The organism is Kocuria massiliensis, from assembly GCF_900169715.1.
Lineage (GTDB): Bacteria > Actinomycetota > Actinomycetes > Actinomycetales > Micrococcaceae > Rothia > Rothia massiliensis.
In genome coordinates this window covers 115,159-172,829 of record NZ_LT835160.1, presented here as the reverse complement: position 1 = coordinate 172,829, position 57,671 = coordinate 115,159, and the positions used below count along the sequence as shown (strand labels likewise).

The following is a 57,671-nucleotide window of genomic DNA, read 5'->3' as shown; positions in this document are numbered from 1 at the left end:
CGCGAGATGGGCCGGCGGGGCGTGCCGCTGCTGGTTTCGACCGGAATGTCTCGGGAAGACGAAATCTTGGGTTCCGTGGAACTCTTGCGGCAGACCGGAGCGAGCTTTGCTCTCCTGCAGTGCCAATCCACCTATCCGGCGCCGTACAAGGACGTCAACCTCGCATACATGGACCGACTGGCAGAACTTGGCCAGTGCCTGGTTGGTTATTCAGGGCATGAGCGTGGCTACCATGTGGCCGTTGCCGCAGTCGCTCGCGGGGCCAAAATTATCGAAAAGCACTTCACGGTGGACAAATCCTTGGAAGGTAACGACCACCAAGTATCGCTCCTGCCCGAAGAATTCGCGGCCATGGTCCGAAACATTCGCGACGTCGAAGCCTCCATCGGCTCGGCGGGGCCCCGGGCAGTGTCCACGGGCGAGCACATGAATCGCGTGAACTTGGCGAAATCTCTGGTGGCCACGAGAGATTTGTCGGTGGGCGACGTCGTCACCGCCGAGGATGTCACGGTGAAGTCCCCGGGGCGAGGATTGCAACCGAATGCTCTGAACGCCCTGATCGGCCGCACGCTTCATCGCTCGGTCGCGCAAGGGGACTTCTTCTACGAAGGCGACCTCAAAGACGCCGCAATTCGACGCGGTGGTTTCAGCTTTGACCGGCCGTGGGGCCTGCCGGTTCGGTATCACGACTTCCGCGGGCTGATCGAGCACTCGACCCCGGACTTTTTGGAATTCCATTTTTCCTATAAGGATCTGGAGATCAACGTTGAGGACGTCTTCGACCACAAGCTCGATGTGTCTTTTACGACGCATTTGCCCGACCTATTCTCGGGGGACTTCCTCGTTGATCTCGCCTCTCCTGAGGCCGAGCATTGGGAACGCTCGATCGCCGAGGTTCAGCGCACCATCGACATCACCAGGAGCTTGACCCAGTACTTTACCGTGGACGACGACCCGATCATGGTCGTCACGATGGGTGGCTTCACTAAGGACGGCCATATTTCCGCGAGTGAGCGGGCGGTCAAGTATGAGCGCATCGCGGAAGCCTTGAAACGGCTGGATACTTCGGGAGTGCGCCTTGCCGCGCAGACCTTGCCGCCGTTCCCGTGGCTCATGGGAGGCCAACAGTTCCACAATCTCTTCTTGGATCCCCAGGACACGGCCGAATTCGCACGCGCGACCGGGACAGCCCTGTGCCTGGATATCAGCCACACCGTCTTGGCCGCGAACTTCCTGGGTCTGCCTCTCTCCGAAGCCGTGGAATTGCTCGCTCCGGAATCCATTCACTTGCACCTCGTGGACGGCACTGGAGTCGATGGTGAAGGCGTGCAGGTAGGCGAGGGCGACGTCGACTGGGCGGCACTCGGAGCACAACTCCGGCGTCTGGCACCGAAGGCCTCATTCATCCCCGAAATCTGGCAGGGACACGTCAATAACGGGGAGGGTTTCTTCACCGCATTGGAGCGTTTGGAGAAGTGGATCTGATGAGCCGTTCCCGTGCACTCTGGTTGGTGCCCGTACCGGAAATTGGAGGGGTTGCCCGGCACGTCTTGGACGTAACCGAACGAGGAATCCCGGGATGGGAAGTCGTGGTCCTGTGCCCGGCGGGAACGCTCGCGGACCGGCTACGGGAACGCGGCGTTCGTGTGCTCACAGGGCCTTTCGGAACGGGGCACGGTTACGTGAGATCGGTGAGGACGCTCCGCTCGACGATCGCGGAATTGTCCCCGGATCTCGTGCATTCCCACTTGGCTTTCGCCGACGTGGTTGCGGCGTCGGTGGTGGGTTACCTCAAGGTTCGAGCTTTTCTCGCCGGTGGATACCCCACACCGCTGCTGGCGACCACGGAACACGGCATTGCGCCGGAGGACTCGACCTATCAATCTCGGCGTTGGAGGGGCTTGATGATGCGCTTGCTTCACGGCGCCCGTTTGCGCGTGACAGACCGAAAGATCGCGGTATGCGAGTCGACTCGTCGTGTGATGATCTCCAAGTGGCGAGCAACGAGGGTCCGAGTCATTCGGAACGGAGTAGACGCCGGCCGGATTCGCCAGCAAGTGGAGGAACGCCGGACGAGCAAGCTCCCTGACCCGAGGCCTACTTTCCTCACTTTATCGAGACTTGCCGAGGAAAAGCGCCTTGACGACGTCATCCGCGCCTTTGCACTGGTTCAAAAGCAGCGACGCGACGCACGCCTAGTCATCGCCGGAGACGGGCCGCTCCGGGATTCCCTTCGCGGCCTCGTACGGGGGCTACGGTTGGAAGACTCCGTGGAATTCGCCGGGTTCATGGATCCCGTGGAAGCGATGGCGGAGGCTGATGTTTTGGTGCAAATCTCGGCCTGGGAGAACTACTCCTATACGTTGCTTGACGCCGTCGCGGCACGGGTTTCGGTGGTGGCGAATGATGTCGGAGGAAATGCCGAAATTCTGCCGCGCGAAAGGTTACTGCACGGTAAGATGAGTCTTCACGGATTGGCACGTGATATGGAGGCGGCGTTATCTGCTGGCGCCGTTGAATCGGGGGATCTCACGACCATCGATGAAATGACGGCCGCCATAGCCGACGCCTATTCGAGCGATCAGCATCGTGAACGCTGTGGGGGAAGTGGAGTATGACCGTTCGCAAGGAACTCGATCCGACGTCACGGAGCCTGTTGACGCGGGCCCGTGAGACGGTCGTGTCCGAAGCCGGATCGTTGCGCTTGCTCGAGTTCATGATCGGGTGCATGGCTGCCTTCGTGGGCACCTCGGCTCCTGGCCTGCCGGGTCAGCTCCCCATCACGTATGTAGCCGTCCTCCTTGGGGTGGGCGTGGCCTTCTTGCGCCGCCCCCGATACACGTTCTCCTCCGATGTCCGTTGGTGGCTCGTGGTGTTGTCCCTCGGACTCGGGTTCGCCGTGGTGGTTTCGATGGTGGCGGGGTACGCCACCACAGGAGAATGGACTCGACGAATATTCCGAGTGGGTAGCGTCGTGATCTTCGCGCTGGTCCTCGCCTCGGGCCGGCTCCACTTCCGGTCCGTGATTCGCGGGTTCATCGCGATGTTGGTGATCAACGTTCTGTTGTTTTATCTGGGATTGACGTCGAACACGTACGGCGGATACCTCACGGGAATTTTCGGAGACAAGAACCAGGCCGGTCTCAACTACGCGGTGGGAGCCGTGCTGGCGTTGATTGCATACGAGCATCGGCGCGTCGGGGTCGCCATTTTCGTGGGGCTGGGGGTACCCCTGTGGCTGACGGGATCTAGAACCTCGCTAGCCGCCTACGCCGTCGCGGTCTTGTGGATGCTCTTCTCTCGCAGGGTGTCGTTACCGTTTAAGGTCATTGGTGCCCTCGTGATCATGTGGCTCGTGGATAACGTCGAAAAGAACTTCGCCCGTATCGGCGTCTTTTCGGACCGGACCGGTACCGATGCTCTTCGCGACCGCATTGATGCCGCTTCCTTCGCCAAGCTTCAGGATTCGCCGTGGTACGGCCGAGGTTTGAGCCAAGCCACCGTTGTCATGGAGGAACACACCTGGTATTTCCATAACGGATATTGGCAACTCCAGATCGAGGGAGGTTTCGTCCTCCTGATCGCTGTTGTGGGATTCACGGTGTTCGTGGGAGGGCGCCTTCTACGCTCAGGAGCCACCACCACGGAACGTGTGATCGTCCAAGCGGGAGCCCTTGCCGTCCTCATCTGTGCGTGGAAGCTCGGCGACGTCTTTTTGACCACGTCCTGGGCCTTCGTGATGGCCGCCGGAATTCGTGCTGCACGCCATGAAGACGAAGCAGCGGGTACTCAAGCTCCGGGACTGTTGAACATACGCACATCGTCCGGAACAGCGACGGGCCTGGGGCGAAAGTGAAGACTTCAAGAGCATCCGCGAAAGGAACACGACGCATCTACATCGCCACCAATAACGGCGATATCTCTGGCGGCGAGAACATGATGTTCTCGATCGCGCACGCTCTGCGTGATTCGGGTCGGGAAGCGACGATCGTTGGCCCGAGCTCTCCAGGAGACACTGTGGCCCGTGCGCGGGCCGAAGGGTTCGACGTCGTCGAGCTGGCTGCGTCTAGCCGCCGGGACTACCTGCTCAAGTTGACGCTCTTTGGCCTTCGCCACCGCCGTGACTGGGTCTGGTGCAACGGGCTCGTTCCATCCTTTGCCATGAGTTTGCACCCGCGACGCATCGTCCACCTGCATCAAATCCCCGTGGGTTTCCACCGCCTGCTGGCACGAGTGGCCTCCTTCGGTGCTCGAGCGCGACTGGTTCCTTCACACTTTGCGGCGCAAGAAGTCACCGGGTTCCAGGCCTTTCCGAACTGGGTCCCACGCGTCGAGGCGACGCCGCGATCCGCGGGTCCCACGAACAATCCCACCCTCAGAATTGGGTTTATGGGCCGGATCTCGACGTTGAAAGGCGTGGTCACACTGGCCGCCGCGGTTCGACGAGTGCAAGAGAACGGGTTGGCCGTCGAGCTGCATCTCAGCGGCGGTTCGGCACACGTGAGCGACGAGGAATCACGCCGAGTGGAGCAAGCCCTGGACGACTTACCGGAGGGCACCGTGGTACGCCACGGATTCATTGCCCCGCGGGATTTCTATCCGACGATCGATGTCTTGTGCGTTCCGTCGGAGTGGGGAGAGGTCTTCGGCTTGGTGGCGGCCGAAGCCATGAGCGCTCGCATGCCCTTGGTGGTCAGCGATGACGGCGGATTACCTGACGTCGTCGGGACTCACCATGAGTGGGTCTATCCCGCCGGAGATAGTGAAGCCCTGGCGCACACCCTGGAAAATCTCCATCACGTCATGACGGAAGACCCGCTCCGCCTCTCCCATGCGACTCGCATGTCCTACGAGCGTTGGGCGGAGCGCTTATCGCCCGGGGCCGGTGCGGTCCGCACTCGAGAACTGGCGGATCGTCTGCACCTTCCCTTCACTTCTCGTGCCGAAAGGAATCGTCCGTGACCGCAGAACCAGCCGCATCCGTCGTCATCCCGACCCGCGGTGGACGCGCGCGCCTGCACTTTCCCCTCGATGCCCTGCGGAATCAAACGCGGTCGGACTTCGAAGTCATCGTGGTGATCGACGGAGACATTGACGACACCCTGACGCTGGTCCAGCAATACCAGGCGGATGGATTCGAGACGCTTCGAGTGCACCGCTTCGAGGAGAACCAGGGGCGATCTCGAGCACTCAACCAAGGAATCGAGATGGCTCGCGGTCGCGTCATCATCCGTTGCGACGACGACCTCGAACCGCGCCCCGACTTTGTGGACCGCCACATTCACGCTCATCGAGGACGAGACTTATCCGCTGTGGTGGGGCTGACCACCAATGTATTTCCGGATGGGGCCTACGCCCAGGCATACGGCCGCCCGGCCAATGATGCGTTCATCGCCGAGGCCCGTCGGAGTTCCCCCGATACGCACTGGAAATTTTGGGCGGCCAACTGTTCGGCCACTCGCGCGGCCTATCAACGTGTCGGCGGCTACGACGAGGCCTATCGTCGTTACGGCTGGGAAGACGTCGACATGGGCTACCGGTTAGCGGCCTCCGGAATGTCGGTTCGCATCGACCCGTCGCTGACGGCAAAACACCACGGACCCGCCCTCACCGCTGAGGGGCGCACTCTGCGATCCCTTCACTCCGGTGCCGCACGCGAAATCTTCGTGCTCACCCACGGCGGCGAAGCCCTCGGCCCGCCCCATAAGCCCGGAGGGCCCTGGGGCTGGGCGGTCCGTTCGCTGGCCACCGTCATGACCGAACCCGTTGCCCGAGCCGTATCTTGCGCCGTCGATCGGTTACTTCCGGTGCTTCCCGCAACGATGGGCCGCAAGCTCGTAGCGCTGTGCGTCGAAGCCGCAGGACTCTCCGGAATCCGCCACCCGGCCCGAGCCCGCACGACCTTCTGAGGAGCCAGCCATGTACGTGACCCTGACCAGGCTCGGACGGGCGTTGCGACGTCATTCGTCGCCCCGGCCGCATGTGCCGATCGCGATTGCCCACGACTACCTGACGCAGCGCGGCGGTGCCGAACGAGTCGTGCTCGCTTTGCACCGTGCCTTCCCCGAAGCCCCCATTTATACGACCTTGTATGACCCAGAGACGACGTTCCCGGAATTCCGTGACGCTCACATCATCACGTCTCCTCTCAATAAGGTTGCCTTCTTGCGACGCCGGCATCGCTTGGCCCTGCCGCTGCTGCCCTTGGCCGCCGGACTCCTTCGGGTCCCGGCACCATTGACCATCGTTTCCAGCACGGGGTGGGCCCACGGATTTCAGGCCACGGGCCGCAGCGTGGTCTACTGCCACAGCCCGGCACGGTGGCTGTACCTCAGCGACCAGTACCTTGGCGACAAGGCCGAAGGCGGGCTGACGGCGAAGGTACTCGCGGCGCTGCGGCCCAGCCTCACGCGTTGGGACCGCTGGTCCGCGCGTCAACGCCATCAGCCGTACATTGCCAATTCGACGGTCGTTCAGCGCCGCATCGCCTCCGTGTATGGATTCGAGGCTCCCACGATCTTCCCGCCACACAGCGTGGACCGCGACGCCGACCAAGAGCGAATTCCAGGGGTTGAGTGGGAGAACGGAGACTTCTTTCTCATCGTCTCTCGGTTGCTTCCCTATAAGAACATTCAGCACGCCATCGACGCCGTGAGTGGGACGTCTCACCGTCTCCTCGTGATCGGGGCGGGGCCGATGGAAAAGGAGCTGAGGCAGAACCTTCCCGACAACGTGCGGCTAGTCGGCGGGTTGGCTGAATCCCAGATGCGATGGGCCTACGCACATTGTGCGGCCGTTCTCGCGGTTTCCTACGAAGATTTCGGCATTACCCCGTTGGAGGGCGCGGCCTTTGGCAAGCCGACCATCGCGCTGCATGCCGGAGGATTCTTGGACACCATTCGCCCGGGGGAAACCGGGGTGTACATCGAGAAGCCCTGGCCCGCGGACATCCGGGAAGCCCTAGAGTCCTTTGACGGGGGCCAGTTTGATCCCCAGGCGATCCGTGACCACGCGGAAACTTTTGGCTACGCCCGTTTTGAACGCGAGATCAAGGCCTACCTCGACGAGCATGTGAGCTAGTCCGCTGCGCAATCTCCAGCGGGGTCCTCGACGAGCAGACCGTGGTCCAGCAAGTGCTGATACGTCTGGCTCGCCTGGGCGCGCACCGTCTGGGGATCTTCCGAGAACATCTCGGCAAGAACCGTCACGGACTCCTCGAAGTCCATTCCTGCGGCCCAGCACTCCCACAGGTAGATGGCCGAGCCCTTGAGCTCTAAGGGCATCTGGGAGGGGACCTTCGCGACGAGGCAATAGTCCCTGGCCTCGGAGCTGGAGCGGACCCAAGCGACGTCGTCGGCAATTCGCATGAACTTTTATCCCCTTCGAGACGTCGGCATGATGCGCTGTAGGGCGCCCCGGGTGACATCGCGGGTCCCCAGACCGAGCCGGACAAACCATTGTTTGGTGATTTCTCCACGAGTGGGAGCGTGCCCCAACTTCATGGCCAGATGATCCGTGTTGACCAGGAAAGCGCGGCCGAGAGTGGTTGCTTTGCCTCGGAGAGTTCTTTCGGCGGCCAGGCGAGCTCGCCATTCGGTGAGGCGCGATCCGCCGTCCATCATGTACTTCCACAGGAGGTAGTCGGGGTGGCCACGGTATTCATCAAGTGTGCCGCGCCAGGCGGCGAATCCGACCTCGGCGCGAAGCTCCTTGGCTCGTTGGGAGAGCCGTTCGAAGTCTTTTTCGGAGAGGATCTTGTGGAGATGCGCCGAATCGTGGTTTCCGCGGGAGCCATCGCGGACCGTGTGCAATAGGACGAAAAGTACCTGATCGAGGTGGCTCAAGACGGTACACGGGAAATGGGCGATCTGAGCCGTTTGGCGATCTTCCCAGAGCCGTTCAAAGGCGGTATCTGGGTCCTCTTGCAATCCCGGGAAGAGACGATGCACGTCTACCGGACCCCACCAGTCGTGTCGGTACGTGGCGGCATGATGAAATGCGGACCCAGATTCGAAGCTGGCCACTTCTTCCCAGCCTCTGTTTCTGATGGCCTCGACGAAACGTGCCACGTGTCTGGGGCGAACTAGGACGTCGGCGTCGCTGCTGGTGCGCAGCGGCGGGTACAAACCATCTTCGGTGGCATACCCCTTGATGTGGATCAGGTCCACTTCGGCCTGATCGGCGAGAGATTGCAGGGCGGCATGGCCCAGCTTGATCCGATCGCCCACCTCGTATGCGTCCACGGAATCCTCCTCACCGATGCCCAGGTGGCCTTGCGGAGAAGGATTGCCGCCCCCGATGTTCGGTGGCGGCAATCCTTAGATGACTATTTTTTGGTACCCGCCGACTCGGAGCCCTGGCCCGAGCGGCCGTAGTACGACTTGTACTCCGAACGGTAGCCGCCGTAGCCGAAGCCGTAATACTGCGAGCCGATGCCCTTGGCCGGGGCCATGTTCATGACGGCGCCCAAGACGTTGCCCTGGACCTTGTCGATCATGGCCTTCGCGCCTTCTGCCTGGTCCCTCCGGGTGGACCCCACCTTGGTAACCAAGATGGCACCGTCAACACTCGTGGAGAGCAAAGACCCATCGGTCACGGGCAACAACGGCGGGGCGTCGATGAGCACCAGGTACTCCCGAGCGAGTTCTTCGATGAGCTTGCGCATCTTGGCAGAGCCGAGCAACTCGGAGGGATTCGGTGGGATGCGTCCGGCGGGCACGACGTAAAGCTCGCTCTCGTGGAACCGCTGGATGGCCTCCTCGATGCCGACCTGGCCTGAGAGAACCTGCGAGAGACCGACGCCGCTATCGATACCGAAAATCTTGGCGATCGTCGGGCGGCGCAGATCGGCATCGATCAGGACCGTGGGCTGGCCGGCCTTGGCAAAGGCGTGCGCCAAGGATGACGTGACCGTTGACTTGCCTTCACCAGGGTTGGGGCTAGTCACGATGATCGAACGCGGCGGCTGGTCGACACTAACGAAGCGCAGATTCGTGCGCAGCTGACGGAGAGATTCCGCGGATTGATGGTCAGCGGCGTCTTCCAAGAAGCTGTTCTGATCGAGGGCATTGGTCTTGGGCAAAACTCCAAGGACTCCAAGGCCGGTGGATTCTTCCATGTCCTTCGTGGTGCGGACTCGCACATCCATGAAACGACGGATGAAGACGACCAAATAGACAATGATCAGGCCGGCCGCGGCGCCAAATAAGACGTATTTCTTGACGTTCGGACCCACGGGGGAACCGGGCTTTTGGGCATCATCCAGCGGGATCACTCGAACAGACCGTGAACCATCGATCTCGTTGACGGTGTCGGCGGTTGCCTTGAGTGAGGCATTCGCCAATGCCACGGCGTCCTCAGGGGAACTGGCGGTCGCTCGAACTCGGATCAGCGTCGAACCGTCCTCCACGGAAGGCTCGAGGTGAGAGGGGATCGCGGCAGCATCGAGGCTCGTTTTCGACGAGGAAGCGATTTTTTGTGCCACGGGAGCGCTGGTGATCAGCGGAAGATAAGCCTTGGCCTTGGACTGGGCGGCGGCGTCGCCAGAAAGAATTTCCCCGGCACTGCCGGTGGTGGGATCTTCGGACTTGCCCAGGGTGACATACCCCGAGGAGGTCGCGGCGTAGGTCTTGGGCTGGATCAGGGTTGTCCCGTACCCGACCAGCGCGCCAACTAAGATTCCAACCACGAGCAAAATTATGTTTGCCCTAGTAAGCCTAATAAAATCCAGTAATGTCATTGAGTTCCTCGAGGGTAGCCCCATCTGCCCTGTCAGGGATTATTGTGCGGCGGTTCTGCTACAAACGTGATGAGGCCGTCGAGAAAGACGATCTCAGCTCGTTCACGGACAAAGTTCAATCTAACATCATCGAAGGAATTCCCGTGCCCTCAAACTTGTTCTTCGGGGAAGCTCCGAGGGATCTTCGCCACACCCGTCGGCTCGCTAGGTTGCGGCGAGTCGTCGGTGGGGTGCTGGCCGTCCTGCTCGCGATTGCCGCCGCGTGCTTCCTTTGGCCTAACGGCGGGCAAATCCGCAACATCTTGATTCAGATCTGGCTCATGGCGACGCCCACGCCGTGGCTTCGAAGTCATATTTCTCCCGAAGATGTGGAGCAGACCATGAATGCCTTGGTCTTCGTTCCCTTGGCAGCATGCTTCGTACTCGTCGCCCCGAGGCTCCGGATTTGGGTGTGGTGGGTACTCTCGGCGCTGGGAGCCATGTCCATCGAGCTCACTCAGTTGCTTTTCTTGAGCGCACGAAAATTCGATATAACCGACGCCGTCTTTAACACCATCGGAGGAATTGTAGGATCGCTATTGGGCGCCGCAATTCTCCGTTTTTTGTGCCGTAGATGGTCGAAAAATAGTTAGTTATCTAATAGATCCAAGAGATACTTTCCGTATCCGCTCTTGAGAAGTGTTTGTGCACTCTTGCGCAATCCGTCGTCATCGAGGAATCCCATTCTCCAGGCAATTTCTTCGGGGCAGCCGATGGAAAGTCCCTGGCGGGCCTGGACGGTGCGGACATATGCCGCGGCGTCGGCCAGGGAGTCGAAGGTTCCGGTGTCCAGCCAGGCGGTTCCCCGGGGCAGGATTTCGACCTGAAGCTCCCCGGACTCGAGATACCGATTATTGAGGTCGGTAATCTCGAGTTCTCCACGAGCCGATGGAGTCAATTCCCGTGACATCTGGACGACACGATTGTCGTAGAAGTACAACCCGGGAATCGCATAGTTACTCCTGGGTAGTTTGGGCTTCTCTTCAATGGATACAGCGCGGCACTGTTCATCGAATTCGACGACCCCGTAGGCCGTAGGGTCCGCGACCCTGTAGCCAAAGACCGTCGCACCCTTAACATCTGAGTATTTACGCAATTGAGTTCCAAGCCCCGGGCCGTAGAAGATGTTGTCTCCGAGAATGAGGGCTACGGAATCATCACCGATATGTTCCTCGCCGATGATGAATGCTTGGGCCAGCCCATCGGGAGAGTCCTGCACTGCGTAACTGAGGTGGATGCCGAATCGGCTGCCGTCTCCCAAGAGGCGACGGAACTGCGCGGCGTCGTCGGGGGTGGTGATGATCAGGATGTCGTCGAGGCCCGCGAGAAGGAGCGTTGACAGCGGGTAGTAGATCATCGGCTTGTCGTATACCGGTGTGAGTTGTTTGCTGATGCCCAGCGTGATCGGGTGCAGTCGGCTTCCCGTGCCCCCAGCCAGAATGATGCCCTTCAACGGCGTCCTTTCGTCGCGAACTGCAGAATGGGTCTCGTCCCCCAAGAGACCCCATTGATCGTCCACAATATAACCCGTTCGGCAGAACAGCGGGGGAGAGCTGACCTAGAATCGTCTGCATGGGAACAATTCTGGTTACTGGGGGAGCCGGGTTTATCGGCTCGAATTTCGTCCATCATCTGGTCGAACATTCGGATCATCGGGTCGTGGTTCTGGACAAGATGACGTACGCAGCGAGCGCCTCGTCGTTGGACGTGTTGCCGGGGGAGCGAGTCGAGCTGGTCCAGGGGGACATCGCGGATGCGAGCTTGGTGGATGATCTTGTGCAGTCCTCCGACGCCGTCGTGCATTTTGCCGCGGAAACTCATAACGACAATTCGTTGGCCGACCCATCGCCGTTTGTGCGAACTAATCTCGTCGGCACCTACACTTTGCTCGAAGCGGTGCGGCGGCATTCGGTCCGGTTTCACCACATCTCGACGGACGAGGTTTTTGGTGACCTCGAGTATGACGACCCCGCGAAATTCACGGAATCCACGCCGTACAACCCTTCGTCACCCTATTCGTCCACGAAGGCCGGATCCGACTTGTTGGTGCGAGCCTGGGTGCGCTCCTTCGGGATCGACGCGACCCTGAGCAACTGCTCCAATAATTATGGTCCGTACCAGCACATCGAAAAGTTCATTCCTCGTCAGATCACCAACGTCCTCACGGGGCGTCGCCCCAAGCTCTACGGAGAGGGACGCAACGTGAGGGATTGGATTCACGTCGCGGACCATTCCGCCGCCGTCGAGCTGATTCTCGATCGTGGGGCGCGCGGGCAAACCTACCTCATTGGCGCGGACGGCGAGCGGGACAACATCACGGTATTGCGAAGCATTCTGCGTTTAATGGGACGGCCGGACGACGAATTCGACCATGTGCGGGACCGGCCCGGACACGACCTGCGATACGCGATCGACTCGAGTCGACTCCGCGAAGAGCTCGGATGGGAACCTCAACATCAGGACTTCGAGTCTGGCCTCACGGCCACCATCGAGTGGTATCAAGAAAACCGGCACTGGTGGGAAGCGCAGAAAGCTGCCGTCGAGACGCGTTACGCGGAGGCCGGCCAATGAGCTCGAAAGAATTGACCATCACGACGACGTCAATTCCCGGCCTCGTGGTGGTGGACCTTCCGGTGCATGGGGACAACCGCGGTTGGTTCAAGGAAAACTGGCAACGCGAGAAGATGCTGGCCGCCGGACTTCCAGATTTTGGGCCGGTCCAGAACAACATTTCGTTCAACGGCCGACGCGGCACAACTCGCGGAATCCACGCCGAACCGTGGGACAAGTTCGTCTCGGTGGCAACCGGATCGATCTTTGGGGCGTGGGTGGACCTGCGCCAAGGAGAAAGTTTCGGCGCCTCGGTGACGATCGAATTATCCCCGTCCCGTGCGGTATTTGTTCCGCGGGGGGTAGGGAACGCTTTCCAAACCCTGGAAGAGAACACCGCCTATACGTACCTGGTCAACGACCATTGGTCACCGGAGGTGCAGTCGGAATATTCTTTCCTCAATCTTGCCGACGAGGCCGTGGACATCAACTGGCCCATCCCCCTGGACGAGTGCGAGCTGTCGGATAAAGACCGCCACCATCCTCGTCTCGCCGACGTCGCTCCGATCGCTCCGGCACCATATTTGGTGGTGGGCTCGGGTGGGCAATTGGGTCGGGCGCTGACTCACCTCTTGAAGGAACGAGGAATTCCTTTCCATGCGCCGGATCGGCGGGAGCTGGATCTCAGCGATCCTGAATCGTGGAAAGAGTCTTACCGGTGGCGGGGGTACCGAGGGATTATCAATGCCTCGGCAATGACGGCCGTGGATGCCGCAGAAACTCCCGACGGGCGCGCCCAAGCATGGAAGGTCAATGCGTCTGGGGTTTCGGCGCTCGCCGACGTCGCCCGCGAGGCTGGGATACCGCTGGTGCATGTCTCTACCGATTACGTCTTTGACGGGCAAAAACCTCAGGATCAGATGTACACGCCCGAGGACTCCGTTGCGCCACTGTCCGTGTACGGCCAGTCCAAGGCCGCCGGCGAAATGGCGGTGCGCGCGATACCGCGGCACTACCTCGTCCGAACCAGCTGGGTGATCGGGGAAGGGAAGAACTTCGTCGGAATCATGCGTCAACTTGCCGAGCGCGGCGTCGCCCCCAAGGTGGTTGCGGATCAACAGGGGCGGCCGACGTTCGCGGCTGAGCTGGCAGAAGGGATCCTTCACCTTCTTGCCAGCGGGGCCGAATATGGCGTCTACCACCTGTCTAACTCGGGTCCCGTGATCACCTGGCACGAGTTAGCCAGGGAGGTTTTTCGGCTGACGGGACATGACCCCGAGTCGGTGTCGCCCACCAGCACGGCGGAATACTTCGCGACGACCTCGGTGTGGGCACCGCGGCCGAGTAACTCCGCGTTAGACCTCACCGCGATCGAGAAGGCGGGATTCACGCCGAAGGATCATCGCGAAGCACTCCGGGAATATCTGGACGGGCTGGAGGTTGTCAGCGGTCCCGTCGATGCCGCATAATGGTGCGGTATGCCAAGGCGAGGGAGGGATTCCCCTCCGTGATCGACGATGGCTGGTCAGCGAGAACACCGCGGGTCTCACCCGTACGGAACCGCGCCAGTTAGCTTTCAACTTGGCGCACAAACAGTTCGTTCCGACAAGAAAGGTGGTTCAGCATGGCTGACCGCACCAAGCTCTCCGCAGAAGAGCGCCACGAATTCGGCAAGGGCGCTGCTCGCCGTATCCGTCGCGACTCCAAGATTCCCGCCGTCATTTACGGCCACGGGGCAGAGCCGATCCACATCGTTCTTCCCGGCCACGAGACCATGCTGGCCGCCCGTAACCCCAACGCCGTTCTGTCCTTGGACATCGACGGCAAGAATCACCTGGCGATGATCAAGGACATCCAGCGTCACGCGATTCGTCCGGAGATTTACCACCTCGACCTTCTGACCGTTCGCCGCGGCGAGCGTGTTGAGGTCGAAATCCCCGTCACCGTCGAGGGTGAGGTTGCCCCCGGTAACCTGTGGACCCAGCCGGAGCAGGTCGTCCTCGTGGACGTCGACGCGCTGGATGTTCCCGAGGAAATCCTGGTGGACATCGAAGGCCGTAACGATGGTGAGCACGTCCTCGCCTCCGACCTTGAGCTGCCCGAGGGCGTCAAGTTGGCATCCGACCCCGAGCTTCTGATCGTGAACGTCTCCGAAGAGGTCGAGCAGGATCTCGGCGACGAGGAAGAGGCCACCGAAGAAGGCGAAGAGGGCGAGGAGTCCTCCGAGGAAAGCAGCGAGGATTCTTCCGAAGAAAAGTCCTCCGACGACGAGTAATTCGTCGACATTTCAGGAAGGCCCGTCGGTTTCGATCGACGGGCCTTTCCCGTGTCTGGGTAGGGGATCCAGCCCGAACACGAGAGAATAAAGAGCCGGCTCAAGGCCGGCGCACCGGATACGAGGAGCATGACCGTGAGCGAAACGTGGCTCGTGATCGGGCTGGGAAATCCCGGCCCGCAGTACGCTGACACCCGACACAACGTCGGGCAGATGGTGGTGGACACGATCGCCCGCAGCATGGGCGCATCCTTCAAACGTCACAAAGCAGGAGCCGTGGTGGTTGAGGGGCGTTTAGGCATCGGTGGTCCGCGGGTGGTTCTCGCGAAATCGACCGGCTACATGAATACCTCCGGCGGCCCGACCTCTGCGCTCGCGCAGTTCTACGGCGTCGACCCCGAGCACGTGATCGCGGTGCATGACGAAATCGATATTCCTTTCGACACCATCAAGCTCAAACGGGGTGGCGGTGAAGGTGGACACAACGGGCTTCGCGACATCTCCAAGGCCTTGTCCACCAAGGATTACGTCCGGGTGCGCGTAGGAGTCGGCCGCCCACCGGGCCGAATGGACACCGCGGATTATGTGCTGAAGGGCTTCTCCAGCGCGGAATCCAAGGAACTGCCGATGTTGCTGGTCGACGCCGCCGACGCCGTCGAGATGGTGATGACGGCGGGGCTCACGGAGACGCAACAGAAATTTCACGCCCGTTAAGCCGTAAGTCCGTGGGGTCGGCTCGCCAGAACGAGGCACTTAGGATGGTGCGTATGAGTGATGCGACCACACCGGGCGTTCCACCGGTACCAGAGCCCCTCGACGACGCCGCCGTCGAACGGATCCGACAGGATTTTCCGATTCTCGACCGCCAGGTCGATGGCCACCGGCTGGTCTACCTCGATACCGGGGCGACCAGCCAGAACCCGGTTCAGGTGCTCGACGCCGAGCGTGCCTACTACGAGCGCAATAATTCTGCCGTCCATCGTGGCGCCCACAGCCTGGCCGTGGAAGCCACGGACGCCTTCGAAGATGCCCGCCAAATCCTGGCGGATTTCGTCGGCGCTCAGACCGATGAGGTGGTGTGGACATCCAATGCCACCGAAGCTCTCAACCTGCTCTCGTACTCGCTCTCGAACGCCTCTGCGGGTCTCGGCGGTGAATCCGCTCGACGCTTTGCGCTGGGTCCCGGCGACGAGATTGTGACCACCGAAATCGAGCATCACGCCAACCTGATTCCGTGGCAGCAGCTCGCGGCCCGAACTGGCGCTACACTCCGGTACATTCCTCTGGGGAGCGACGGTCTCTTAGACTACGACGCCGCCGACACCGTGATTGGTGCGCGTACTCGACTGGTGGCTTTCACCCACGTGTCGAATGTGCTCGGTTCCATCACCGACGTCGCGCGCCTCGTCGGCCTCGCCCGACGGCACGGGGCCCTGACCGTTCTGGACGCTTGCCAGTCCGTCCCGCACCTGCCGGTGAATTTCCACGAGCTCGACGTGGACTTCGCGGCCTTCTCCGGCCACAAGATGCTGGGTCCTACGGGCATCGGTGCCTTATATGGCCGGCGTGAACTCTTGAAGGATCTGCCACCGTTCCTGACCGGTGGTTCCATGATCACCCGAGTGACAATGCACGATGCCGAATTCATGGAACCGCCCATGAAATTTGAGGCCGGAACGCAAAGGGTTTCTCAGGCCGTCGCCTGGGCCGCGGCGGTCAGGTATCTGAACAACGTTGGTATGAACCGCATCGGCCAGTGGGAGGCCACACTCGGTCAGCGGCTCGCCGAAGGCATTACACGCATCGAAGGGGTGCGCCTGCTGGGGCCGGCTGCCGGTACGGAACGGGCTGGCCTGGTCTCTTTCGACGTCGACGGCGTCCACCCTCACGACGTCGGACAGATTCTGGATTCGCGGGGGATTGCGGTTCGAGTCGGCCACCACTGCGCGCAGCCGCTCCACCGGGCCCTGGGGATCACCGCGTCCACCCGAGCCAGCGCATATTTGTACAACACGACCGACGACGTAGACCGTTTCCTTGAAGAACTCGCCGGCGTCCGCGGCTTCTTCGGACTCTAACGGCGACAGACAGAATTCGTCCCATGAGCGATCTTGGACAGCTGTATCAGCAAATCATCCTGGACCATTCCCGCAAGCGTTCCGGGGAAGGGCTCACGAGTAAGCCAGCGCAGCACGTCGCAGAGAACCACCAATACAACCCCACGTGCGGCGACGACATCATCGTGCGTGTGCATCTCGATGACGGCGGCGAGCGCATCGACTCCCTGACGTGGGAAGGCGACGGGTGCTCCATTTCGATGGCAGCCGCTTCGGTTCTCGCAGAGATGTCGCCCGGCATGACCCTCGAAGAATTTCACGCCATGGTCGATCATTTCCGACAGATGCTGCGCTCACGGGGTACGGAAGAGCCCGACGAGGAGGTTCTCGGCGATGCCGCGGCCTTTGCGGGGGTCTCCAAATACGTTGCTCGCGTCAAATGTGCCATGCTCGCGTGGGTCGCGGCGGAGGAAGCTTCCCGAGAGGCCACAACGGCCATTCGTTAGCGCCCGGTTCGCTCTGACGTGGGCTACTTCGTGGATTTTCGCTCTCGCCACGCGTGCACGAGCGGACGCAACCGCTTCTTGACGGCACCGATCGAACGGATTTTGGTGTCGCGGATTGAATATTGGGTCGGCCCCAGGGGGTCGCGCACGGCCACGGAATATTTGTCCAAGAGATGCTTGGGCACGAGTTCTTGGCCGATCTGATCCGGAAATCGACGCGCAAATCGGGCCGCGCCCCAGGCCTTGTCGGGGTAGCCACAAAAATGCATCACAAATGCGTCGTCCAGCGAATTCTCGTAATAATGGCCCCGGGAATTGAGACGTCGGTGACCGACGATTTTTGTCCGCTCCAGGAGACCCGTGGTGCACAAATACCACCACATTTGGTCTTGGTCGCCGTTGGTGAAAAGCCCGTATGCTTCGTCATCCCACCAGTCTCGGATGGTTTCGAGGGGTTCGCCCGACATGCTTTCGAGCATCGTGACGCTCTCCGGGCAGTTCTTGATCAAGAAGACACCGGTATTAATTTTCGACCAAAACCCATTGGGTTCTAGGGGGCCCTCCGCGATCACGAGAAACTGGTCATCGCGTTCTGCCTCTTCCACCAGCTCATGAAGGGTGTCGGACTCGAAATCGGTGAAGTACGCGTCGTCGTCAATCCACACCAGCCAGTCGTACTGATGGATCAGGCGGCGGACGATGGACATCTTGTAGTCGTACTTGGTAACGATCTGCGGATCAATGCCGCATTCCAAGCGGTAATCCAGGCCGTGTTCGCGCGCGTAGATCGCGTGATTGATATACGAGCGTTGCCGGATTTCGTCGCCGCCGCTGACGAGGCAGATGCGTGTCATGGTGATCTCCTGACGGTTAGACGGACAGGTCAACCCTCATCGACCAACCCCCGGGACACCTGGCTCTCGGGGGTTCTGCGGAAGACCGTGTAACGAACCAGGCCGTCCAGGAGACCGAGAGCAGTACTCGCCCTAGAAGCCACGGATGCGAGGTCTTTCTGCTTTTTTCCGAGGAGCATTTTACCGAATGAACCAGCGCACCGAGCGAGTGTCACGAGCGGATGGCGCTCGTACGGGCGCGCCGATGACCACGCATCGTGACGCGCGCAGACCAACGCCAGCGACCGGGCGTGCTGAAAACTCTTGAGAAGCCTGGACGAAAGGTTTGCAGGGTCTCGATAGAGAATTCCCATGCCTTCGGTCTCGCGTAATTTCAGGCCGGTTGCCGCAATGCGATAGGACAAATCATTGTCTTCGCCGCCGCGCCACATGCTGGCGTCAAACCCTCCGAGATCGACGAGATACGTCCTCTGAGCGGCAAAGTTGCCTCCCATCAGCGCGGGGGCAACATCTCCCATTCCTGCCAACGGAAGGTGCCCGGGGACGTCGTGCCTCAACCGTGCCTCACGGACCTCGGCGAGTCTATTCGTGCTCCTGAAGACGTCCGCCGGAACGGAGAGAGCAGAACCGTTAACGACCGGTTCGGCGTCCAGCGCGTCGATCGCTGAGCGCATCCAGACCGGGCCCACGGCGTCGTCTGCGTCGCAAAAAGCTAGCTTGTCCGCTCGGGCCTCCGAGATCCCTCGGTTTCGAGCAAAGGCCGCTCCTCGGTGCGCGCTCGCCTCCACGTACCTCAGGTCGAAAACAGAACTAGACCAGCGCCGGACGAAGCCCCGAAGGTCGTCGGTGGAGCCGTTGTCGCACAGGAGAACTTCGGCGTTCACCGAAAGGTGTTGATCTTCGAGGGACTCTAGGAGCATGGGCAAGGTTGAAACGCCGTTATGACACGGAACGATGACGGAAAGCTGCGGGTGGTTCTGCATGGGTTCCCCAGGGTCTACTGGTCGGTGGTTTCAAAATGCAGGAAACGTGTGTCGGCGTCAGCCGTGGGGGCGATCCCAAGCACGTGGCTCGGTATCGGCCGCTTCCGCCTCGTGGGCCTCGGAGGCGTCCGGCGGGGCGCCGTCGTAGGTATCGACAGGGTGGCCGGCGGCTCGTAGGCGTTTGTAATGCGCATTGCGGAAGCTCAGCAGAATGCCGCCGAGGACCGCCGCGAGCAAGGACCCGCTGAGCACCCCGACCTTGGCGTGGTCGTCATGGATGGTTCCCAGACCAAAGCTCAATTCGGCGACCAATAGCGCTACCGTGAACCCGATGCCGCCCATCATGGCCAGCCCGAACACGTCCGTCCAGGTCATGTCCTCATCGATTTCTGCGGAGCTGACGTGTGTCAAGACCCAGGTCGACCCGAAGATGCCGATCGTCTTCCCTACAACCAGCCCCACGACGACGCCGATCGCGACCGGGTCCGTGAACGCGTCAATGACTCCGCTCCATCCGCCAACGGCCACGCCCGAGGCAAAGAAAGCGAAGACGGGAATTGCGATGCCGTTCGACAACGGTGAAAAACGGTGAGACAGGCGAGGCGCCAGTCCGATGGGAGCCTCTCCGGCGCGGGGCTTAGAACGATGCAAAACAGGAACCATGAAGCCCAAGAGCACACCGGCGATGGTCGCATGGATCCCCGCCGAGTAGATCAAGACCCAGGTCACGATGCCGATCGGCAACAAGATGACCCATGCGGCCCACCGGCTATACGCGAAGAAGCGCGGCCATCGGTGAGTCAAGACCCAAAACGCGGCGGCCGGGAGAATCGCCAGCGCCAGGTAAAGAACGTTGAAACCTTCGGAATACACCACCGCGATGATGACGATGGCGATGAGATCGTCCACCACGGCCAAGGTCAGCAGGAAGGTTCGCATGGCGGTCGGCAACGCGGAGCCGACAACGGCGAGCACCGAGACGGCAAACGCGATGTCGGTGGCCGTGGGGGTCGCCCAGCCCTTGAGGGTTGCGGCGTCACCGGACATCAGGTTGATAACGGTGTAAAGGACAGCCGGCACCGCAACGCCGCCGAATGCGGCCGCAACGGGCACGATGGCCTTGCGGATCCGTCGAAGCTCGCCATCGACGAACTCGGATTTCAGCTCCAAGCCCGTCATGAAGAAAAACACCGCAAGCAGGCCTTCGGAGGCCCACTCGCCAACGGTATGGAATGCGCTGTCCACACCGGGGATACCGAGATGAGCGTCCCGCACCTCGAAATAGCCGTCGGCCAGGGGAGTGTTGGCGAAAAGAAGCCCCAAAACCATGGCGGCGATCATCAACAGACCGCCGGTATTGCCTTCGCGGAGCTTCATCCCAAAACGGCCCTGATGGTACCCCTCGTCCTGCAGCGTCGTCGTCATAAGTCCTCTAGGTCGGGTGCGCGGGCTACGGTGCGGTCACAAGCCGCCTCCCCACCCGAAACCCTCGTGGGGACAGGCGGGGAGGGAATCAACCCTTCAACGGGTGATCGGCCTGATTAGTTGTGGTCCTTGATCCACGCTTCGGCCGTGGTGGACTGAAGCGACAGGGCCTTGCCGATGTAAGGCTCCGCGGCGGCCGAAATCTTCTTACCCACCAACGGAATGTTGGCCTTGACCTCGCCCTTGACGTCCACGACGGTCGTTTCGCCCTTCGAGGTGAGGTTCTGGTGAGCGGTTGCGGAAACCGGCATTCCGGACACATCGATGGAGGTTTCGACGGTGCGCGAGCCATCGCCCTGCGGTGCGCTGAATTCGTCGACCTGGGTCAGCTTGACGCCGTTGCCCACGAACTTCTGGGCGATGCTGGGAACCTTATCGGCTCCGACGGACCGAACGGTTGTAACGGTGAACGCCGACGAACGGTCGCCGTCCACGGAGAGGCTCTCGAAACCAACGCCGGCCTTCTGCGCCACGTGGCGGGCGAAGTCCTCCGAGCTGAAGGCCTCCAAAACCTGGTCGATCGGCGCGTTGATGGTGTGGGATTCCTGCATTGCCATGAGTGCCCTCATTTCTTGGTGGTCAACAGAGTTGTCCCTAGTTTAGCGATGCTTCGCCAACGAACGGGAGAGAGGCGCTCGGGAACAGTTAAGCCGGAAGCTTGGTGGCGTGGAAGCCTGCCGGGGGCTGGGCGTAGGGTAGGGTGCGTGCGGACCACGTCCGCCGTCACCCCACGTTGGCCACCCGGCCGCGCAAAATGTGGGGTGCCTCTTCGTGCGCCCAAAAGTGGCCTCACCCCACCACCCAAGGAATGTTCTGCCATGAGCCTCATCGGGTTGCGTCAAGCCCTCGCCAAAGAACCCACCTTTGCCAACGTGCTCGCCCAGGCCTCCCGACCGGCCGCGGAACGGTCGGCAGAGACCCTCATCGGCGCCGCCGAGGGGCTGCGCGCACCATTGGTCGCCCAAATCTCCGACGGTCTGGCCGCAGCGGAAAGCGCTCGCGATCACGCTTCGGGCCACGCACCCGTGGTCCTCGCCGTCACCGCCACGGACCGGGAAGCGGAAGACCTCGAAGGCATTCTGGGCTCCTATCTGGACCCGCGCACCGTGACTCGATTCCCCGCGTGGGAGACCCTGCCGCACGAACGCTTGTCCCCACGGTCGGACACGGTCGGTCAGCGTTTGGCCGTGTTGCGGCGCCTTTCGGAGGCCGACGACGCAGTGCGCGTGGTGATTGCACCGATTCGTTCGGTGCTGCAACCCATTTCCGCGAGCCTCGACTCGATGAAGCCCGTGAGCCTGGCCGTGGGAGAGGAACACGACTTCGAAGCGACGATCGAGGCACTGTCCAAGGCGGCCTATTCACGAGTCGATTTGGTGACCAAACGCGGTGAATTCGCGGTCCGCGGCGGAATCTTGGATGTCTTTTCTCCGGTCGAGGATCACCCGGTACGCATCGAATTCTTCGGTGATGACATCGACCAAATGAAGTGGTTCGCCGTCGCGGATCAACGGACTTTCACTCCCCAAGACGGCGGAGACCCGACCTCTCTCGTGGCGCCTCCTTGCCGAGAAATTTTGATTACACCGCAGGTCATGTCGCGGGCCGCCCAGTTGAAGAATTCGCTCCCCGGAGCCGAATCCATGTTGGAGCGCATCGCGGGCGGTATTTACGTTGAAGGCATGGAATCCTTGGCGCCGTTGCTGGTGGATGCCATGACCACCCTCGTCGCCTCTCTGCCGCAGGACTCGTTGACGGTGCTCCTGGAGCCGGAGAAGGTTCGTGCCCGAGCGGCCGATCTCGTCGCGACCAACGAAGAATTCCTCGTGGCCGCCTGGGAACAAGCCTCCGACGGCCAACAGGCCCCCATCGACCTGAACGAGACGGGACTTGCGCAGGCCAGCTTCATGTCCGTGGCCGATGCGCGGAACGAAGCGTTGGATGCCGGACTGGGTTGGTGGTCGATCACCTCGCTGGGAGTCGACGACGCGATCGACGACGACGTCGACACGCTCACGATCGCCGTCAGGGCGCCGCTGACCTTTGCGGGCAACGTCGAGGCCATGCTGGAGGTCGTGGGCGATCATGTGCGCGAAGGCTGGCAGGTTGTGGCGGTCACCGATGGACCGGGACCGCTGAATCGTTTGGCCGAGCTGTTCCAAGGGGCCGACCTTCCGGCCTCCCGGAGCGAGGACCTGATAGCCGAACCGCAGCCCGGTCTCATCGAGCTGACCACGGCTCCGCATGGAACGGGATTCGTGCTCGAAGACGCGAAAATTGCGTTGCTGACCGAGGCGGATGTGCTGGGCAAGGCTAGCCCCTACACCACCCGAGACATGCGGAAACTTCCTGCGCGGCGTCGTCGCAATGCGGTGGACCCGCTCGCTCTGAAGCCCGGCGACTACGTGGTGCATGAACAACACGGCATCGGCCAATTCGTCGAGTTGATCCAACGACCGATTGCGGGCGCCATGGTTAAGCCCGGTCAGCCGAAACCCATGAAGGAATACCTCGTCCTGGAATATGCTTCCTCGAAGCGTGGCGCGCCCCGGGACAGGCTCTTTGTGCCGACCGATCAGCTCGATCAAGTGACCAATTACGTGGGTGGAGATGCTCCAACCCTCTCCAAGATGGGTGGCTCTGACTGGGCGAAGACTAAATCTCGGGCGCGCAAGGCGGTCAAGGAAATTGCGGCCGACCTCATTCGACTCTATTCGGCGCGCATGGCCTCACGGGGACACGCCTTTGGCACAGATACGCCGTGGCAGCGAGAACTCGAGGAGGCTTTCCCCTACGTCGAGACTCCTGACCAGCTGACGACCATCAACGAGGTCAAATCGGACATGGAGAAGGAGATCCCGATGGACCGGTTGATCTCCGGCGACGTGGGGTACGGGAAGACGGAGATCGCCGTCCGAGCGGCCTTTAAGGCGGTTCAGGACGGAAAGCAAGTCGCGATCCTCGTGCCAACGACGCTGCTCGCTCAACAGCACTCCGAAACTTTCACCGAGCGTTTTAGCGGGTTCCCGGTGCGGGTAGCCACCCTTTCTCGGTTCCAAACCGCCAAGGAATCCAAGGCCGTCGAGTCGGGGATCGCGGATGGCACGATCGACGTCGTCATCGGTACCCACCGCCTGCTGTCCCAAGCCGTGAACTTCAAGGATTTGGGACTGGTCATCATTGACGAGGAACAGCGGTTTGGCGTGGAGCACAAGGAAAAGCTCAAGACGTTACGCACCAATGTGGACGTTCTGGCGATGTCGGCGACGCCGATTCCCCGCACGCTGGAGATGTCGCTGACCGGCATTCGGGAAACGTCGACCTTGGCGACGCCGCCCGAGGAGCGGCATCCTGTGCTGACCTTTGTGGGGCCGCACACCGAGAAGCAGGTGGCCGCGGCCGTGCGGCGTGAGCTCATGCGCGAAGGCCAGGTGTTCTACGTGCACAATCGGGTGTCGTCGATCGACCGGGTGGCCTCCGACCTGCAGAAATTGGTCCCCGAGGCGCGCATTGCGGTGGCACACGGCCAGATGAGCGAAGCACGGCTCGAACAGATCATTGTTGACTTTTGGGAGAAACGATTCGACGTGCTGGTCTGCACGACGATCGTCGAGACCGGGCTGGACATCTCCAACGCCAATACCCTCATCGTCGACCGCGCGAATAACTATGGTTTGTCGCAGCTTCACCAGCTTCGCGGACGAGTCGGGCGCGGACGTGAGCGTGCCTATGCCTATTTCCTGTACCCGCTCGAGAAGCCGCTGGGCGAGGTGGCATTGGAACGACTCAAAGCCGTGGCGGCCCACAACGAGCTGGGGGCGGGTATGCAACTCGCGATGAAGGACCTCGAAATCCGAGGCGCCGGCAACTTGCTGGGTGGAGAGCAGTCCGGACATATTGCGGGTGTCGGCTTCGACCTGTATTTGCGTTTGGTCGGGGAGGCTGTGGCCGACTACCGGGGTGACGAACCAGAGGAAGCGCCCGCGGAAATGAAGATTGAGCTCCCCGTGGATGCTCACCTTCCGCACGACTACGTGCCGGGGGAGCGGCTTCGTCTGGAGGCCTACCGCAACCTCGCCGCGGCATCCAGCGAACAGTCCGTGGAAGGCGTCGCGGCCGAACTACGAGATCGGTACGGGGACCTTCCGGAACCGGCGAATAATCTGCTGAAGATTGCTCGCTTGAGGATCAGAGCCCGTGCGGCCGGGCTCACCGAAATCATGGTCATGGGCCCGAAGATCCGCTTCTATCCGGTGGATCTACCCGAGTCCAAGGCAATGCGGCTTCAACGGATGTACCCGGGAGCCCTCGTCAAGACCGTTCCCGGGACGGAACAGCAACAGATCTTGGTGCCCAAACCCAAATCCGCGCCTGTGGGCGGCAAAGACCTCGTGGATGACGCGATCCTCGAGTGGGTCGGCACCTTCATCGAGGCGATTCTGGAGTAAACACGCCAGGCCGCTCCCTCCGAGCGGCCGAATCCACGAATTCCCGTCCCTAACGACAATGGCCGGCTCTCCGAAGGGAGGGCCGGCCATTGTCATGAGCACGATGCCTCGTGCGCTGGCATGCTTTAGAGCTGCGTGATGTCCTTACCGGACGTCGAATGCTTGGCGGTCTTGCTGCTGAGCAACTGGAACGGGACCAAGAAGGTCAAACCGTACAGGACGATCGCGATGGCAAAGGGAAGCCAAGCCTTCGAATCGGAGATCCACAGGCCAAAGCAGTAGAACGAGGCGACGAGCAGGATCATGCAGAAGATGAACATCACCAGGTTCGACGCGAGGTGGCCTTCACCGGAGTGATTGCGCACCTTGGGGTGGCTGGCCTCGCTGTTCGCAGGCTTCTGGTCCTCCCTACGGAAGGCCGATTCGGTGGCGTGGGTCATGTAATCCTCAATCCTGACGGTGTGTATGTCCTCGAGTGATCGCGTCTCTGCTCGGTCGCGCGAGGACTATTGACGAGCTACTTCCAGTATAGGAGCAAGTCAGACGTTTAGCTTGCCCGAATGATCTCGATGCCTTGTGACGCGCCGATGCGGCTGGCACCTGCCTCGATCATGGCGAGGGCGTCTTCTCGGGTGCGGATGCCGCCGGAGGCCTTCACACCGATGTCGGGGCCGACGGTCAGACGCATTAACTTGACGTCCTCGACCGTCGCCCCGCCGGTCGAGAACCCGGTGGAGGTTTTGACGAAATCCGCGCCAGCAGCCACGGAAGCCTGACAAGCGAGGACCTTCTGATCGTCGTCGAGCAGACATGCCTCGATGATGACTTTCAGGAGGCCGCCCTGAGCATGAACCGCTTCCGCCACTGCACGGATGTCCTTGGTCAGGGCCTCGCGGTCCCCTTCGAGGGCGTCAGCGATATTGATAACCATGTCGATCTCGCGAGCACCGGCGTTGAGAGCGGATGTGGCTTCGTGGACCTTTTGATCGGTCGTCGTCGCGCCCAAAGGAAACCCCACGACGGCGCAAGCCACGGCGTCGCTACCGGCGAGCCGATCCGCCACGAGGCTGGCCCATACGGGGTTGACGCATACCGACGCGAAGCCGAATTCTCGGGCCTCGTTGCACAAGCGCTCGACGTCGGTTGCTCGGGCATTCGCTGCCAGGATTGTGTGGTCGATCATGCCAGCAAGGCGTTCTGCAGTGTAGGTCTCGGTCATGGAGCTCTCCAGTATTCGGTGGGTCCGCTGGGGAAGCGGAACGGGGTGTAGATCAGGATTCGGTGTCGACGCCGAGTGCGCGAGTGACGTCGAGGCGGAGATCCGCCAAACGTGCGGAAGCCGTCGCGCGGGAGTTCTCGAGTTCGCCGGGCTCGGCGACAGGAACGATGGCCTCCAAGTAGCACTTGAGCTTTGGCTCGGTTCCGGATGGACGGACGATCACGCGGCTGTCGTCTTCGGTCAGCAACAGAATACCGTCGGTCGGCGGAAGGTCTTTGGAACCTTCGGACAGGTCGCGGTACTCGACCACGGGCGAACCGGCGAGCCGTTCGGGGGCCTTGCTCCTCAGCCGTTGCATCATGGCGTCGATTCGGGCGAGATCGTCGACGCGAACCGAGAGCTGATCGGTCGCGTAGACGCCGTGTTGAAGCGCGATGTCATCCAAGACGTCCAGGAGCGATTTACCGGCGTCTTTCAGTTTCGCGGCGTGATCGGCCAACACCAGGGCCGCGGAGATGCCGTCCTTGTCTTTGACGAGGTCCGGAGCCACGCAATAGCCCAGCGCCTCTTCGTATCCGTAGACCAGGCCCTGAACGCGCGCGATCCACTTGAAACCGGTGAGGGTCTGCTGGTGTCCGACGCCGTGCGCCGTCGCCATCGCTCCCAAGAGTCGGGAGGAAACGATCGAATTTGCGAAGAAGGGGCGGGCCCCTCCCGTCGAGGGGATGCGTTCCAACATGACGCGACCGAGGATCGCTCCGACTTCATCGCCCCGCAGGATGCGCCAGCCGCCCTCGCGACGTGCGTCTGGAATGGCGAAGGCTGCGCGGTCGGCGTCCGGATCGTTGGCGATCACGAGGTCGGCGTCGCGGTCCCGGGCCAATTCGAGGGCCAAGTCCATGGCACCTGGTTCCTCGGGATTCGGAAAGGCCACCGTGGGGAATTTGGGGTTCGGCAACGCTTGTTCCGGTACCACGTGCAATTTGTCGAACCCGGCCCGCGCGAGGACGAAGGACATGACTTCGCCGCCCACTCCGTGCATCGGTGTCAGCACCACACGAAGCGAACGTTGATCGGGAGCGATTCCGGGGATCAGCGACGTGACCTCGTGCTCGTAGTCCCGGGCGATGCGTTCGGGAAGCATGGTCCAACCGGATGCGGAGCGTTCGATCTGGTCCGCCGGGGGAGCAGCCGCGATCTTGCCGGCGATGTCGGCATCGGTGGGCGGCACGATCTGGGCTCCCCGGGCGTCCTCGCCGACGGCGCGACCGCCCAGGTACACCTTGTAGCCGTTGTCCGCGGGCGGGTTATGAGAAGCCGTGACCATCACGCCGACGTCGGCCTTCAGTAAGCGTGTGGCCCAGGCCAGGACGGGCGTGGGCAGGGCCAGCGGCATCAAGAAGGCGTCCATGCCGGCAGCGGTGAACACCGCGGCGGTGTCACGGGCGAAGGCATCGGATTTGGTGCGGGCGTCGTAGCCGATGACGGCGCGAACCTTGGTGCCCCAGTTTTCCTTGGTCGCACGTTCGGTGAGGTATTCGGCGACGCCGTAGGCCGCGCGAATCACGACGGCGCGATTCATCCGCATGGGTCCCGCACCCAAGGCGGCGCGGAGGCCGGCCGTACCGAATTGCAGATGTCCCGAGAATCGGTCCCGCAATTGCGCGGCAGCGGCTTCATCGCCTTCGGCGCGGCTGGTCAGATCCAAGAGCTCACGCTGGGTCTCGGGGTCAGGATCGGCCTGAACCCACTGCATGGCGTGATCGATAATGTCGCTGATCGGTGTCATGGGATAAACCTCGTTGTTTTCCTGCTGGCGGTGCGCTCAGCTGTCCAATCGGTGGATGATGTCCGCGAGCAACCGAGAGATGCGGGGACCGGCATTGCGGCCTTCCTCGAGTACCTCGTGGTGGTTCAAAGGGGTTTCGGAAATGCCCGCGGCCAGGTTGGTGACTAACGAGATCCCGAAGACTTCGAGCCCCGCGGCCCGAGCGGCGATGGCTTCGAGCGCCGTGGACATGCCCACGAGATCGGCTCCCAAGGTGCGGGCCATCCGAATCTCCGCCGGGGTCTCGTAGTGAGGACCGGGAAGCTGCATGTACACCCCTTCCTCCAACTCGGGGTCCACCGAGTGAGCGATCTCGCGAATGCGAGGAGAGTACAGGTCGGTGAGATCCACGAAGTGCGCGCCCACCAGGGGTGATGCTCCCGTGAGGTTGATGTGATCGCTGATCAATACGGGAACGCCCGGTGCGTAGGTCGGCTGCAACCCGCCGCAGCCATTCGTCAGAATCATGGTCGAGCATCCGGCAGCGGCGGCGGTGCGCACCCCGTGGACCACGGCGTCGACGCCACGACCCTCGTAGTAATGGGTGCGCGCTCCTATCACGAGGGCGTGTTTGCCCGTTTCGGTGGTGATGGAGGTGATGGTGCCGGCATGGCCCGCAACGCTCGAAGCGTGGAAGCCCGGGATGTCCGAGGCCTGAAGGACGGCGTCGGTGGTTCCGATCAGTTCCGCGGCGCCACCCCAGCCAGATCCCAGGGTGAGTGCGTAGTCGTAGCGGTCCACGCCGGTGCGCTCGGTGATGTAGGCGGCCGCCTCGTCGGCGAGGCGGTTGGGCTCAAACGCCATGTCCGAGGAGTTGCCGGGAAGACGTACGGGAAGGGTATTTTTACTGGTGCTCACCCGTCCAAACTAGCAGGATGTCGGGGGATCGGTAGAGGCTAGATGGCTTGTGTATGAGCCGATCTTGGGCGGTTCGCGCGAATTTCACCTCGAGAGTTCCCCGTTGACTTGGACGGACTTGCCCGGCTGGGGAAGAATGGCCATCGTGAGCGAAGCTACTGCATTTACACCCCAGAAGATCATCATCATCGGCGGCGGACCCGGCGGCTACGAGTCGGCACTGGTCGCGGCCAATCTTGGCGCGGACGTCACGATCATCGAAGAGAAGGGGATGGGCGGTTCGGCCGTCCTGACCGACGTCGTCCCCTCGAAGACCCTGATCGCCTCGGCAGACACCATGAATCGCTTCAGCGAGGCCCCCGCGCTGGGGATTCGCACTCGGGCCGGAGACGAGCTGGTCGAGCTCGAGGTCCACATCGACAAGGTTAACCGTCGCCTCTTGAACCTCGCCCATGAGCAGTCCAAGGACATTCGCCGCAGCCTGGAAAAGGCCGGGGTCAAGGTCATCGAGGGGAAAGGCCGTTTGATTGACGACCGAACCGTAGAGGTCTCGGATAGCCAGAACCTGACCTATCGCCTGTCCACGCACGCCGTCCTACTGAGCGTTGGCGCTCACCCCCGCGAGCTCGCGGATGCCAAGCCAGACGGCGATCGGATCTTCAATTGGACTCAGCTGTACCAGCTTCAAACGGTGCCGGAGCACCTCATCGTGGTCGGATCGGGTGTGACCGGTGCGGAATTCGCCTCGGCATACCGTGGGCTAGGGGCCGAGGTCACGCTCATCTCCTCGCGTGATCAGGTGCTTCCCGGTGAGGACGCCGACGCCGCCAAGGTGCTCGAGGACGTCTTTGATCGCCGAGGCATGAACGTTATGCCTCGATCCCGTGCCGCGGCGGCCGAGAACACTGGCGACGGCGTCATCGTGACCCTCTCCGACGGACGCAAGGTCGCCGGTTCTCACTGCCTCATGGCGGTCGGCTCTATTCCCAATACCGCAGACCTGGGCCTCGAAAACGCCGGCGTGGCGGTGACCGAATCAGGGCACATCGCGGTGGACGGCGTCTCTCGAACCACGGCGTCGAATATCTACGCCGCCGGTGACTGCACCGGCGTGCTTCCGCTGGCCTCGGTCGCGGCGATGCAGGGACGTATTGCCATGGCCCATTTGCTGGGTGACTCGGTCGGTCCGCTCAAGAAGCATCGTGTTGCCTCGAACATCTTCACCTCCCCGGAGATTGCAACCGTGGGAGTCACCGAGGCCGATATCGAGAGCGGCCGGTACCAAGCCGATGCCGTGATGCTCTCGCTCTCGACCAATCCGCGAGCCAAGATGATGGCCGTCGAGGACGGATTCGTGAAGATCTTTGCCCGCAAGGGGTCGGGAACCATCATTGGCGGCGTCGTCGTCGGCCCCCGCGCCTCCGAGCTGATTTTCTCGCTCTCGCTAGCGGTCAATAACAAGATGTCGGTGGAGGAATTCGCCGACTCGTTCTCGGTGTATCCCTCGCTCACGGGATCGATGTCCGAAGCGGCGCGCCGATTGCACCGCATGCCGACCTAATCGCACGGACTGCCGTTACTACGACGCCGCCGCCCTCCGGAATGGAGGGCGGCGGCGTTTTTGGTGATCCGGGCCGGCTACTTCCGCTCCTGGCCCACCTTGGTGAGGTCAATATCGCGCGTCTCATGCGAAATGAACAGAGCGACGAGCGTGAGGACCGCGGCACCCGCCAGGTACCACCCCACGGCGCTGACGCCGCCGTGGGAATTGAGCCACACGGCCACGTACGGCGTGATGGCCGCACCCAAGATCGAGGAGACGTTGTACGAGATCCCCGAACCGGTGTACCGGACGTTGGTGGGGAACAGCTCTGGCAGGTAGGCGGACATCGAGCCGAAGGAAAGCCCCATGATCGCCATGCCGATGGAAATGAAGAGGATGAGGCCTGGGATATTCACCTGAGCCCCCGTGCCCATCGTGGACGGCGCCATGAAGATGCCGAAACTCAAGCCAAAGGCGATGAGCAGGATATTCGTGGCAATCTGCTGGCGGCGGCGGCCGATTTTATCCGCGAGCCATCCGGACACCGGGACGAAGGCGGCGAAGAACAGGACGGCGACCAGCTGCACCTTGAGGAACGTGTGGTACGGAATGCCGAGACCGGCACCCTTGGCCGGATTGCCGATGCCGTAGGACAGGATCCACGCGGTCAGCAGGTAGAACAACACGTAGCACGACAGCATGACGAAAGTTCCCAAGATCATGGGCTTCCAGGCGGTCCGGAAAGCGTCGACGACGGGTGCCTTGGCTTTCTCGCCCTGCTGGACGGACTGGCGGAAGACGGGAGTTTCTTCGAGCTTGAGGCGGACGTAGAGGCCCAGCAGGATCATGACGATTGAGAACAGGAAGGGGATGCGCCAGCCCCACACGAGGAACGGCGAGTCGGTGGCTGCGGCGTCGGTGGTGGAATCGAAGCTCATCCACGTGGTCAGCAAGAGGACGAACCCGTTGGCCAGGATGAATCCGAGGGGTGCGCCGAGCTGGGGCCACATAGCGGCCTGGGCTCGTTGTCCAGGCTTGGCATATTCACTAGCCAGCAGGGCAGCGCCCGACCATTCTCCGCCGAGCCCCATGCCCTGGGCGAAGCGCAAAATGGTCAGGATCGCGGGGGCCCAGAAGGAAATCTGGTGATATGTGGGGAGCAATCCGATGAGGAAGGTGGCCAGACCCATGGTGAGCAATGCGCCCACGAGGGTTGCCTTTCGACCGATGCGGTCACCAAAATGCCCAAACACCACGGAGCCCAGGGGGCGGCCCAAGAACGCGGCGGCGAAGGTGGCCATGGAAGCGAGGAGCTTGGTGGTGTCATCTTGTCCCGTGAAGAACAGGGCAGGGAACACCGCGACAGCGGCCGTCGCGTACACGTAAAAGTCGTAGAACTCGATGGTGGTACCGACCAGAGATGCGGTAATGATGCGGTGTCTCGGAACTCGTTCGACCGCGGCCTGCAGGTTCTCTGGGGATGCGGCCGGTTCGGTCGCGGTGGAGGTTTCGGAAGTCGTCAACGAGGCTCCTTACGAGTTGGGCGGGGCCGTCCCTGGCTCAAGAAACGGCGCGAGTGATGCCTTTTACCCTAAGAGTCCTGTTTAGATGCTGGACAATCATTCCAAATATTGGACACTTCGTGACCGGCTTCGGATACGACGACGGCGCGGCCCCGGAGGAGCCGCGCCGTCGTGGTGTGGGTTTTACTTGATGGTTGCGATGACCGAACCGGCGGTCACGGTGTCGCCGGGCTTGGCCTTAAGGCCGGTCACCTTGCCCGACTTGTGGGCCGTGAGCGGCTGCTCCATCTTCATGGCCTCGAGGACCACGATCAGATCACCCTCGGAGACCTTCGCGCCGTCCTTCACCGCCGTCTTGACGATGGTTCCCTGCATTGGTGACGTGAGGTCGTCACCGCTGGTCGGGGCCGCCGTGCCGCCGGAGCGGTTCTTGCGCTGGCGTGACTTCGCGGGCTTGCTGGAGCTTGTGGGCGCGTCGCCGAGAGAAGGCATCAGCACCTCCAAGCGCTTACCGTTCACCTCGACGACGACCTTCTGACGGTCGTCCTCTTCGGCGTCAACCGAACCGGGCTGACCCGCGTAAGGCTGGATCGTGTTGTTGAATTCGGTTTCGATCCACCGCGTGTGCACCGTGAAGGGCGCATCGTCTTCAGGGGCGAATGCGGGGTCGGAAACCACGACCCGGTGGAAAGTCGTCGCCGTCGGCATGCCGGTGATGCTCAATTCGGCCAAGGCACGGCGCGACCGTTCGAGGGCCTGCTGGCGGGAGTCTCCCGTGACGATCAGTTTGGCGAGCATCGAGTCGAAGTTGCCGCCGATGACGTCACCCGCGACCACACCGGAGTCCCAACGGATGCCGGGGCCCGACGGGACGTTGAGTGTTTCGACGTTGCCGGGGGAGGGCATGAAGTTACGACCCGGGTCTTCGCCGTTGATGCGGAACTCGAAGGAGTGACCGCGGAGGGCCGGATCGGAGTATCCGAGCTCTTCGCCGCGTGCCACGCGGAACTGCTCGCGGACCAGGTCGATCCCCGAGACCTCTTCCGAGACGGGGTGCTCGACCTGAAGGCGCGTGTTGACCTCAAGGAAGCTGATGACGCCGTCTTGACCGACCAGGAACTCGCAGGTTCCCGCGCCCTGGTACTCGGCGGCGCGGAGGATGTCCTTGGAGGACTCATAGAGTCGCTCCAACTGCTCATCGCTGAGGAACGGGGCGGGAGCTTCCTCCACGAGCTTTTGGTTGCGGCGCTGGAGGGAGCAGTCGCGGGTCGAGATGACGACGACGTTTCCGTGTGCGTCGGCGAGGCACTGGGTCTCGACGTGACGCGGTGCGTCCAAGAATCGCTCAATGAAGCATTCGCCGCGACCGAAGGCCGCTGTGGCCTCACGGACGGCCGATTCGAAGAGCTCGGGAATTTCTTCCTTGCTCCGGGCGACCTTGATGCCACGGCCACCGCCGCCGAAGGCCGCCTTGATGGCGATCGGCAGGCCGTGCTGGTCGGCGAAGTCGAGGATTTCCTGGGCGTCGGCCACGGGGTCTTTGGTGCCGGGCACGAGCGGGGCACCGACCTTTTCGGCCAGGTGGCGCGCGGCCACCTTGTCGCCCAGCTCCGTGATCGCGTCGGGGGACGGGCCGATCCAGGTGAGCCCGGCGTCCATGACGGCGCGAGCAAATTGGGCGTTTTCGGACAAGAATCCATAACCCGGGTGGATCGAGTCGGCACCCGAACGCACGGCGACGTCGATGATTTTGTCCATGACGAGGTACGAGTCAGAAGCCGTGGAGCCGCCCAGCGAGTACGCCTCATCGGCGAGTTTGACGTGGAGAGCTTCACGGTCAGGTTCTGCATAAACTGCCACGGTCTTCAGGCCCTCGTCCGCGGCGGCGCGCATCACGCGAACGGCGATTTCGCCGCGGTTGGCGATCAAGACCTTGGTGACCGGCCCGCTGGTGTAGCGGGAGCCCGGGTTCGGGGTGTGCTCTGACTCAGTGTTCGTCACTCATGTACTCCTTATAATCCTCACGCGAGCTTAGTAGTAAATACCGCAAATCACTAAGTGTTCCGCGTCCACAATTGCGTGATATTCATTCCTCGCTTGGCCAAGAGCTCGCGCAGGGCATGGACGCTCAAGCCCAGGACGGTGTGCGACTCGCCGCTGATGCTGGCGATGAACGCGGCGCCGAACCCTTCGATCGTGAAGGAACCAGCCACATTGAGGGGTTCTTCAGTCGCCACATATTCGCGAATTTCCGCGTCGCTCATGGTGGCGAAGGTGACGTCGGCCGAACGAACGACGCCGTGGCTTTCGTTGGATTCCTGGTTCGTATTGCGGCAATCCACGAGCCAGTGGCCGGTGTGAAGCGTTCCTGTGCGGCCACTCATCTGACGAATGCGGGATATCGCGACCTCGGGTTCATACGGCTTGCCGTAACTCACGCCGTCGAGTTCGAAGACCGAATCGCAACCCAAGATCAGGTGACCGGCGGCTTCGGGGAGCTCGGCCACGGCCTCGGCCTTGGCTCGCGCCAGTACACCGGCGGTCTCTGCGGGACCCAGCGACGAGCCACGTTCCCTTTCGGCACGGTCGAGGGCGGCGTCTTCGTCGACGCCTGAGACGATCGTGGAAAAGGCGATACCGGAAGCGTTCAGGATCGACGCGCGGGAAGGTGACTGGGAAGCCAAGACCAAGAGAGGTTCGCGGGCCGAAGGGGAGGACTTAAGGTCCTCTAGGGAGTTATTGGGCGAAGGCATCGGGGTGCGCACACTGACCAGTCTAGGCCAGCACAGCGCACCCCGACGGATTTTCGGACGGTCCTTTAGAAAAGACCGGTCGGGTTTTCCGAGTAGGAGACTAACAAGTTCTTGGTCTGTTGATAGTGGTCGAGCATCATCAAGTGATTCTCGCGTCCGTAGCCAGACTTCTTGTACCCGCCGAACGCCGCGTGCGCGGGATAGGTGTGGTAGTTATTGACCCACACGCGCCCGGCCTGAATGGCTCGGCCGGCCCGGTAAGCGGTGTTCTGCCCACGGGTCCACACGCCGGCTCCAAGGCCAAAGTCGGTGTCATTCGCGATGGCGATGGCCTCATCGTAGTTCTTGAACGACGTCACGCTGAGTACTGGTCCGAAAATCTCCTCCCGGAAAATGCACATGGAATTGTCCCCACGGAAGACGGTGGGCTCAATGTAATAGCCCCCGGCGAGGTTGCCATCCAGCGTGACCGGGTTACCGCCCAGGAGCAATTCGGCGCCTTCCTCCGGCCCCTTCTTGAGGTACGAAGAGATTTTCTTGAATTGCTCTTCCGACGCCTGCGCTCCGACCATAGTTTCGGTATCGAGGGGGTTGCCTTGAATGATTTTCCGGGCACGCTCGACGGCGTCGCCCACGAACTGATCGAAGATCGATTCCTCGACGAGCGCGCGGGACGGGCACGTGCAGACTTCCCCTTGATTCAGGGCGAAGGAGACAAAGCCTTCCAAGGACTTTTGGTAGAAGGAGTCGTCTTGGTCGGCAACATCGGCGAAGAAAATATTGGGGGACTTGCCGCCGAGTTCCAGCGTCGACGGAATCACGTGTTCGGCGGCGGCCTTCGCGATCGTCGAACCCGTGGTGGTCTCTCCGGTGAAGGCGATCTTGCAGATACGGTCGCTGCCGGACAGGGCAGCTCCGGCTTCCTCACCGAATCCGTTGACGATGTTCAGCACGCCGTCCGGCAGGATGTCCTGAAGAAGGTCCACGACGACGAGGATCGAGGCGGGGGTCTGTTCCGCGGGCTTGAGTACCACGGTATTGCCGGCCGCTAGGGCCGGGGCAATCTTCCACGCGGCCATGAGAACGGGGAAGTTCCACGGAATAATCTGCCCGACGACGCCGAGCGGCTCATGGAAGTGGTAGGCCGTGGTCTCGTCGTCGAGTTGGGAGATGCCGCCTTCTTGGGTGCGGATCGCCGCGGCGAAATAGCGGAAGTGATCGATGGCCAGCGGGATGTCCGCGGCCAAGCACTCCCGAACCGGCTTGCCGTTATCCCACGTTTCCGCGACGGCGATGCGCTCGAGGTGGGACTCCATCGCGTCGGCGATCTTCAGGAGAACACTGGCGCGTTCAGCCACGGACGTGCGGCCCCAGGCCGGGAAGGCCTTCCATGCGGCGTCGAGCGCGAGCTCGACATCCTCCGCGGTGCTGCGTGGCACCTCGGTGAAGACCTCTCCCGTGACCGGAGTCTTATTTTCGAAGTATTGGCCCCGCACGGGCGGAACCCACTGACCGCCGATGAAGTTTTCGTAGCGGCCCCGAAATTCCGCGGGCGAATCGCTTTGGCCGGGCTGTGCATAGACCGTCATGGTGTCTCCTTTGACGTCCAGATATCAGTGATGCACGCCACTATATCTACCTCGAAGTGGTGCTGACCACATCCTTTGCGTAGTCCTCGGCCGAAAGGTCAGATTCGAACCAGTCGCTGGAGCGCGGTGCGTTGTAGAGATCCAGATCCAAGATTCCCTCGCGGCGTGAAATGATCGCCGGAATCAGGGCCTGCCCCGTCACGTTGAGAGCGGTTCGCCCCATATCGATGATCGGATCGATGGCCAGGAGAAGGCCGACGCCGTCCAGGGGGAGCCCCAGGGTAGAGAGGGTCAGCGTCAGCATGACCGTGGCGCCGGTGGTTCCGGCAGTCGCCGCCGAGCCCAGGACGGAAACCACCACGATCAGCACGTACTGCGTCAGATGCATCTCGATGCCGTAGAACTGTGCCACGAAGATCGCGGCGAGGGCCGGATAGACGGCCGCGCAACCATCCATTTTGGTGGTGGAACCGAAAGGTACTGCGAAGGAGGCATAGGCACGGGGCACCCCAAAGTTTCGTTCGGCCACCCGCTGGGTCACCGGCATCGTGCCGATCGAAGAACGTGAGACGAAGCCGATTTGCGCGGCCGGCCACACACCGGAGAAGAACTGCTTCGCGGAGAGCCCATTGGCCTTAGCCAAGAGCGGGTAGACGACGAATCCAACGACCGCGAGTCCCACGTAGAGCAGCACCACGAATTTGAGCAACGAGCCCATGGTGGTCCATCCATAGGTGAAGACGGCCGAGCCGATCAGGCCCATGGTGCCCAGTGGGGCCAGTCGGATGATCCACCACAGCACCTTTTGGATCACGGCCAGTGCGGACCGGATGAAGGCCAGGAACGGTTCGGCGGCCTTGCCGACCTTCAGTGCGGCGATACCCAACGCGCCGGAGATCACCAGGATCTGGAGAACGTTGAAATTGGGCGTGGAGGTCAGGCCCGCGCCGTCGGCCTCCTTTGTTTTGACCGTCAAACCCAAGAAGTTTTCCGGGATGATGCTCTGGACGAACGCGAGCCACGAGCCCGTGGTTCCGGAGTAGGCCTCGGGAGTCGCCAAGCCGGTATTGGCGCCGGGCCGGAAGATGACGCCCAGCACGATTCCGATGAGCACCGCGATGAGCGCCGTGCCCGCGAACCACAGCAGCGTCTTCACGGCCAAGCGGGCCGCGTTGGTCACCTCGCTGAGATTGGCGATCGAGGAAATCACCGCGGTCACCACGAGGGGCACCACGGCTGCTTTGAGTAGCGATACGTAGCTCGAACCGATGGTGTCGAGCGTGGTCATCAGGCCGTTCGGGTGCTCTTCGGCGTCGCCGCCGAGGCCGAGGGCCAGGAATCCCAGGCCGACGCCGATGATGAGGCCCAAGATGATCTGGATACCGAAGTTCGTCATCCAAGAAGGGAGTCGACGGCGCGACGCGTCAGGCGCCGTCGAGGAGGTGTGCGAGGAGGTGGAGCGATCAGACATGCGGACTACCCTAGGCCCGCTCGCGGAGAGTCGGAATTTTTCGCGACGAACTATGACAACCCTGCGCAGAACTATGCGCCGGGTCATATTTTTCCACGGAACTAGGCCCGCTCCACGGCCTCACGTGTCGGCCGAGGCGTCGGTTCGGATAGGGGGCTAGCGCGGTCGGGCGCGGCGCCACGAACCCGGCCCGGGAGGCGCGGCGCCACGAACCCGGCCCGGGAGCGAGGCCCGCACCGATGCGCTGACGGCGCGACAGAAGACGCCCCACCTCGGCGATGGGGTTGCCCGCTGGCGGACGCTTGGTCGTGGACCGTTGCTGTTGCGCGACGACGAGCGTGAGCGCCGCGAGCTCCTCCTCGGTGGGTGAGCCCTTGACGACCCGGAGCAACGGCGTCTGATCCTCGAGATGTTCTTCGGTAGACATGACTTCCCCTTACAGCGGGATATTGCCGTGCTTCTTGGCCGGCAAGGCAGCACGCTTGTCGTGGAGGGCCCGCAGCGACTTGATGATGTTGATGCGGGTTTCCGAGGGGGCGATGACCGAGTCTACGTAGCCTCGCTCGGCGGCTTGATAAGGGTTAAGCAGCTCTTCCTCGTATTTTTCGATGAGTTCTTGGCGCAGCGCCTCGACGTCGTCGCCGTTGTCCTCTGCCGCCTTGAGATCGCGGCGGTACAGAATGTTGACCGCGCCCTGAGCACCCATCACGCCAATTTGAGCCGTCGGCCATGCGAGGTTGATGTCCGCGCCGAGTTTCTTGGAACCCATGACGATGTACGCACCACCGTAGGCCTTGCGCGTGATGACGGTGATCAACGGAACGGTCGCTTCGGCATACGCAAAGATCAGCTTCGCGCCGCGGCGAATGATGCCATTGAATTCCTGCTCGGTTCCGGGCAAGAAGCCGGGGACATCCACGAATGTCAGGATCGGGATATTGAAGGCGTCGCAGTGCCGCACAAATCGGGCGGCCTTCTCGGAAGCGGCGATGTCCAACGTGCCGGCGAATTGCATCGGCTGATTAGCGACGATGCCCACCGTCCGGCCCTCGACGCGGGCGTAACCCGTCATGACGTTGGGGGCGTACAGGGCCTGCATCTCCAGGAAGTGCTCGTCGTCGACGACGGTCTCGATGACGGCCCGCATGTCATACGGTTGGTTCGCCGAATCCGGGATCAGAGTGTCCAAATCCGTGTCGTCCACGGTGACCTCGGGGTCCTGGTCGTGGTCCAGAACGACGCCGTCTTGCAGGTTATTCGACGGCAAGAATTCCAGGAGTTCGCGCAGGAAGTCGAAAGCGTCCTCTTCGTCTTCGGCGAGGTAATGGGACGTTCCGGTCACGGAGTTATGGGAGTTGGCGCCACCCAAAGTTTCCATGTCCACCTCTTCACCCGTGACGGTCTTGATGACGTCCGGGCCGGTGATGAACATGTGAGAGGTTTTGTCCACCATGATCACGTAGTCCGTGAGCGCGGGGGAGTATGCGGCACCGCCCGCACACGGGCCCATAATCACCGAGATCTGCGGGACCACGCCCGAGGCGCGAACGTTCATGCGGAAGATATCGGCAAACATGGCCAGGGACGCGACGCCCTCCTGGATGCGCGCTCCACCGCCGTCGTTAATGCCGACGACGGGGCAGCCGTTGCGCAGGGCAAATTTCTGAACCTTGACGATTTTTTCGCCATTGGCCTGAGAGAGGGAACCGCCGTAAACCGTGAAGTCTTGCGAGTAGATGGCGACCAATCGCCCGTCGACGGTGCCGTACCCCGAGACCAAGCCATCACCGGTGGGGCGCTTCTTGTCCATCCCGAATGCGGTGGTCTGGTGTGCGACGAGAGCGTCGAATTCAACGAAGGAGCCTTCGTCCAGGAACATCTCGATGCGTTCACGCGCGGTGTTCTTTCCGCGGGAATGTTGGCGCTCCACGGGCCCCGGCCCGGTGGGCATCCAAGAATCCTCGCGGCGCGCGTAAAAGTCGGCGATCTTGCCGGCCGTGGTGGCCAGGTCAGGGCCCGTCTCGTTCTGCGCGTCGGCGGAAGCTTGGCGGGTGAGATCTTCGGTCATGATGTCCTCTGCTGCGAGATGTCCAGGGCGGCACCTTCAGAAAAACGGAACCGGCCGGCAGAAAGTGCTAGGGCAAACCTACTGAACCAAGGTAGCAAACGCCCAGTCCGCGGTCCGTGCGCCGTGCCGGAGGGGGTGACTACGAGCCGACGGATCCGAGGACGACGTTCCATTCGCGAATCTCGTGCGCGGTCACCACGCCGTGGATCATCATGGGGTCCTGGTCCAAGAGGGTCTGAACGGCCGCGGAGTCCTCGGCCTCGACGATGAGGAGGGCTCCGGCGGCGGCGTCGTCGGTATACGGGCCGGAGGCCAGGAGGGATCCTTGCTCGAGCAGGCTCGACAAGTACGCACGGTGTTCGGGGCGGTGTTGAGCCTGCTGCTCCTCAGGTCCGTATGAGTAGTGGACGGCAAAACGGGTCATGGCGAACCTTCCAGGTAGTGTTTGGGTCCCGCGTCTAAACTAACCCACGAGGCACTGTGAATTCTCGGACGATCCGGGCCAATGAGGAAGAAGGCATGTCGATGACGAGCACGACTCGAGATCCGCTCGATGCCGAGCGTCTCCTGCCTGGAGGGCGGCAAGACGAACGGCTCGGATCTGCTCCGGTCGAGCTCCTGGACGAGATTGATTCGACTAACGATGAATGTGCCCGACGCTGGGCCTCGGGTCAGACGGTCGAGCACCTCACGGCCCTCCTGACCGAGCATCAGGTATCCGGGCACGGACGCCGGGACCGCGTGTGGAACGCCCCGCGATACAGTTCGGCCGTCGTATCCTTTGCCGTTGCTTCGCGTTGGGGCGAGGCGGTCATCCCCAACGATTCCCTGCATTGGGTCACGCAGATGCTTGCTCTCGCCACGAGGACGGCCGTGCGAGAGGTGACAGGTCTGCCGGCCGCGATGAAATGGCCGAACGACGTCCTCATCCACGGACAAAAGATCGCGGGAATTCTGGCTCGCGTGGTTCCGGTGGATTCCACCACGTTGAACGTTGTGGTCGGCGTCGGCATTAACGTCAATATCGACGCCGACGAGCTTCCCTTCGAGTCCGCGACGAGTCTCGCGACGGAGTGCGGTGGAACGGTGGATCGGACCGAGATCCTGATTCGTGTCATCGCCGAATTCCGCCGAATGGTGACCGCCTTTGGGGAAGCAGGGGGCGATCCGAGCCTGGCCGTAGGCGGCCTTCCGTCCTTGCTAGACCAGGTGCGTCAGAATCTCGACACTCTAGGACGACGGGTTCGAGTTGAACGCGTGGAACCCGAACCCCCGCTCGTGGGGATGGCCGTGGGAATTGCCGACGACGGATCCCTCCTGGTGCGTCCGGACGCCGGAGACACCGTGACGGTGAGCGTGGGCGACGTCGTCCACTTACGGCCGGAAAGCGGCAGCTGGTCGGACGGTGATTCCCGGTGAAGTATCGGGGAAAACTGGACGCCGGCGAGCACGTCATCACTTGTAACCGGCCTCATCCGCTCAAATTGCTGAAGCCCGCATTGGTCCTCTTGGCGGCAATCTTTCTGGCGAATATGACGCAGGTGATTACGGGGGCTCATCCGGGATGGTCCGCCGTCGCACCGATCATCCTGATCGCGGCCCTGATCTACGCCATCGCACGCCTCCTGAAGTGGGCGACCACGGGATACGCATTGACCAGCCGTCGAATCGTGGTACTGCGCGGTTGGGGAGGCCGAGGAGCTGTCACCATTCCGTTAGAGACGGTCGCCGGCGTCGTGGGCCCCCGAGGCAAGGGCAAATTGACCGGGTGCGGGACCATTCGCATCTCGGCCATGGGTCAGACCTACGAGCTGACCTGCCAGAAGGACCCCGGCCAGTTCTCAGAACTTTGTCATGAGGCTCACGTACGCTGTGTCCAGTCCCTGCGTTGGCAGGGGCAAACCTACTGACGCTACCGACCCGAGCGCTGTGATCTGTAGCATGAGGTAGGCGGATCCCTGCCGGTCTACGTGCGCGTAGCGCCCGGGCATGGAACCGAAGTTGAAGCAACGCCGAGAAAGGTGGAGCACGCCAGTGCCGCAGGACGAACCAGAGGGCAAACCGGTTTATACCGGCCCGCAGACGAGCGCGCTTAATCTGCACAATCCTGCACAGTCGAACTTGTATAAGTCGGACGACGCTAAGGCCGCTGTAGGCGCCTTGGAGCGTGTACTTCTCGGTGAAAACCGTTGGATGAATCGTCGCGAAGCCGCACATGCCGGCGATATTTCCCTTCTCTCCGCCCGAAAAATCTGGCGTGCCTTGGGGATGCCTAATCTCAAGGAAGAGGACGTTTATTTCACCGGCGCCGATTCCGAAGCGTTGGGAACCGTTTCGGCCATGGTGCGTAGCGGTCACGTTACCGAGGACGGTGTGCTGTCGATCGTCCGTTCGGTCGGGCAGATGATGGACCGCATGGTGGCGTGGCAGGTTGAGGCCTTCGTCGAGGATATGGTCGCCCATCAGGGCATGAACGACGCCGAGGCCCGTCGAGAGCTGCTCAACGTTCTCCCGGAACTGCTCAACGAGCTCGAAGACCTCATTCGCTACGGCTACCGGCGCCAGCTCAACGCCGCGGTCATCCGGCTGGCTCTCAAGGCCGAGAAATCTGTGGTCGGCGACGAAGAAGATGCCATGGATTACAAGGCATTGCCGCTGGTTCGAGGAATCGGATTCGCCGACCTCGTTTCGTTCACGTCCCTCTCGCGTCAGATGAGCGAGAAAACGCTCGCGAGCTTGGTACAGCACTTCGAGCAAAAATGCGCCGAGGTTGTGGCGGTGGGCGGTGGACGCATCGTCAAGACGGTCGGCGACGAAATACTTTTCATGACGGAGTCGCCCGAGGCGGCGGCCCGGATCTCTCTCACGCTTTCCCAGATCATCCGCGAAGATCCCAACCTTCCCGAAGCACGTGTAGCGTTTGTGTGGGGCAGAATCCTGCCCAGACTTGGAGATGTGTACGGCCCGACCGTCAACCTTGCCTCGCGGCTGGTGGCGCTCGCCGAACCCGGCTCCGTTCTGACTGACTCATCAACTGCCCGCGTCCTCGAGGGCGACGAACGGTTTGTGGTGCACCCCCAGGGGGTTCGCAACGTTCGTGGTTTCGGAGAGGTGCAGCCTGTGGCTTTGGCTTCGGGCGTGGGAACAGAATTGGAGATTGACTTCGAATGACCGAATCACTCGACCTAGCCACGTGCATTGGCGCGACGACGAACCGCGGTAACCACCGTTCTAATAACGAGGACTCTCTGATCTCCAAGGGGAACTTGTGCGCGGTTGCCGACGGCATGGGTGGTCATGAGGCCGGAGAAGTCGCCAGCGCCATGTGCGTGAATACCCTGGCCAATTCAGAGGTCTTCGCTCAATCTCATTTCGAGGTCGACTCTCCAGGGGACCACCCCGATGATTCGCGCGGAATTTTCAAGCGGCGTCGTAAGGCGAACTCCAACTTGAACGCCAAGATCATGGAGATCCTCAACGATGTGAAGGCCGTGATCGGTGAGGCCGACGAATCCATCAAGTCCGCCGCCGCGATGCGGGCTGGCACCACGCTGACCGGGTCCTGGCTCGTTTCGATCGGCGGCCAGAACATGTGGATCATCTTTAACGTGGGTGATTCGCGGACCTACCGGCTCCGCCGAGACACCGATCAGCCGATCAGTGAGCAGCCGACGTCGGTTTCCCAGACGCCCATCGAGGGGGTCAGCCTCGAACAAATCACGGTGGATCACTCCGAGGTGCAGTATCTCGTCGATACCGGACAGATCACCGCCCTGGAAGCCTTGACCCACCCGCGTCGTAATGTCATTACCCGCGCTCTCGGTACCGGGAACTATTGGGAACCGGATTTCTGGGTCATTCCCGCGAAAGAAGGCGATCGTCTGATGATGTGCTCCGATGGGCTTTCTGGGGAACTCTCCAATGAGTACATGGCACGGGTTCTCTCCACGGTGACCCACCCCAAGGACGCCGCCGACGTCCTGCAAGCCGCGGCGATCCGCTCGGGCGGTCGTGACAACATTTCCGTGATCGTGGCCGACGCCGTCGTTGCGGGTTCCTGCGTCAACCACGGGTGCGACGGCGACACCGACGGGATCCATCAGGACGAGGCCGAAGAGGGCGTCATCGACCTTGATAGTTGGCATAACAATGATCTCCACGATCCTCAGAAGACGGGCGGAAACCCGGATGGTCCCTTGGCTCCGGACGAGCAACTGCCACTGAACGGATCTGAGGAAAAATAGTGGCTCGGGCCGCGACGTCTCGCGGCTGAGGCGTCGTCCACCATTGAGGGTTTCTCCAGCGGAAATCCGTCACGTGCGCAACAATGGACTCTTGTGAGTAGCGCTGAAGAACGACGAGCCCATCAAGCCACCGACGAGTCCCACCGCGACGTCCCCGAGGACAGCCTCAAAGAACGGTACGCCGAGCTGGTCCAGAGCGTCAGGGAAGCGCGGTCCTCGTACTACGTTGAGGACGCCCCCCGGATTTCGGACGCCGAATACGATGCCCTGTACCGGGACCTCGAACGACTCGAGGCGGAACACCCCGAGTTGAAGGCCAACGATTCTCCGACACAGGAAGTGGGCGGGGAACCATCCGAGGCCTTCGCCGCGGTTCAGCACCTGGAACGCATGTACTCCCTCGAGGACGTCTTTTCGATTGACGAGCTCACCGCCTGGCTCGAGCGGGCGCAGGCTTCCATCGAGGAAGTTCGGCCCGGTCATCACAACCGCTGGCTCACGGAGCTGAAGATCGATGGTCTGGCGGTTAATCTCCTCTATCGCAACGGGGAATTGGTTCGAGCCGCTACGCGCGGTGACGGCACCACTGGTGAGGACGTCTCCCACAATGTCGCGACCATTGGCACGGTTCCTCAGCGTCTGAGCGGGGAAAATCTGCCCGATGAAATCGAAGTGCGGGGCGAGGTCTTCATCGCATCGGCCGATTTCAAGGAGCTCAACGAGGCCCTGGTCGCAGAGGGGAAGGCGCCCTTCGCCAACCCTCGCAACGCCGCCGCGGGTTCCTTGCGTCAGAAGGACGCTCGCGTCACCGCCCGTCGCAAGCTGTCGATGTTCGTTCACGGCATCGGTGCGCGGGAAGGGTTGGAGGCCACCTCACAGGCGGAGACCTATGAGTTGTTGGCCTCGTGGGGCCTTCCCGTCAGCCCGTACACCCGGCTGCTGGACTCCGTGGACGAGATTCTGGGGTTCATTGCCGACTACGGCGATCATCGCCACGACCTCGTGCACGAGATTGACGGCATCGTCGTGAAGGTCAACGACTTCCGCACACAGCAGCTTCTGGGCCACACCTCTCGTGTGCCCCGCTGGGCCGTGGCCTATAAATATCCGCCGGAAGAGGTCAACACCAAGCTCAAGGACATCCAGGTCAGCGTTGGCCGTACGGGCCGAGTCACTCCGTACGGAATGATGGAGCCGGTTAAAGTCGCCGGGTCTACCGTCGAGATGGCCACTTTGCACAATCAGGACGTGGTCAAAGCCAAAGGTGTGCTGATCGGCGACACCGTCGTGTTGCGCAAGGCCGGCGACGTCATTCCAGAAATCGTCGGACCGGTTGCCGCTTTACGAGACGGCTCGGAACGTGAATTCGTGATGCCCACCCAGTGCCCCTCGTGCGGTACGGGCCTCGCTCCCGCTAAAGAAGGGGACGTGGACATCCGCTGCCCCAATCACCGCTCGTGCCCGGCTCAGCTGTGGCAGACGCTGTTCCACACTGCGGGTCGAGGCGCTTTCGACATCGATGCGTTGGGGGAGGAGGCCGCTCGTGCCCTCACTCAGCCTGCCGAACCCGAAATTCCGCCTCTAACCAGCATTGCGGGACTTTTTGACCTCCGAGCCGAGGACCTCGCCGACGTGCGCATCGAACGGCCGGTGAAGAAAAAGGGCGTCGAGACGGGGGAGACGGAACGCGTTCCCTATTTCTATACCCGGGGCACCGCGAAGAAACCTTCCTCGCCCACGGCCAACACGGTCCGCATGTTTGACCAGATCGAGCGGGCGAAACAGCAGCCGTTGTGGCGGGTGCTCGTGGCCTTGAGTATCCGTCATGTGGGGCCGACCGCGTCCCGTGCCTTGGCCACCGAATTTGGGTCGATCCCCGCCATTCAAGACGCCGACGAAGAGCGGCTGGCCGATACCGACGGCGTGGGCCCCACCATTGCACGTGCCGTCAAGGAATGGTTTGCCGAAGAATGGCACCGTGAGATCGTGGAACGCTGGGCAGCCGCGGGCGTTCGCATGGAAGAGGAGAGGGACGCTTCGACGCCGCGCGTGCTGGACGGGCTGACCATCGTGGCCACCGGCACCCTTGAGGGGTTCACCAGGGATTCCGTGAAGGAAGCCATCATTGCCCGAGGTGGCAAGCCCTCGGGATCCGTGTCGAAGAACACCGACTACCTTGTTGCGGGGGAAAACGCAGGGAGCAAGCGGGATAAAGCCGAAAATCTGGGTGTGACAATCCTCGATTCAGAGCAATTTCGGGCGCTCCTCAAGGGCGGCCCATCGGCCTTGGATCCCGCTATTGGCGGGGAATGAGGTCACGAAACAGTCTCGAAAAGGTCACAACGTTGTGATTTAGCCCATGGTGTGGGGGCTTGCGTAGCCCCTGCGGCCCCCATAGGCTGGCACGCGTGCTTGAGGTGATCAATTCGTGATCAAACCGCAAGCGACACGAAAAAAGTGACGCATCCATCAAAAAATTGGTTGCGAACTTCAAAATCGTTACTGTATCGTTATAAACAGCTCGCCACCGAGAGGTGGCTCTTGGCCTCACGCGAGTACGCGGGGGTCAACCACAGAACAATGCTGGGTGCTGCCGTACACCGGACGTCGTCTACAAGGCAGACACCTGAAACTTGACCTAAACATCACATAGGTAGACGACGGCGCGGCGAAGTCCAGGGATGGATGGAGCGTTAGGTGGCCTCAGGAGCATCGTGAACACTACTTCCACTTTCCGACGTAATGCCCGCCGCGGTGCTGCCGCTCTCGTGATCGGTGGTGCAGCCGCCGGCGCGTTGGCTACCGCTCCCGCAAACGCAGATAGCCTCAACTGGGATGCCGTCGCCGAGTGCGAGTCCGGCGGAAACTGGTCCACCAACACCGGTAACGGATTCTCGGGTGGCCTGCAGTTCACTCCGAGCACCTGGTCCTCCTTCGGCGGTCAGGGCGACCCGCAGAATGCTTCCAAGGCAGAGCAGATCCAGGTTGCCGAGCGCGTCTATGCTGAGCAGGGTGCCGGCGCCTGGCCCGTCTGCTCCCAGAAGGGTGGTACCGGCAACACCGGTTCGACCGCCGCTTCGACCGAGCAGGCTGCCCCGCAGGCTCAGGAGACCCAGACCTACCAGGCACCGGCTCAGGAGCAGCAGGCTCCGGCTCAGCCCGAGGTCCAGCAGGCTCCGGTCGAGCAGGCTCCGGTTCAGCAGGCTCCCGTCCAGGAGACCTACCAGGCTCCGGTTGAGACCCAGGCTGCCGCCCCGGCTCAGACCGCTTCGGCTGGTTCCTACACCGTTGTTGCCGGTGACACCATGGTCAAGATCGCTGCCGCTCACGGCATCGATTGGCAGACCCTGGCCGCCGCTAACACCTCGGTGGTTTCCGACCCCACGCTGATCTTCCCCGGCCAGGTCCTCGAGATCCCCGCCGCGTAAGTTCGGTGATCGCGATCGTCTGAACGACGATCGGATGTCATCTTCATCGAAAGTGCCCCGTCCTGCATCGCAGGCCGGGGCACTTTTGTATTTCCCTGGGGTACTCGAGGTCCCGTGTTCGCCCATGGCGCTGAGCCGCACGTCCTGCGGCATTTTAGGGTCGCTCGCGCCGTGACTAGACTGAGATGGACGCCGCGCACCCCATCGGGTGGCGTCGGCACGACGTACACGTCAACTCGTCCCAGCGCCAATCGAGCAGGAGAATTCATGACTGCCATATCTCGTGACCAGGTCGCGCACCTTGCGTCCCTGGCTCACATCGAGATGGACGACCAGGAGCTTGACTCCATGGCCGCCGAACTCGATGTGATCGTCAATGCGGTGCAATCGGTGCAGGAGGCGCCCATCGAGGATGTTCCTCCGACCTCGCACCCGCTCCCGTTGTCCAACGCTTTCCGCGACGACGTCGTAGGCGAGACACTGACGAACGACGAAGCGCTGCTCAATGCGCCCGATGCCGAGGACGGACAGTTCAAGGTCCCGGCCATCCTGAACGAAGACTAGGGGCGTGAACCACACCGTGAAGAACCAAGAACTCATCACCTTGACGGCCTCCGAGGCCGCCGAAAAATTGGCCGCCGGCGAGATCACCTCGGTCGAACTGACCCAGGCGCATCTGGACCGGATCGCCGCCACTGAAGGCACCCCGGTCTCCGAAGAGGACCGTTCCCAGGGCAAGACCGGACTGAACGCGTTCTTGAACGTCAGCGGCGAAGAAGCCCTCGAAACCGCGCGTCAGGTGGACGCCGACCGTGCCGCAGGCAAGGATCTGCCGCCCATGGCGGGAGTCCCGATCGCGGTCAAGGACCTCATCGTGACCAAGGGGCAGCCGACCACGGCGGCCTCTCGGATGCTCGAAGGCTGGATGAGCCCTTACGACGGCACCGTGGTGCAGAAAATTCGTGAGGCGCGCCTGCCGATTCTGGGCAAAACTAACCTCGATGAATTTGCCATGGGATCCTCGACCGAGCATTCCGCCTTTGGCGTGACTCGTAATCCCTGGGACTTGGACCGGATTCCCGGTGGCTCCGGGGGCGGCTCTGCCGCGGCCGTCACGGCCTTCCAAGCTCCGCTCGCCCTCGGCACGGATACGGGCGGATCCATCCGTCAGCCCGCTGCCGTGACGGGTTCCGTCGGTGTTAAGCCCACGTACGGTTCCGTGTCTCGGTACGGCGTCATCGCGATGGCTTCGTCGCTGGACCAGGTGGGACCTGTCAGCCGCTCGGTGCGTGACTCTGCGGTCCTGCACGAGATCATCGGCGGCTATGACCCCATGGACTCAACCTCGATCAACGAGCCGGTGGGTGCGTACGTCGAGGCCGCGGACCAGGGTGCCGCGCCCGGTGGTCTCCAGGGATTGAAGGTCGGCGTCGTCAAGGAATTGACCGGTGAAGGCTTCCAGGCCGGCGTCACCCGCCGCTTTGAGGAATCGGTGGAGCTACTTCGCGCGGCAGGAGCCGAAGTCGTCGAGGTTTCCACCCCCAATCTGCAGCACGCTCTGGGCGCGTACTACCTCATCATGGCGTCGGAGGTCTCCTCCAACCTCGCGAAGTACGACGGCGTCCGCTTCGGCCTGCGCGAAATGCCGAAGGACGGCCCCGTCACCATCGAGCGGGTCATGTCGGCCACGCGCGCCGCAGGGTTCGGCCCCGAGGCGAAGCGGCGCATCATTTTGGGCACATACGCTTTGTCGGCGGGTTACTACGATGCCTACTACGGTTCGGCGCAACGTGTCCGCACGTTGATTCAGCGCGACTTCACGAATGCCTTCGCGGAGGTGGACGTCCTGATGTCTCCGACCTCTCCGACCACGGCCTTCAAGCTGGGGTCAAAGACGGAAGATCCGCTGGAAATGTATCTCAACGACATCGCGACGATTCCGGTCAACCTCGCCGGAATTCCTTCGATTTCTCTTCCCGGCGGACTCGCGGACGAGGACGGCCTCCCTGTGGGCATCCAGTTCATGGCTCCGGCCAAGGAAGACGCTCGACTGTACCGGGCGGGTGCCGGGCTGGAAGCCGCATTGAAGGAGAAGTGGGGTGGGGCCCTGCTGGATCAGCTGCCCGACACGGAGTCACTCATCGCCGCACGGACCGAAGGAAGTGCCAAGTAAATGACCGATCAGATTCTGTCCTTCGACGAGGCGATGGCTAAGTACGACCCCGTACTTGGCTTTGAGGTCCACGTCGAGCTCAATACCAAGACCAAGATGTTCGACGCCGCCCCCAACGCTTTTGGCGACGAGCCCAACACGAATATCAGTCCTGTCTCCCTCGGCCTGCCGGGCGTCTTGCCCAAGGTCAATGGTCAAGCCGTCGAGTCGGCGATCAAATTGGGTCTCGCTTTGGGGTGCGATATCGCACCGGTGAGCCATTTCGCTCGAAAGAATTACTTCTACCCGGACACCCCCAAGAACTTCCAAACCTCTCAGTTTGACGAGCCGATCGCCGAAAACGGTTCGGTCGATGTTCAGCTGGAGGATGGCACGACGTTCACCATCGATATCGAGCGCGCGCACATGGAGGAAGACGCCGGGAAGCTGAGCCACAAGGGCGGCGCCGGACGCATTCAGGGTGCGGACTATTCCCTCGTGGACTACAACCGGTCCGGCGTGCCGCTCATCGAGATTGTGACCCGCCCGATTCGTGGCGCGGGGGAGCGCGCGCCGGAGCTGGCGAAGGCATACGTCGCCGCCATCCGCGAGATCGTGAAGAACCTCGGTATTTCCGATGCCCGTATGGAGCGCGGCAACGTCCGCTGCGATGCCAACGTGTCGCTCATGCCCAAGGGCTCCGACACGCTCGGAACCCGCACGGAAACCAAGAACGTGAATTCGATGCGTTCCGTCGAGCGCGCGGTGCGTTACGAAATCTGCCGTCACGCCGCCGTTTTGGACGCCGGCGAGAAGATCGTTCAGGAAACCCGTCACTGGCACGAGGACACTCGTGTGACCACCTCGGGACGGCCGAAGTCCGACGCGGACGACTACCGGTACTTCCCGGAGCCGGACCTGGTTCCCGTGGTGACCAACGAGGAGTGGATCGAGCGGTTGCGTTCCGAGCTTCCGGAGCCTCCGGCAGAGCGTCGTCGGCGTCTGCAGAACGAGTGGGGCTACTCGGATGAGGAATTCCGCGACGTCGTCAACGCCGGCGTCATGACGGAAATCGAGGAGACCATTGCCGCCGGTGCGAGCGCTCCCGTGGCCCGCAAATGGTGGATGGGTGAAATCTCCCGCCTGGCTAAGGCCCGCGAGGTGGAGCCCGGCGAGGTCGGCGCGACACCGCAGATCGTGGTCGAGCTCGACGGACTCATCCAGGAGGGCAAGATCAACGACAAGATCGCCCGCCAGGTGCTGGAACACGTGCTCGAGGGCGAGGGTTCCCCGAGCGAGGTCGTGGAGAAGCGCGGACTCGCGGTGGTTTCCGACGAGGGTGCGCTATCCACCGCCGTCGACGAAGCCTTGGCCGCGATGCCCGACGTTGCCGAGAAGATCCGTGGAGGCAAAATCCAGGCCGCGGGCGCGGTGGTCGGCCAGGTCATGAAGGCCACCCGAGGGCAGGCCGACGCCGGTCGCGTGCGTGAACTGATTCTCGAGAAATTGGGCGTCGAAGGCTAGAATTCGGCGCCTGTAGCGAAGGCCGTGGAAAGAACCGCATTGTGAGTGCGGCGCTTTCCACGGCCTTTTCTATAGTTCGGCGGAATTAGGAGCGGATCCCCAAGCAATTCAGGACGAAGGAGAACTCCCACGCGGCGTCCTCCCACCGGCGATAACGGCCAGATCCGCCGCCATGACCTCCGTCCATTTCGATCCGGAGGAGTATGGGTGCGTCACCCGTGGTCATCGACCGGAGTTTGGGAACCCACTTGGCCGGTTCCACGTACAGGACCCGGGTGTCATTCAGGCTGGTGACCGCCGCAATGGGCGGATAGGCCACGGCCTGAACGTTTTCGTAGGGGGAGTACCCGGTCATGTAGCGGTACACCTCGGCGTCGTCGATGGGATTGCCCCATTCTTCCCATTCCAGGGCCGATAGGGGAAGTTCGGGATCGGAGATGCTGGTGACGGGATCCACGAATGGCACGACGGCAAGGATTCCCGCGTACTTTTCTGGAGCCATGTTGGCCACGGCACCGACGAGCAATCCGCCCGCGGAGCCGCCTTCGGCCACGATGTGCTGCTCGTCCGCCCATGGCTGATCCGCCAGGTAATCCGTGACGGCGATGAAATCCGTAAACGAGTTCTCTTTGTTCAGCTTCTTGCCTTGGAGATACCACTCGCGCCCCAGCTCGCCACCGCCGCGCACATGGGCCACCACGTACACAACGCCGCGGTCCAGCAAACTCAGCCGGGCAATGGAAAACCCGGGGTTGGAACTCGCCTCATAGGAACCGTAACCGTACTGCAGTACCGGGTGCGGGACCGTGAGGTCGAGGTCGGCCCGGTGCACCACCGAAACGGGAATTTGAGTGCCGTCCGGGGCCGTGGCCCACTCGCGGCGTGCGACGTAGTCTTCGGTGCGGAAACCACCCAACACCGGGGTCTCGCGCCGCAATTCGAGTCGGTCTGACTCTGGGAAATAGTCGTAGCGTCGCCACGGAGTCACGTAGGAGATGTATCCCAGACCAATCACAGGGGAGTGGAGCGACATCGCGGAGATCTTCGCGGTATAGAGCTCATCGGCCGAGAAAGGCTCGACGGCGGCGGGAAGCGGTGTGCCGTCGATCGCCGATGCGACGTCGGCCAGCGGGTACACCCCAACCTTTTCAACACCGCCCTCACGCATGCTGAGCGCCAGGTGGGTCCGATTCACCATGAAGCCGTTGATTCGGCGCGTGGAGGATCCGGGGAGCAAAACTGTCCCGACGCGGAGCAAGGCCTCGATCGATCCGGCCTCCCACGCATCGGCCAGAGCAACGGCCAGCAACTCACCATTGGGGGCACCCGAATCGTGATTCACGAGCAGGTACGTGGTGCCGAGAACATCGACCGGATCGGCCTCGTAGAGCACCCGTTCCTCGCGGGGGACGACGACGCGTGGCCGGGGCGCCGAGTGGCCGTTCAACTCCGAGAGCGGAAGGATCCTGGTCTCGTTGTATTCCGAGCATCCGGCGTCGAGGATCAGATGTTGCTCGTCGGATGCGATTTCGGCGCCAAGCCAGAGGGCGACGTCGGGCTCGTTCCACAGTGAGACGTCTTCCGCGGCATCTGTTCCCAAGCGGTGCGCGCGAACCTCGTAGGGCCGCCAGGATGTATCGACCACGGAGTAGATCACATGAGAGCCGTCTGGGGTCAGGAATCCACCGGCAAACACTCCGTGGAGGACATCCGGAAGGAGCGTGCCGGTCGTCAGATCCTTGACGTATTGATCGAAGCGTTCATCTCCGGTCTCGTCCACGGAATACGTCAGGTAGCGTCCGTCGCGGGTCACCTGGAAAGCCCCCAGCGAGAAGAACGGCAGATCGGCGGCCACCTTATTGCAGTCCAGCAGGACCTCTTCGCCCTCCAGGGGCGCATCCACCGGTACCTGTGGCGGGGTCCAGTCCTGGGCCGTGTCGCCGGTGTTGTGGGCGGGGACGCGGCAGAAGACGGCGTAGTCGGCGCCCTCACGGGTCCGCTGGAAATACCACCAATCGCCATGGCGATTTGGCACCGACAGATCCGTCTCCTGGGTGCGGTCCTTGATCTCCTGCACGATGGACGAACGGAGATCCCCGAGGCCCTCGGTGAGAGCCTCGGCGTAGGCGTTCTCGGCCTTCAGATAGTCGATAACGGCGGGGTCGTCTTTCGCCCGGAGCCATTCGTAGTCGTCGACGAATTCATCGCCGTGCATCAACCGTTGGGTGGGGACCTTGCGGGTTTGGGGCGGCTGTGCCGCGGAATTCCACTGCGGGCCATGCACGGTGCGTGATTCAGCTGAAGTCATGCGCCCAGTCTAGTAATCCGCGCACCCTCGCCTTGCGGCCGTCAGCCCTGGGCGGACTCGGCGCGTTGCCTGGAACGGCGCGTCAGCGGGTACAGAACGGCCAGCAGAACCAGCCAGACGGCGCCGATGATCAGAGACATCCTGGTGTCCTCGAAGAACCCGAGCAAGACGATCACGAACACCATGAATGCCAAAGCCGCCCACGAGGCAACCGGCCACAGCGGCGTCGGGAACGGAGACGGCCCCGTGTCTTCGCGTCGACGTTGCCGCCGCATCGCAAGGTGCGTCACGAGAATCATGACCCACACCAGCACGGTCGCAAAGGTGACGAGTGTTGCGACGTAGAGGAAAGCGTTTTCGAAGAAGACGTTGACGAGCACACCCACGACCAACACGAGACCCATCGCGGCCACCGTCATTCGGGGTGTGCCGCCGGGTGAGACTCGAGTGAACGAGCGCGGAGCCAGCCCTCGCTGAGCCAAACCGAACAGCATGCGGCCCGCACCGTAGATGTCTGAGTTAATCGCCGAGACGGCGGCGGTCAGGACCACCACATTGAGGATGTGTGCCGCCGCAGGAATGCCGAGCCCAGAGAAGATCTGCACGAAGGGCGACCCCTCATTACCGATGCTGCTCCACGGGTAGAGCGACATGATGACGCCCATGGTCAGAACGTAGAACAGGAGAATCCGCACGGGCACGGTGTTGATGGCCCCCGGGATGGACTTGCCCGGATTCTCCGCTTCCCCCGCGGTAATACCGATGGTTTCGACGCCGCCAAAGGCGAACATCACCACGGTGAAGCACGCAAGGAATCCGGTGAATCCGTGCGGGAAGAAACCACCCTGTTCCCACAAATTGGTGACCGACGGCTGCACCTGATCGTGCAGGGAGACGCCGAAGATCATGAGCGCGATGCCGCCCACGATCATCGCGATGATCGCGCCCACCTTGACGATGGTGAGCCAGAATTCCACCTCGCCATACACCTTGACCTTCGTCAGGTTGATCCCCATGATGATGGCGACCACCGCGACGATCCAGACCCAGCTGGGCGAACCCGGGAACCAGAAGCGCATATAGAGGGAAAAGGCGGTCACGTCGGCCACCGCGACGAGGGCCATTTCGAAGGCGAAGCTCCAGCCTGTGACGAATCCGGCCCAGCGGCCGAGGTACTGCGTCGCGTAATCCGAGAACGATCCGGGCACCGGGTGCACCATGGCCATCTCACCCATGGCACGCATGACCATAAAGACCGCGGCACCGCCGATCACGTAAGCGAGCAGAACGGACGGACCGGCGAATTGAATCGCGTCCGCCGAGCCGAGGAAGAGCCCGGTGCCAATGGCGGAACCGAGAGCGATGAAACGAATATGTCGCAAAGTGAGACCACGGTGGAGCGAGCTCCGGGTTTGCGGTGCGGGGTCGGTGGCGGCCGACGAGTGGGTCTGCGGGGTAGAACTGCGTTCTTGCACGGTCTTCCTTTGCGCTCGTGACCGTTATGGCTCACGATCGGTCCTTGAATCTGACTCTGGATAGGTTACGCAACTGCACCGAGCCACGTCATAAATGTCACGACGTGTCACGCGCGCTTAGCATCCGGCCCAAGCTTGACCCGTTGCCCCTGCCCGGAGAAAACTTGAATCAGGTCAAGAGAGCCAGTGACAAGCCCCAGCTTGCTGGCCGGCAACCCTCCAACCGCGGTGGGGTGCCCTGGGTGAGGACCAGGTGGTCGTGAAAATGCGGCCACAAGCGCGGGCGCGGTGTGCCCGGTCATCACGTGAGTGAGCTTCGCATTCCCCGGTGCATCGGATGATGTCGGGTTGACCCGGGCTGACGCACAGACCGGTCGCTCCATGCCCTTGATAACTCAGGAGCAGAACATGAGCACGGAAACGACCAACCTTCCTACGCCGAATAGCCCCCAGGGCTGGAAATTCGAAACTCAGCAGATTCACGCGGGCCAGGAGCCTGACTCCGCGACCGGTGCGCGGGCCCTGCCGATTTACCAGACCACGTCCTTCGTCTTCCAGAATTCCGAGCAAGCGGCACATCGCTTTGGTCTCAAGGAATTGGGGCCGATCTATTCGCGTTTGACTAACCCGACCCAAGAAGCGGTCGAGAACCGGCTAGCTGCCCTCGAAGGCGGCGTGGGAGCCTTGCTCGTCGCATCGGGTCAGGCCGCGAGCACCATCGCGATCCTCAATGTGGCGCAAGCCGGAGACCACATCGTCGCAAGCCCGAGCCTGTACGGAGGAACCTACAACCTCCTCAAGCACACACTCGGCACCTACGGGATTGAAACGACCTTCGTTGAGGACTTCGACGATCCCGAATCGTGGCGAGCCGCCGTGCGGCCAAACACCAAGGCGTTCTACGGCGAGACGGTTCCCAACCCCCGCAGTGATGTCCTCGACATCGAGGGAATCGCTCAGGTGGCCCACGAATCCGAGGTTCCGTTGATCGTGGACAACACCGTTCCGACCCCGTATCTGTTGCGTCCCTTCGAATGGGGTGCCGACGTCGTCGTGCATTCGGCCACGAAGTATCTGGGTGGGCACGGAACGAGCCTCGGTGGCGTGATCATCGATTCGGGCGCTTTCGACTACTCGCGATACCCGGAGCGTTTCCCGCAGTTCAACCAGCCTGACCCGAGCTACCACGGCTTGGTCTTCGGCGAAGACCTCGGTCCGAATGGTGTTTTCGGGGTCAATCTCTCCTACATTCTGCGCGCTCGCGTGAGTCTGTTGCGGGATCTTGGGTCCTCCATTTCGCCGACCAACGCTTTCAATATCGCCGTTGGCTTGGAGACGCTGTCCTTGCGCATTGAGCGCCACGTCGAGAATGCCCGTGCCGTGGCGCGGTGGCTCGAGGCTCGTCCGGAAGTGACCAAGGTGCATTATGCCGGCCTCGAATCTTCTCGCTGGTACGAGCGGGGCCTCAAGTACGCCCCCCGCGGCGTCGGAGCCATCGTGGGATTCGAAGTTGAGGGAGGGGCCGAGCCCGCTCAACGATTTGTGGACTCCCTGACCTTGCACTCGAATGTGGCCAATATCGGTGACGTTCGTTCCCTCGTGATCCGCCCCGCGTCGACGACGCACTCCCAGCTTTCCGAGAGCGAGCTGCGGGACGCGGGTGTGGCGCCGGGCTTCGTCCGTTTGTCCGTGGGTCTGGAACACATCGATGACATCCTCGCGGACTTGGACAACGGCTTCGCGCAACTGCGGCAGGCCAGCACTTCCGCTGAGAGTGCGGCCTCGGCGGGAGCTACGCGCTAGGCGTCAGGAGGTTTAGTGACGATCGCAGGTACCCGGCCGGACCAGGCCGCGCTGTGGGACGAAGGGGTTGCCCGGTGCTTCGGCATCGGGGACCTTCGTCTCGAGAGCGGTGCGGTCATCCCGGACGCCGAACTCTCTTTTGAGACGTGGGGAGTCCTGAACGACGACGCCAGCAACGCCGTCTTGGTGCTGCACGCCCTCACCGGCGACACCCACGCTGCCCGCGGTCAGGCCTCCGAAGGCACCCCCGAGCTGCAACGCCTGGCGGCCGCGCAGGACGGATGGTGGGAGGGCCTGATCGGGCCTGGTGCCGCGATCGACACGAACCGCTATTTTGTGGTGTGTCCCAATATTCTGGGTGGTTGTTACGGATCTACCGGCCCGGCGTCTCCGGCGCCCGCCTCCGTGGATCCGGATCGCGAACCGTGGGGTTCGCGATTCCCTCTCGTGACCATCCGAGATTCCGTGAAGGCCGAGGCGGTCTTGGCGGATGCCCTCGGGATCGAACGATTCTCGCTGGTGATTGGCGGTTCCATGGGTGGGGCACGGGCGATGGAATGGGCGGTGACCTTCCCTGAACGGGTGGGTCATTGTGCCGTGATCGCCTGCGGCCCAGAGGCGACGGCGGAGCAACTGTCTTGGGGACAGGCTCAGAGCCTCGCGATTCGTCAGGACCCGGATTTCTCAGGCGGGGATTACTACGCGGGGCCAGGCCCGGTCCATGGATTGGGACTTGCCCGGCGGATCGCCCACATCACGTACCGTTCGGCCTGGGAACTCCACGAACGCTTCGGTCGCTTTCCTCAAGATGACGAAGACCCTACCGGCCCCTGCGTTAACCGCCGTGGGCGTTATCGGGTGGAAAGCTATCTCGATCACCATGCTTCGAAGCTGGCAGGCCGTTTCGACGCCAACTCCTATCTGGTCGTCAACGATGCACTGATGAGCC

General features: G+C 62.1%; 48 protein-coding genes and 1 riboswitch (2 of these 49 only partly in view). Of the genes, 26 read left to right on the top strand and 22 right to left on the bottom strand.

What is annotated here, in order from left to right; all coding sequences use genetic code 11:
- The 6 genes in view from B9Y51_RS02300 to B9Y51_RS02275 are tightly spaced (at most 10 nt apart) and all read left to right on the top strand, a layout consistent with a single transcriptional unit that may run on beyond the window.
- Nucleotides 1-1,485, top strand: partial view of an N-acetylneuraminate synthase family protein gene (locus B9Y51_RS02300; protein ID WP_085528650.1) — the 3' portion only. The gene continues 759 nt to the left of window position 1, outside the view; 1,485 of the gene's 2,244 nt are visible here — the last part of the coding sequence; its start codon lies off the left edge, out of view; the stop codon is at nucleotides 1,483-1,485.
- Nucleotides 1,485-2,618 carry a glycosyltransferase family 4 protein gene (locus B9Y51_RS02295; RefSeq protein WP_085528649.1) on the top strand — a complete coding sequence of 378 codons (1,134 nt, stop codon included), beginning with the start codon at nucleotides 1,485-1,487 and terminating at the stop codon, nucleotides 2,616-2,618. The genes B9Y51_RS02300 and B9Y51_RS02295 overlap by 1 nt, the downstream gene beginning before the upstream one ends.
- Nucleotides 2,615-3,856: an O-antigen ligase family protein gene (locus tag B9Y51_RS02290; protein ID WP_085528648.1), complete on the top strand. Its 1,242-nt coding sequence runs from the start codon at nucleotides 2,615-2,617 to the stop codon at nucleotides 3,854-3,856. Before B9Y51_RS02295 ends, B9Y51_RS02290 begins: the two co-directional genes overlap by 4 nt.
- On the top strand, nucleotides 3,853-4,962 hold the full coding sequence (locus B9Y51_RS02285; protein ID WP_085528647.1) for a glycosyltransferase family 4 protein: 1,110 nt from the start codon (nucleotides 3,853-3,855) through the stop codon (nucleotides 4,960-4,962). Before B9Y51_RS02290 ends, B9Y51_RS02285 begins: the two co-directional genes overlap by 4 nt.
- Nucleotides 4,959-5,909 carry a glycosyltransferase family 2 protein gene (locus tag B9Y51_RS02280; RefSeq protein ID WP_158088236.1) on the top strand — a complete coding sequence of 317 codons (951 nt, stop codon included), beginning with the start codon at nucleotides 4,959-4,961 and terminating at the stop codon, nucleotides 5,907-5,909. Before B9Y51_RS02285 ends, B9Y51_RS02280 begins: the two co-directional genes overlap by 4 nt.
- A 10-nt stretch (nucleotides 5,910-5,919) precedes the next feature.
- On the top strand, nucleotides 5,920-7,080 hold the full coding sequence (locus B9Y51_RS02275) for a glycosyltransferase (protein ID WP_085528645.1): 1,161 nt from the start codon (nucleotides 5,920-5,922) through the stop codon (nucleotides 7,078-7,080).
- Here B9Y51_RS02275 and B9Y51_RS02270 read toward each other — a convergent pair.
- The 3 genes from B9Y51_RS02270 to B9Y51_RS02260 form a co-directional block, all read right to left on the bottom strand.
- Nucleotides 7,077-7,367, bottom strand: coding sequence for a hypothetical protein (locus B9Y51_RS02270; protein ID WP_048679492.1), 291 nt, complete (start codon nucleotides 7,365-7,367; stop codon nucleotides 7,077-7,079). The genes B9Y51_RS02275 and B9Y51_RS02270 overlap by 4 nt on opposite strands.
- Before the next feature lie 6 nt (nucleotides 7,368-7,373).
- Nucleotides 7,374-8,243 carry a nucleotidyltransferase family protein gene (locus B9Y51_RS02265; protein ID WP_158088235.1) on the bottom strand — a complete coding sequence of 290 codons (870 nt, stop codon included), beginning with the start codon at nucleotides 8,241-8,243 and terminating at the stop codon, nucleotides 7,374-7,376.
- An 83-nt stretch (nucleotides 8,244-8,326) separates the two neighbouring features.
- Complete coding sequence (locus B9Y51_RS02260; protein WP_238651140.1) at nucleotides 8,327-9,688, bottom strand: tyrosine-protein kinase domain-containing protein; 1,362 nt, start codon at nucleotides 9,686-9,688, stop codon at nucleotides 8,327-8,329.
- Nucleotides 9,689-9,882: 194 nt separating this feature from the next.
- On the opposite strand from B9Y51_RS02260, the gene B9Y51_RS02255 reads away from it, so the two are divergent.
- Nucleotides 9,883-10,371, top strand: coding sequence for a VanZ family protein (locus B9Y51_RS02255; RefSeq protein WP_158088234.1), 489 nt, complete (start codon nucleotides 9,883-9,885; stop codon nucleotides 10,369-10,371).
- Here B9Y51_RS02255 and rfbA read toward each other — a convergent pair.
- Nucleotides 10,368-11,231 carry a glucose-1-phosphate thymidylyltransferase RfbA gene (rfbA, locus tag B9Y51_RS02250; protein WP_048680018.1) on the bottom strand — a complete coding sequence of 288 codons (864 nt, stop codon included), beginning with the start codon at nucleotides 11,229-11,231 and terminating at the stop codon, nucleotides 10,368-10,370. The genes B9Y51_RS02255 and rfbA overlap by 4 nt on opposite strands.
- A 119-nt stretch (nucleotides 11,232-11,350) precedes the next feature.
- Between rfbA and rfbB the strand changes: the two genes are divergently transcribed.
- The 6 genes from rfbB (at nucleotide 11,351) to sufU (ending at nucleotide 17,166) form a co-directional block, all read left to right on the top strand.
- The gene (gene rfbB, locus B9Y51_RS02245) at nucleotides 11,351-12,349 is read left to right on the top strand and encodes a dTDP-glucose 4,6-dehydratase (RefSeq protein ID WP_085528642.1); all 999 of its coding nucleotides are present in this window, start codon (nucleotides 11,351-11,353) and stop codon (nucleotides 12,347-12,349) included.
- On the top strand, nucleotides 12,346-13,797 hold the full coding sequence (gene rfbD, locus B9Y51_RS02240; RefSeq protein WP_085528641.1) for a dTDP-4-dehydrorhamnose reductase: 1,452 nt from the start codon (nucleotides 12,346-12,348) through the stop codon (nucleotides 13,795-13,797). The genes rfbB and rfbD overlap by 4 nt, the downstream gene beginning before the upstream one ends.
- Before the next feature lie 155 nt (nucleotides 13,798-13,952).
- On the top strand, nucleotides 13,953-14,603 hold the full coding sequence (locus tag B9Y51_RS02235) for a 50S ribosomal protein L25/general stress protein Ctc (RefSeq protein ID WP_048679473.1): 651 nt from the start codon (nucleotides 13,953-13,955) through the stop codon (nucleotides 14,601-14,603).
- Between the two features lie 135 nt (nucleotides 14,604-14,738).
- Complete coding sequence (gene pth / locus B9Y51_RS02230; RefSeq protein WP_048680015.1) at nucleotides 14,739-15,317, top strand: aminoacyl-tRNA hydrolase; 579 nt, start codon at nucleotides 14,739-14,741, stop codon at nucleotides 15,315-15,317.
- A 53-nt stretch (nucleotides 15,318-15,370) separates the two neighbouring features.
- On the top strand, nucleotides 15,371-16,681 hold the full coding sequence (locus B9Y51_RS02225) for a cysteine desulfurase (protein ID WP_085528899.1): 1,311 nt from the start codon (nucleotides 15,371-15,373) through the stop codon (nucleotides 16,679-16,681).
- 23 nt (nucleotides 16,682-16,704) lie between these two features.
- The gene (gene sufU / locus B9Y51_RS02220; RefSeq protein WP_085528640.1) at nucleotides 16,705-17,166 is read left to right on the top strand and encodes a Fe-S cluster assembly sulfur transfer protein SufU; all 462 of its coding nucleotides are present in this window, start codon (nucleotides 16,705-16,707) and stop codon (nucleotides 17,164-17,166) included.
- Between the two features lie 23 nt (nucleotides 17,167-17,189).
- Here sufU and B9Y51_RS02215 read toward each other — a convergent pair whose 3' ends face one another.
- From B9Y51_RS02215 to B9Y51_RS02200, 4 genes are all read right to left on the bottom strand, one after another.
- On the bottom strand, nucleotides 17,190-18,020 hold the full coding sequence (locus B9Y51_RS02215; protein ID WP_085528639.1) for a glycosyltransferase family protein: 831 nt from the start codon (nucleotides 18,018-18,020) through the stop codon (nucleotides 17,190-17,192).
- A gap of 29 nt (nucleotides 18,021-18,049) precedes the next feature.
- Nucleotides 18,050-19,003, bottom strand: a complete 954-nt coding sequence (locus tag B9Y51_RS02210; RefSeq protein ID WP_085528638.1) for a glycosyltransferase family 2 protein — start codon at nucleotides 19,001-19,003, stop codon at nucleotides 18,050-18,052.
- A gap of 57 nt (nucleotides 19,004-19,060) precedes the next feature.
- Entirely contained in the window at nucleotides 19,061-20,428 is a 1,368-nt protein-coding gene (nhaA, locus tag B9Y51_RS02205; RefSeq protein WP_065424225.1) for a Na+/H+ antiporter NhaA, read from the bottom strand.
- A 116-nt stretch (nucleotides 20,429-20,544) separates the two neighbouring features.
- Entirely contained in the window at nucleotides 20,545-21,045 is a 501-nt protein-coding gene (locus tag B9Y51_RS02200) for a DUF2505 domain-containing protein (RefSeq protein ID WP_085528637.1), read from the bottom strand.
- Between the two features lie 261 nt (nucleotides 21,046-21,306).
- On the opposite strand from B9Y51_RS02200, the gene mfd reads away from it, so the two are divergent.
- A complete protein-coding gene (mfd, locus tag B9Y51_RS02195) occupies nucleotides 21,307-24,936 on the top strand; it encodes a transcription-repair coupling factor (protein WP_085528636.1) in 3,630 nt (1,209 codons plus the stop codon).
- 125 nt (nucleotides 24,937-25,061) lie between these two features.
- Here the strand turns inward: mfd and B9Y51_RS02190 are convergent, their stop codons facing one another.
- From B9Y51_RS02190 to B9Y51_RS02175, 4 genes are all read right to left on the bottom strand, one after another.
- On the bottom strand, nucleotides 25,062-25,376 hold the full coding sequence (locus tag B9Y51_RS02190; RefSeq protein WP_048679456.1) for a hypothetical protein: 315 nt from the start codon (nucleotides 25,374-25,376) through the stop codon (nucleotides 25,062-25,064).
- A 107-nt stretch (nucleotides 25,377-25,483) separates the two neighbouring features.
- The gene (gene deoC, locus B9Y51_RS02185) at nucleotides 25,484-26,155 is read right to left on the bottom strand and encodes a deoxyribose-phosphate aldolase (protein ID WP_048679454.1); all 672 of its coding nucleotides are present in this window, start codon (nucleotides 26,153-26,155) and stop codon (nucleotides 25,484-25,486) included.
- Nucleotides 26,156-26,207: 52 nt separating this feature from the next.
- A complete protein-coding gene (locus B9Y51_RS02180; RefSeq protein ID WP_048679452.1) occupies nucleotides 26,208-27,944 on the bottom strand; it encodes a phospho-sugar mutase in 1,737 nt (578 codons plus the stop codon).
- A gap of 36 nt (nucleotides 27,945-27,980) precedes the next feature.
- Nucleotides 27,981-28,787 carry a purine-nucleoside phosphorylase gene (locus tag B9Y51_RS02175; RefSeq protein ID WP_048680009.1) on the bottom strand — a complete coding sequence of 269 codons (807 nt, stop codon included), beginning with the start codon at nucleotides 28,785-28,787 and terminating at the stop codon, nucleotides 27,981-27,983.
- Nucleotides 28,788-28,977: 190 nt separating this feature from the next.
- Between B9Y51_RS02175 and B9Y51_RS02170 the strand changes: the two genes are divergently transcribed.
- A complete protein-coding gene (locus B9Y51_RS02170; RefSeq protein ID WP_085528898.1) occupies nucleotides 28,978-30,402 on the top strand; it encodes an NAD(P)H-quinone dehydrogenase in 1,425 nt (474 codons plus the stop codon).
- Between the two features lie 77 nt (nucleotides 30,403-30,479).
- On the opposite strand, the gene B9Y51_RS02165 is transcribed toward B9Y51_RS02170, so the two are convergent.
- From B9Y51_RS02165 to B9Y51_RS02130, 8 genes are all read right to left on the bottom strand, one after another.
- The gene (locus tag B9Y51_RS02165; RefSeq protein WP_085528635.1) at nucleotides 30,480-31,907 is read right to left on the bottom strand and encodes an MFS transporter; all 1,428 of its coding nucleotides are present in this window, start codon (nucleotides 31,905-31,907) and stop codon (nucleotides 30,480-30,482) included.
- Nucleotides 31,908-32,090: 183 nt separating this feature from the next.
- Nucleotides 32,091-33,800 carry an acetyl/propionyl/methylcrotonyl-CoA carboxylase subunit alpha gene (locus tag B9Y51_RS02160; protein ID WP_238651168.1) on the bottom strand — a complete coding sequence of 570 codons (1,710 nt, stop codon included), beginning with the start codon at nucleotides 33,798-33,800 and terminating at the stop codon, nucleotides 32,091-32,093.
- A 161-nt stretch (nucleotides 33,801-33,961) separates the two neighbouring features.
- Nucleotides 33,962-34,672: a Maf family protein gene (locus B9Y51_RS02155; RefSeq protein ID WP_245826027.1), complete on the bottom strand. Its 711-nt coding sequence runs from the start codon at nucleotides 34,670-34,672 to the stop codon at nucleotides 33,962-33,964.
- A 53-nt stretch (nucleotides 34,673-34,725) separates the two neighbouring features.
- A complete protein-coding gene (exaC, locus tag B9Y51_RS02150; RefSeq protein ID WP_085528633.1) occupies nucleotides 34,726-36,249 on the bottom strand; it encodes an acetaldehyde dehydrogenase ExaC in 1,524 nt (507 codons plus the stop codon).
- Between the two features lie 46 nt (nucleotides 36,250-36,295).
- Complete coding sequence (locus B9Y51_RS02145; protein WP_085528632.1) at nucleotides 36,296-37,720, bottom strand: dicarboxylate/amino acid:cation symporter; 1,425 nt, start codon at nucleotides 37,718-37,720, stop codon at nucleotides 36,296-36,298.
- A gap of 10 nt (nucleotides 37,721-37,730) precedes the next feature.
- Complete coding sequence (locus tag B9Y51_RS11230) at nucleotides 37,731-38,147, bottom strand: acyl-CoA carboxylase subunit epsilon (protein ID WP_085528631.1); 417 nt, start codon at nucleotides 38,145-38,147, stop codon at nucleotides 37,731-37,733.
- Between the two features lie 9 nt (nucleotides 38,148-38,156).
- Nucleotides 38,157-39,788 carry an acyl-CoA carboxylase subunit beta gene (locus tag B9Y51_RS02135; protein ID WP_048679440.1) on the bottom strand — a complete coding sequence of 544 codons (1,632 nt, stop codon included), beginning with the start codon at nucleotides 39,786-39,788 and terminating at the stop codon, nucleotides 38,157-38,159.
- Nucleotides 39,789-39,927: 139 nt separating this feature from the next.
- A complete protein-coding gene (locus B9Y51_RS02130; protein WP_085528630.1) occupies nucleotides 39,928-40,212 on the bottom strand; it encodes a YciI family protein in 285 nt (94 codons plus the stop codon).
- 95 nt (nucleotides 40,213-40,307) lie between these two features.
- On the opposite strand from B9Y51_RS02130, the gene B9Y51_RS02125 reads away from it, so the two are divergent.
- The 9 genes from B9Y51_RS02125 to gatB all read left to right on the top strand — a co-directional run bounded on the left by B9Y51_RS02125 (nucleotide 40,308) and on the right by gatB (nucleotide 51,136).
- Nucleotides 40,308-41,207 carry a biotin--[acetyl-CoA-carboxylase] ligase gene (locus tag B9Y51_RS02125; protein ID WP_143467960.1) on the top strand — a complete coding sequence of 300 codons (900 nt, stop codon included), beginning with the start codon at nucleotides 40,308-40,310 and terminating at the stop codon, nucleotides 41,205-41,207.
- Nucleotides 41,208-41,272: 65 nt separating this feature from the next.
- The gene (locus B9Y51_RS02120) at nucleotides 41,273-41,698 is read left to right on the top strand and encodes a PH domain-containing protein (RefSeq protein WP_126855762.1); all 426 of its coding nucleotides are present in this window, start codon (nucleotides 41,273-41,275) and stop codon (nucleotides 41,696-41,698) included.
- A gap of 79 nt (nucleotides 41,699-41,777) precedes the next feature.
- Nucleotides 41,778-42,959 (top strand): adenylate/guanylate cyclase domain-containing protein, encoded by a 1,182-nt coding sequence (locus B9Y51_RS02115; protein WP_082156668.1) that lies wholly within the window; start codon nucleotides 41,778-41,780, stop codon nucleotides 42,957-42,959.
- Nucleotides 42,956-44,032, top strand: a complete 1,077-nt coding sequence (locus tag B9Y51_RS02110) for a PP2C family protein-serine/threonine phosphatase (protein ID WP_065424224.1) — start codon at nucleotides 42,956-42,958, stop codon at nucleotides 44,030-44,032. The genes B9Y51_RS02115 and B9Y51_RS02110 overlap by 4 nt, the downstream gene beginning before the upstream one ends.
- Nucleotides 44,033-44,125: 93 nt before the next feature.
- Complete coding sequence (ligA, locus tag B9Y51_RS02105; protein ID WP_085528628.1) at nucleotides 44,126-46,345, top strand: NAD-dependent DNA ligase LigA; 2,220 nt, start codon at nucleotides 44,126-44,128, stop codon at nucleotides 46,343-46,345.
- A 401-nt stretch (nucleotides 46,346-46,746) separates the two neighbouring features.
- Nucleotides 46,747-47,460, top strand: coding sequence for a transglycosylase family protein (locus tag B9Y51_RS02100; RefSeq protein ID WP_245826026.1), 714 nt, complete (start codon nucleotides 46,747-46,749; stop codon nucleotides 47,458-47,460).
- A 267-nt stretch (nucleotides 47,461-47,727) separates the two neighbouring features.
- The gene (gene gatC / locus B9Y51_RS02095; RefSeq protein ID WP_048679420.1) at nucleotides 47,728-48,024 is read left to right on the top strand and encodes an Asp-tRNA(Asn)/Glu-tRNA(Gln) amidotransferase subunit GatC; all 297 of its coding nucleotides are present in this window, start codon (nucleotides 47,728-47,730) and stop codon (nucleotides 48,022-48,024) included.
- Between the two features lie 4 nt (nucleotides 48,025-48,028).
- Entirely contained in the window at nucleotides 48,029-49,633 is a 1,605-nt protein-coding gene (gatA, locus tag B9Y51_RS02090) for an Asp-tRNA(Asn)/Glu-tRNA(Gln) amidotransferase subunit GatA (RefSeq protein ID WP_085528626.1), read from the top strand.
- A complete protein-coding gene (gene gatB / locus B9Y51_RS02085; protein ID WP_048679417.1) occupies nucleotides 49,634-51,136 on the top strand; it encodes an Asp-tRNA(Asn)/Glu-tRNA(Gln) amidotransferase subunit GatB in 1,503 nt (500 codons plus the stop codon). It abuts the gene before it with no gap.
- Nucleotides 51,137-51,221: 85 nt separating this feature from the next.
- On the opposite strand, the gene B9Y51_RS02080 is transcribed toward gatB, so the two are convergent.
- Entirely contained in the window at nucleotides 51,222-53,444 is a 2,223-nt protein-coding gene (locus B9Y51_RS02080) for a S9 family peptidase (RefSeq protein WP_085528625.1), read from the bottom strand.
- 41 nt (nucleotides 53,445-53,485) lie between these two features.
- Nucleotides 53,486-54,919 (bottom strand): amino acid permease, encoded by a 1,434-nt coding sequence (locus B9Y51_RS02075; protein ID WP_085528624.1) that lies wholly within the window; start codon nucleotides 54,917-54,919, stop codon nucleotides 53,486-53,488.
- 172 nt (nucleotides 54,920-55,091) lie between these two features.
- A riboswitch (SAM riboswitch) is annotated at nucleotides 55,092-55,205 on the top strand.
- A 122-nt stretch (nucleotides 55,206-55,327) separates the two neighbouring features.
- Between B9Y51_RS02075 and B9Y51_RS02070 the strand changes: the two genes are divergently transcribed.
- Together B9Y51_RS02070 and metX are read left to right on the top strand one after the other, a co-directional pair.
- On the top strand, nucleotides 55,328-56,722 hold the full coding sequence (locus tag B9Y51_RS02070) for a bifunctional o-acetylhomoserine/o-acetylserine sulfhydrylase (RefSeq protein ID WP_085528623.1): 1,395 nt from the start codon (nucleotides 55,328-55,330) through the stop codon (nucleotides 56,720-56,722).
- A 15-nt stretch (nucleotides 56,723-56,737) separates the two neighbouring features.
- Nucleotides 56,738-57,671, top strand: partial view of a homoserine O-acetyltransferase MetX gene (gene metX / locus B9Y51_RS02065; protein ID WP_085528622.1) — the 5' portion only. Its footprint extends 257 nt past the window's final position; 934 of the gene's 1,191 nt are visible here — the first part of the coding sequence; the start codon lies at nucleotides 56,738-56,740; its stop codon lies beyond the right edge, outside the window.

What these genes read in the sequence shown, in the direction of transcription:
- B9Y51_RS02295 (WP_085528649.1), top strand. Translation starts at nt 1,485, where the DNA reads ATGAGCCGTTCCCGTGCACTCTGGTTGGTGCCCGTACCGGAAATTGGA.
- B9Y51_RS02290 (WP_085528648.1), top strand. Translation starts at nt 2,615, where the DNA reads ATGACCGTTCGCAAGGAACTCGATCCGACGTCACGGAGCCTGTTGACG.
- B9Y51_RS02275 (WP_085528645.1), top strand. Translation starts at nt 5,920, where the DNA reads ATGTACGTGACCCTGACCAGGCTCGGACGGGCGTTGCGACGTCATTCG.
- B9Y51_RS02270 (WP_048679492.1), bottom strand. Translation starts at nt 7,367, where the DNA reads ATGCGAATTGCCGACGACGTCGCTTGGGTCCGCTCCAGCTCCGAGGCC.
- rfbB (WP_085528642.1), top strand. Translation starts at nt 11,351, where the DNA reads ATGGGAACAATTCTGGTTACTGGGGGAGCCGGGTTTATCGGCTCGAAT.
- rfbD (WP_085528641.1), top strand. Translation starts at nt 12,346, where the DNA reads ATGAGCTCGAAAGAATTGACCATCACGACGACGTCAATTCCCGGCCTC.
- B9Y51_RS02235 (WP_048679473.1), top strand. Translation starts at nt 13,953, where the DNA reads ATGGCTGACCGCACCAAGCTCTCCGCAGAAGAGCGCCACGAATTCGGC.
- B9Y51_RS02225 (WP_085528899.1), top strand. Translation starts at nt 15,371, where the DNA reads ATGAGTGATGCGACCACACCGGGCGTTCCACCGGTACCAGAGCCCCTC.
- sufU (WP_085528640.1), top strand. Translation starts at nt 16,705, where the DNA reads ATGAGCGATCTTGGACAGCTGTATCAGCAAATCATCCTGGACCATTCC.
- B9Y51_RS02215 (WP_085528639.1), bottom strand. Translation starts at nt 18,020, where the DNA reads ATGACACGCATCTGCCTCGTCAGCGGCGGCGACGAAATCCGGCAACGC.
- B9Y51_RS02210 (WP_085528638.1), bottom strand. Translation starts at nt 19,003, where the DNA reads ATGCAGAACCACCCGCAGCTTTCCGTCATCGTTCCGTGTCATAACGGC.
- nhaA (WP_065424225.1), bottom strand. Translation starts at nt 20,428, where the DNA reads ATGACGACGACGCTGCAGGACGAGGGGTACCATCAGGGCCGTTTTGGG.
- B9Y51_RS02200 (WP_085528637.1), bottom strand. Translation starts at nt 21,045, where the DNA reads ATGGCAATGCAGGAATCCCACACCATCAACGCGCCGATCGACCAGGTT.
- mfd (WP_085528636.1), top strand. Translation starts at nt 21,307, where the DNA reads ATGAGCCTCATCGGGTTGCGTCAAGCCCTCGCCAAAGAACCCACCTTT.
- B9Y51_RS02190 (WP_048679456.1), bottom strand. Translation starts at nt 25,376, where the DNA reads ATGACCCACGCCACCGAATCGGCCTTCCGTAGGGAGGACCAGAAGCCT.
- deoC (WP_048679454.1), bottom strand. Translation starts at nt 26,155, where the DNA reads ATGACCGAGACCTACACTGCAGAACGCCTTGCTGGCATGATCGACCAC.
- B9Y51_RS02180 (WP_048679452.1), bottom strand. Translation starts at nt 27,944, where the DNA reads ATGACACCGATCAGCGACATTATCGATCACGCCATGCAGTGGGTTCAG.
- B9Y51_RS02175 (WP_048680009.1), bottom strand. Translation starts at nt 28,787, where the DNA reads ATGGCGTTTGAGCCCAACCGCCTCGCCGACGAGGCGGCCGCCTACATC.
- B9Y51_RS02170 (WP_085528898.1), top strand. Translation starts at nt 28,978, where the DNA reads ATGGCCATCGTGAGCGAAGCTACTGCATTTACACCCCAGAAGATCATC.
- B9Y51_RS02160 (WP_238651168.1), bottom strand. Translation starts at nt 33,800, where the DNA reads ATGCGCGCCGCCGCGGACGAGGGCCTGAAGACCGTGGCAGTTTATGCA.
- exaC (WP_085528633.1), bottom strand. Translation starts at nt 36,249, where the DNA reads ATGACGGTCTATGCACAGCCCGGCCAAAGCGATTCGCCCGCGGAATTT.
- B9Y51_RS02145 (WP_085528632.1), bottom strand. Translation starts at nt 37,720, where the DNA reads ATGTCTGATCGCTCCACCTCCTCGCACACCTCCTCGACGGCGCCTGAC.
- B9Y51_RS11230 (WP_085528631.1), bottom strand. Translation starts at nt 38,147, where the DNA reads ATGTCTACCGAAGAACATCTCGAGGATCAGACGCCGTTGCTCCGGGTC.
- B9Y51_RS02135 (WP_048679440.1), bottom strand. Translation starts at nt 39,788, where the DNA reads ATGACCGAAGATCTCACCCGCCAAGCTTCCGCCGACGCGCAGAACGAG.
- B9Y51_RS02130 (WP_085528630.1), bottom strand. Translation starts at nt 40,212, where the DNA reads ATGACCCGTTTTGCCGTCCACTACTCATACGGACCTGAGGAGCAGCAG.
- B9Y51_RS02125 (WP_143467960.1), top strand. Translation starts at nt 40,308, where the DNA reads ATGTCGATGACGAGCACGACTCGAGATCCGCTCGATGCCGAGCGTCTC.
- B9Y51_RS02115 (WP_082156668.1), top strand. Translation starts at nt 41,778, where the DNA reads ATGGAACCGAAGTTGAAGCAACGCCGAGAAAGGTGGAGCACGCCAGTG.
- B9Y51_RS02110 (WP_065424224.1), top strand. Translation starts at nt 42,956, where the DNA reads ATGACCGAATCACTCGACCTAGCCACGTGCATTGGCGCGACGACGAAC.
- gatC (WP_048679420.1), top strand. Translation starts at nt 47,728, where the DNA reads ATGACTGCCATATCTCGTGACCAGGTCGCGCACCTTGCGTCCCTGGCT.
- gatB (WP_048679417.1), top strand. Translation starts at nt 49,634, where the DNA reads ATGACCGATCAGATTCTGTCCTTCGACGAGGCGATGGCTAAGTACGAC.
- B9Y51_RS02080 (WP_085528625.1), bottom strand. Translation starts at nt 53,444, where the DNA reads ATGACTTCAGCTGAATCACGCACCGTGCATGGCCCGCAGTGGAATTCC.
- B9Y51_RS02070 (WP_085528623.1), top strand. Translation starts at nt 55,328, where the DNA reads ATGAGCACGGAAACGACCAACCTTCCTACGCCGAATAGCCCCCAGGGC.